The sequence below is a fragment of the Streptomyces albidoflavus genome, assembly GCF_000719955.1.
In the GTDB taxonomy this organism is placed as follows: domain Bacteria; phylum Actinomycetota; class Actinomycetes; order Streptomycetales; family Streptomycetaceae; genus Streptomyces; species Streptomyces albidoflavus.
The window spans coordinates 1-55,594 of record NZ_JOII01000029.1; the positions used below are offsets into that span (position 1 = coordinate 1).

The 55,594-nt window shown below is 74.7% G+C and carries 53 protein-coding genes and 1 riboswitch (1 of these 54 cut by a window edge); of the genes, 35 read left to right on the top strand and 18 right to left on the bottom strand.

All coding sequences use genetic code 11. The annotated features are described in order from the left end of the window. Positions 1-476 (bottom strand): hypothetical protein (locus tag IF45_RS0124420; RefSeq protein ID WP_030309603.1); only part of this gene is annotated, 476 nt, incomplete at its 3' end. Between the two features lie 372 nt (positions 477-848). Here IF45_RS0124420 and fmt point away from each other — a divergent pair. The 6 genes from fmt (at position 849) to IF45_RS0124455 (ending at position 6,886) form a co-directional block, all read left to right on the top strand. After that, positions 849-1,793: a methionyl-tRNA formyltransferase gene (gene fmt, locus IF45_RS0124425; RefSeq protein ID WP_030309604.1), complete on the top strand. Its 945-nt coding sequence runs from the start codon at positions 849-851 to the stop codon at positions 1,791-1,793. Between the two features lie 124 nt (positions 1,794-1,917). Next, positions 1,918-3,354 (top strand): RsmB/NOP family class I SAM-dependent RNA methyltransferase, encoded by a 1,437-nt coding sequence (locus tag IF45_RS0124430; protein ID WP_030309605.1) that lies wholly within the window; start codon positions 1,918-1,920, stop codon positions 3,352-3,354. A 156-nt stretch (positions 3,355-3,510) separates the two neighbouring features. Further along, a complete protein-coding gene (locus IF45_RS0124435; RefSeq protein ID WP_030309606.1) occupies positions 3,511-4,356 on the top strand; it encodes an alpha/beta fold hydrolase in 846 nt (281 codons plus the stop codon). A 59-nt stretch (positions 4,357-4,415) separates the two neighbouring features. After that, the gene (locus IF45_RS0124445) at positions 4,416-4,970 is read left to right on the top strand and encodes a DinB family protein (RefSeq protein ID WP_010636535.1); all 555 of its coding nucleotides are present in this window, start codon (positions 4,416-4,418) and stop codon (positions 4,968-4,970) included. Positions 4,971-5,038: 68 nt separating this feature from the next. Beyond that, positions 5,039-5,725: a ribulose-phosphate 3-epimerase gene (gene rpe, locus IF45_RS0124450; RefSeq protein WP_003947007.1), complete on the top strand. Its 687-nt coding sequence runs from the start codon at positions 5,039-5,041 to the stop codon at positions 5,723-5,725. Between the two features lie 108 nt (positions 5,726-5,833). After that, positions 5,834-6,886: a sugar-binding transcriptional regulator gene (locus IF45_RS0124455; protein WP_003947006.1), complete on the top strand. Its 1,053-nt coding sequence runs from the start codon at positions 5,834-5,836 to the stop codon at positions 6,884-6,886. 321 nt (positions 6,887-7,207) lie between these two features. Here the strand turns inward: IF45_RS0124455 and IF45_RS0124460 are convergent, their stop codons facing one another. Continuing rightward, a complete protein-coding gene (locus IF45_RS0124460) occupies positions 7,208-7,669 on the bottom strand; it encodes a nitroreductase family deazaflavin-dependent oxidoreductase (RefSeq protein ID WP_010636533.1) in 462 nt (153 codons plus the stop codon). A 126-nt stretch (positions 7,670-7,795) separates the two neighbouring features. Between IF45_RS0124460 and IF45_RS0124465 the strand changes: the two genes are divergently transcribed. From IF45_RS0124465 to IF45_RS0124475, 3 genes are read left to right on the top strand one after another with little or no spacing between them, the layout of a single operon-like run. After that, positions 7,796-8,512 (top strand): TetR/AcrR family transcriptional regulator, encoded by a 717-nt coding sequence (locus IF45_RS0124465; RefSeq protein ID WP_026282518.1) that lies wholly within the window; start codon positions 7,796-7,798, stop codon positions 8,510-8,512. A 13-nt stretch (positions 8,513-8,525) separates the two neighbouring features. Then, the gene (locus IF45_RS0124470; RefSeq protein WP_030309609.1) at positions 8,526-8,951 is read left to right on the top strand and encodes a guanyl-specific ribonuclease; all 426 of its coding nucleotides are present in this window, start codon (positions 8,526-8,528) and stop codon (positions 8,949-8,951) included. Positions 8,952-8,995: 44 nt separating this feature from the next. Beyond that, the gene (locus tag IF45_RS0124475; protein ID WP_010636530.1) at positions 8,996-9,394 is read left to right on the top strand and encodes a barstar family protein; all 399 of its coding nucleotides are present in this window, start codon (positions 8,996-8,998) and stop codon (positions 9,392-9,394) included. A 13-nt stretch (positions 9,395-9,407) separates the two neighbouring features. Here the strand turns inward: IF45_RS0124475 and IF45_RS0124480 are convergent, their stop codons facing one another. Further along, positions 9,408-10,604: a winged helix DNA-binding domain-containing protein gene (locus IF45_RS0124480; protein ID WP_078842925.1), complete on the bottom strand. Its 1,197-nt coding sequence runs from the start codon at positions 10,602-10,604 to the stop codon at positions 9,408-9,410. Positions 10,605-10,896: 292 nt separating this feature from the next. Here IF45_RS0124480 and IF45_RS0124485 point away from each other — a divergent pair, with 292 nt between their 5' ends. The 4 genes from IF45_RS0124485 (at position 10,897) to IF45_RS0124500 (ending at position 15,646) form a co-directional block, all read left to right on the top strand. After that, on the top strand, positions 10,897-12,363 hold the full coding sequence (locus tag IF45_RS0124485; protein ID WP_003947000.1) for a GuaB1 family IMP dehydrogenase-related protein: 1,467 nt from the start codon (positions 10,897-10,899) through the stop codon (positions 12,361-12,363). Positions 12,364-12,459: 96 nt separating this feature from the next. Further along, a complete protein-coding gene (locus IF45_RS0124490) occupies positions 12,460-12,918 on the top strand; it encodes an Lrp/AsnC family transcriptional regulator (protein WP_030309614.1) in 459 nt (152 codons plus the stop codon). Between the two features lie 194 nt (positions 12,919-13,112). Beyond that, on the top strand, positions 13,113-13,898 hold the full coding sequence (locus IF45_RS0124495) for a carbon-nitrogen hydrolase family protein (RefSeq protein ID WP_030309616.1): 786 nt from the start codon (positions 13,113-13,115) through the stop codon (positions 13,896-13,898). Positions 13,899-13,951: 53 nt separating this feature from the next. Next, positions 13,952-15,646, top strand: a complete 1,695-nt coding sequence (locus tag IF45_RS0124500) for a flavin monoamine oxidase family protein (protein WP_030309618.1) — start codon at positions 13,952-13,954, stop codon at positions 15,644-15,646. Between the two features lie 16 nt (positions 15,647-15,662). On the opposite strand, the gene IF45_RS0124505 is transcribed toward IF45_RS0124500, so the two are convergent. Together IF45_RS0124505 and IF45_RS0124510 are read right to left on the bottom strand one after the other, a co-directional pair. Further along, positions 15,663-16,358, bottom strand: a complete 696-nt coding sequence (locus tag IF45_RS0124505; protein WP_008406369.1) for a DUF5995 family protein — start codon at positions 16,356-16,358, stop codon at positions 15,663-15,665. Between the two features lie 97 nt (positions 16,359-16,455). Continuing rightward, a complete protein-coding gene (locus IF45_RS0124510; RefSeq protein WP_030309619.1) occupies positions 16,456-17,364 on the bottom strand; it encodes a LysR family transcriptional regulator in 909 nt (302 codons plus the stop codon). Between the two features lie 149 nt (positions 17,365-17,513). On the opposite strand from IF45_RS0124510, the gene IF45_RS0124515 reads away from it, so the two are divergent. Beyond that, the gene (locus IF45_RS0124515) at positions 17,514-18,461 is read left to right on the top strand and encodes a DMT family transporter (RefSeq protein WP_030309623.1); all 948 of its coding nucleotides are present in this window, start codon (positions 17,514-17,516) and stop codon (positions 18,459-18,461) included. A gap of 60 nt (positions 18,462-18,521) precedes the next feature. Here IF45_RS0124515 and IF45_RS0124520 read toward each other — a convergent pair whose 3' ends face one another. Continuing rightward, the gene (locus tag IF45_RS0124520) at positions 18,522-19,934 is read right to left on the bottom strand and encodes a uracil-xanthine permease family protein (RefSeq protein WP_003946993.1); all 1,413 of its coding nucleotides are present in this window, start codon (positions 19,932-19,934) and stop codon (positions 18,522-18,524) included. Between the two features lie 364 nt (positions 19,935-20,298). Here IF45_RS0124520 and IF45_RS0124525 point away from each other — a divergent pair, with 364 nt between their 5' ends. Further along, complete coding sequence (locus IF45_RS0124525) at positions 20,299-20,769, top strand: acyl-CoA thioesterase (protein ID WP_008406363.1); 471 nt, start codon at positions 20,299-20,301, stop codon at positions 20,767-20,769. Here the strand turns inward: IF45_RS0124525 and IF45_RS0124530 are convergent. Then, entirely contained in the window at positions 20,735-21,961 is a 1,227-nt protein-coding gene (locus IF45_RS0124530) for an MFS transporter (protein WP_030309625.1), read from the bottom strand. The two genes, IF45_RS0124525 and IF45_RS0124530, sit on opposite strands and share 35 nt — an antisense overlap. A 116-nt stretch (positions 21,962-22,077) precedes the next feature. On the opposite strand from IF45_RS0124530, the gene IF45_RS0124535 reads away from it, so the two are divergent. After that, on the top strand, positions 22,078-23,274 hold the full coding sequence (locus tag IF45_RS0124535) for an ROK family transcriptional regulator (RefSeq protein ID WP_018471488.1): 1,197 nt from the start codon (positions 22,078-22,080) through the stop codon (positions 23,272-23,274). Between the two features lie 246 nt (positions 23,275-23,520). On the opposite strand, the gene IF45_RS0124540 is transcribed toward IF45_RS0124535, so the two are convergent. Continuing rightward, a complete protein-coding gene (locus tag IF45_RS0124540; protein ID WP_008406356.1) occupies positions 23,521-24,258 on the bottom strand; it encodes an SDR family oxidoreductase in 738 nt (245 codons plus the stop codon). Between the two features lie 117 nt (positions 24,259-24,375). Beyond that, positions 24,376-24,506, top strand: a riboswitch (FMN riboswitch). 143 nt (positions 24,507-24,649) lie between these two features. Between IF45_RS0124540 and ribD the strand changes: the two genes are divergently transcribed. The 8 genes from ribD to IF45_RS0124580 all read left to right on the top strand — a co-directional run bounded on the left by ribD (position 24,650) and on the right by IF45_RS0124580 (position 30,633). Continuing rightward, positions 24,650-25,786, top strand: a complete 1,137-nt coding sequence (ribD, locus tag IF45_RS0124545) for a bifunctional diaminohydroxyphosphoribosylaminopyrimidine deaminase/5-amino-6-(5-phosphoribosylamino)uracil reductase RibD (RefSeq protein WP_018471490.1) — start codon at positions 24,650-24,652, stop codon at positions 25,784-25,786. Further along, the gene (locus IF45_RS0124550; protein ID WP_008406352.1) at positions 25,787-26,410 is read left to right on the top strand and encodes a riboflavin synthase; all 624 of its coding nucleotides are present in this window, start codon (positions 25,787-25,789) and stop codon (positions 26,408-26,410) included. Then, positions 26,407-27,057: a nicotinamide mononucleotide transporter family protein gene (locus tag IF45_RS0124555; protein WP_003946986.1), complete on the top strand. Its 651-nt coding sequence runs from the start codon at positions 26,407-26,409 to the stop codon at positions 27,055-27,057. Before IF45_RS0124550 ends, IF45_RS0124555 begins: the two co-directional genes overlap by 4 nt. Continuing rightward, positions 27,054-28,355, top strand: coding sequence for a bifunctional 3,4-dihydroxy-2-butanone-4-phosphate synthase/GTP cyclohydrolase II (locus IF45_RS0124560; RefSeq protein ID WP_030309626.1), 1,302 nt, complete (start codon positions 27,054-27,056; stop codon positions 28,353-28,355). The genes IF45_RS0124555 and IF45_RS0124560 overlap by 4 nt, the downstream gene beginning before the upstream one ends. Positions 28,356-28,411: 56 nt before the next feature. Beyond that, positions 28,412-28,897: a 6,7-dimethyl-8-ribityllumazine synthase gene (gene ribH / locus IF45_RS0124565; RefSeq protein ID WP_003946984.1), complete on the top strand. Its 486-nt coding sequence runs from the start codon at positions 28,412-28,414 to the stop codon at positions 28,895-28,897. Between the two features lie 34 nt (positions 28,898-28,931). Further along, positions 28,932-29,204, top strand: coding sequence for a phosphoribosyl-ATP diphosphatase (locus tag IF45_RS0124570; protein ID WP_003946983.1), 273 nt, complete (start codon positions 28,932-28,934; stop codon positions 29,202-29,204). Between the two features lie 71 nt (positions 29,205-29,275). Further along, positions 29,276-30,133: an ATP phosphoribosyltransferase gene (gene hisG, locus IF45_RS0124575; RefSeq protein ID WP_003946982.1), complete on the top strand. Its 858-nt coding sequence runs from the start codon at positions 29,276-29,278 to the stop codon at positions 30,131-30,133. Between the two features lie 32 nt (positions 30,134-30,165). After that, a complete protein-coding gene (locus tag IF45_RS0124580; protein ID WP_003946981.1) occupies positions 30,166-30,633 on the top strand; it encodes a PH domain-containing protein in 468 nt (155 codons plus the stop codon). Positions 30,634-30,670: 37 nt separating this feature from the next. On the opposite strand, the gene IF45_RS0124585 is transcribed toward IF45_RS0124580, so the two are convergent. Continuing rightward, on the bottom strand, positions 30,671-32,539 hold the full coding sequence (locus IF45_RS0124585) for an AAA family ATPase (protein ID WP_030309627.1): 1,869 nt from the start codon (positions 32,537-32,539) through the stop codon (positions 30,671-30,673). 450 nt (positions 32,540-32,989) lie between these two features. Further along, positions 32,990-33,613, bottom strand: a complete 624-nt coding sequence (locus tag IF45_RS0124590) for a uridine kinase family protein (RefSeq protein WP_008407401.1) — start codon at positions 33,611-33,613, stop codon at positions 32,990-32,992. A 260-nt stretch (positions 33,614-33,873) separates the two neighbouring features. On the opposite strand from IF45_RS0124590, the gene IF45_RS0124595 reads away from it, so the two are divergent. Next, positions 33,874-35,235: a C39 family peptidase gene (locus IF45_RS0124595; RefSeq protein ID WP_030309628.1), complete on the top strand. Its 1,362-nt coding sequence runs from the start codon at positions 33,874-33,876 to the stop codon at positions 35,233-35,235. Positions 35,236-35,306: 71 nt separating this feature from the next. On the opposite strand, the gene IF45_RS0124600 is transcribed toward IF45_RS0124595, so the two are convergent. Then, complete coding sequence (locus IF45_RS0124600; RefSeq protein ID WP_030309630.1) at positions 35,307-36,566, bottom strand: glycoside hydrolase family 18 protein; 1,260 nt, start codon at positions 36,564-36,566, stop codon at positions 35,307-35,309. A gap of 365 nt (positions 36,567-36,931) precedes the next feature. Between IF45_RS0124600 and IF45_RS0124605 the strand changes: the two genes are divergently transcribed. Beyond that, entirely contained in the window at positions 36,932-38,104 is a 1,173-nt protein-coding gene (locus IF45_RS0124605) for an acyl-CoA dehydrogenase family protein (RefSeq protein ID WP_030309633.1), read from the top strand. A 330-nt stretch (positions 38,105-38,434) separates the two neighbouring features. Here IF45_RS0124605 and IF45_RS0124610 read toward each other — a convergent pair whose 3' ends face one another. Then, positions 38,435-38,863, bottom strand: a complete 429-nt coding sequence (locus IF45_RS0124610; RefSeq protein ID WP_003946974.1) for a hypothetical protein — start codon at positions 38,861-38,863, stop codon at positions 38,435-38,437. A gap of 263 nt (positions 38,864-39,126) precedes the next feature. Between IF45_RS0124610 and IF45_RS0124615 the strand changes: the two genes are divergently transcribed. The 4 genes from IF45_RS0124615 (at position 39,127) to fxsA (ending at position 43,614) form a co-directional block, all read left to right on the top strand. Next, positions 39,127-39,567 (top strand): Lrp/AsnC family transcriptional regulator, encoded by a 441-nt coding sequence (locus IF45_RS0124615; RefSeq protein WP_008407389.1) that lies wholly within the window; start codon positions 39,127-39,129, stop codon positions 39,565-39,567. Positions 39,568-40,005: 438 nt separating this feature from the next. Beyond that, complete coding sequence (locus IF45_RS0124620; RefSeq protein ID WP_030309635.1) at positions 40,006-41,658, top strand: amidohydrolase; 1,653 nt, start codon at positions 40,006-40,008, stop codon at positions 41,656-41,658. A 528-nt stretch (positions 41,659-42,186) separates the two neighbouring features. Further along, positions 42,187-42,975, top strand: a complete 789-nt coding sequence (locus IF45_RS0124625) for a polyprenol monophosphomannose synthase (protein ID WP_003946971.1) — start codon at positions 42,187-42,189, stop codon at positions 42,973-42,975. A gap of 63 nt (positions 42,976-43,038) precedes the next feature. After that, the gene (fxsA, locus tag IF45_RS0124630; RefSeq protein ID WP_008407385.1) at positions 43,039-43,614 is read left to right on the top strand and encodes an FxsA family membrane protein; all 576 of its coding nucleotides are present in this window, start codon (positions 43,039-43,041) and stop codon (positions 43,612-43,614) included. Between the two features lie 103 nt (positions 43,615-43,717). Here the strand turns inward: fxsA and IF45_RS0124635 are convergent, their stop codons facing one another. From IF45_RS0124635 to yczE, 4 genes are all read right to left on the bottom strand, one after another. Next, positions 43,718-44,092, bottom strand: coding sequence for an RNA polymerase-binding protein RbpA (locus IF45_RS0124635; RefSeq protein ID WP_003946969.1), 375 nt, complete (start codon positions 44,090-44,092; stop codon positions 43,718-43,720). Positions 44,093-44,346: 254 nt separating this feature from the next. Next, positions 44,347-45,699 (bottom strand): MFS transporter, encoded by a 1,353-nt coding sequence (locus IF45_RS0124640; protein ID WP_030309638.1) that lies wholly within the window; start codon positions 45,697-45,699, stop codon positions 44,347-44,349. A 35-nt stretch (positions 45,700-45,734) separates the two neighbouring features. Further along, positions 45,735-46,493 carry a glycerophosphodiester phosphodiesterase family protein gene (locus tag IF45_RS0124645; protein ID WP_030309640.1) on the bottom strand — a complete coding sequence of 253 codons (759 nt, stop codon included), beginning with the start codon at positions 46,491-46,493 and terminating at the stop codon, positions 45,735-45,737. A gap of 14 nt (positions 46,494-46,507) precedes the next feature. Next, on the bottom strand, positions 46,508-47,167 hold the full coding sequence (gene yczE, locus IF45_RS0124650; protein ID WP_030309642.1) for a membrane protein YczE: 660 nt from the start codon (positions 47,165-47,167) through the stop codon (positions 46,508-46,510). Positions 47,168-47,266: 99 nt separating this feature from the next. Here yczE and IF45_RS0124655 point away from each other — a divergent pair, with 99 nt between their 5' ends. Beyond that, positions 47,267-48,793 carry an SCO1417 family PLP biosynthesis transcription factor gene (locus IF45_RS0124655; RefSeq protein ID WP_030309644.1) on the top strand — a complete coding sequence of 509 codons (1,527 nt, stop codon included), beginning with the start codon at positions 47,267-47,269 and terminating at the stop codon, positions 48,791-48,793. 53 nt (positions 48,794-48,846) lie between these two features. Here IF45_RS0124655 and IF45_RS0124660 read toward each other — a convergent pair whose 3' ends face one another. Together IF45_RS0124660 and IF45_RS0124665 are read right to left on the bottom strand one after the other, a co-directional pair. Then, positions 48,847-50,421 carry a membrane protein gene (locus tag IF45_RS0124660; protein WP_030309645.1) on the bottom strand — a complete coding sequence of 525 codons (1,575 nt, stop codon included), beginning with the start codon at positions 50,419-50,421 and terminating at the stop codon, positions 48,847-48,849. A 31-nt stretch (positions 50,422-50,452) separates the two neighbouring features. After that, on the bottom strand, positions 50,453-50,647 hold the full coding sequence (locus IF45_RS0124665; RefSeq protein ID WP_003946963.1) for a hypothetical protein: 195 nt from the start codon (positions 50,645-50,647) through the stop codon (positions 50,453-50,455). 293 nt (positions 50,648-50,940) lie between these two features. Here IF45_RS0124665 and IF45_RS0124670 point away from each other — a divergent pair, with 293 nt between their 5' ends. From IF45_RS0124670 to IF45_RS0124690, 4 genes are all read left to right on the top strand, one after another. Next, positions 50,941-51,354, top strand: coding sequence for an ankyrin repeat domain-containing protein (locus IF45_RS0124670; RefSeq protein ID WP_030309646.1), 414 nt, complete (start codon positions 50,941-50,943; stop codon positions 51,352-51,354). Between the two features lie 303 nt (positions 51,355-51,657). Continuing rightward, complete coding sequence (locus tag IF45_RS0124680) at positions 51,658-53,082, top strand: HEAT repeat domain-containing protein (protein ID WP_008410850.1); 1,425 nt, start codon at positions 51,658-51,660, stop codon at positions 53,080-53,082. A gap of 171 nt (positions 53,083-53,253) precedes the next feature. Then, positions 53,254-54,789 carry a hypothetical protein gene (locus tag IF45_RS0124685; RefSeq protein WP_018471503.1) on the top strand — a complete coding sequence of 512 codons (1,536 nt, stop codon included), beginning with the start codon at positions 53,254-53,256 and terminating at the stop codon, positions 54,787-54,789. A gap of 82 nt (positions 54,790-54,871) precedes the next feature. Then, positions 54,872-55,594: the 5' portion of a membrane protein gene (locus tag IF45_RS0124690; protein WP_008410854.1), read on the top strand. Its footprint extends 159 nt past the window's final position; the window shows 723 of its 882 coding nt (coding positions 1-723); the start codon lies at positions 54,872-54,874; the stop codon falls past the right edge of the window.

Here is a 55,594-nt window from a genome sequence, read left to right on the forward strand (position 1 = left end):
GGGGGGGTGGGCTGGGTGGGCATGGAGCGGGCGGCGGGGACTGTGGGGAGGCCGGTGTTGAGGGGGACCGGGCGGGTGCTGGTGGAGGTTTCACCGGCGCGCTCGGCCTCGGCGGCGGCCTGGGTGGTGGCGCGGCGGGCGCCGTAGCGGCGGTGGACCGCCTGCTTGGTCACGCCGAGGGCGGAGCCGACCGCGTCCCAGGAGAAGCCGAGGGAGCGGTCGAAGTCCACGGCGGCGGTGACCAGGGTCTCGACGCTGTCCCGCAGCTCCTGGGCCAGGCGCACGGTGGGGGCGGGGGCCCGGCCGTAGACGACGAAGCCGGTGGCGGGGCCGGTGCGGCGGGGGCGGTAGACGTTGCCCAGCTGGGCGGTGAGGGTGCGGAGCGCGTCCACCTGGCGGCGGACCCGCTCGATGTCCCGCACCAGCAGGTGCAGGCTGGCCCGTGCCTGTGCGTCGTGGGTTGCGTGGTCGGCCATGAACAAGCCTCTCGAACGGGCGGTGGGATGGGGGGAGACGGGCCACTGGAGCGAAGACCCGTGGAAGTCAACTCGCCTTGACCAACGCCCGGCGCCCTGAGTGGTCACGCTCCAGGGCGTATGTGTCGGGGCGCGGGGCGCGCGCCACCGCGTACGCCCCCGAGGGGGCAGGGGAGTTGTGGGCGTGTTCGGGAGAGGACGCGGAGACCGGGGAGGACGGGTACGCCGGGTGGTATGAGCGTCCGCGCCGGTACGCCCCGGGCAGGCGCCCGCGGTGCCGTGCGGCCTAGACTGGCGCGGCTCCCCGCCAGGCGCGTCCGCCGGGAAGGGGGCCGTGGCTCCGCCCGTACGACATAGCGAGGTATCCCCACCGTGAGGCTCGTCTTCGCCGGCACCCCCGAGGTCGCCGTTCCCGCTCTGGACGCCCTGATCGCCTCGGAGCGGCACGAGGTGGTCGCCGTCGTCACCCGGCCCGACGCCCCGGCCGGGCGCGGCCGGCGGCTGGTCGCCAGCCCGGTCGCGGAGCGCGCCGAGGAGGCCGGGATCGAGGTGCTGAAGCCGAACCGGCCGCGCGACGAGGAGTTCCTGGCGCGGCTGCGGGAGATCGGCCCGGACTGCTGCCCGGTCGTCGCCTACGGCGCGCTGCTGCCCAAGGTGGCCCTCGACATTCCCGCCCGCGGCTGGGTCAACCTGCACTTCTCGCTGCTCCCCGCCTGGCGCGGCGCCGCCCCTGTGCAGCACGCGATCCTCGCCGGCGACCAGATCACCGGCGCCTCCACCTTCCTCATCGAGGAGGGCCTGGACTCCGGCCCCGTCTTCGGCACCGTCACCGAGGAGGTGCGGCCCACCGACACCAGCGGCGACCTGCTGACCCGCCTCGCCTTCGCCGGTTCCGGCCTGCTCGCGGCGACCATGGACGGCATCGAGGACGGCACGTTGCAGGCGGTGCCGCAGCCCGCCGACGGGGTCAGCCTCGCCCCCAAGCTCACCGTCGAGGACGCCCAGGTCGACTGGGCCGCGCCCGCGCTCCGCGTCGACCGGGTGGTGCGCGGCTGCACCCCGGCCCCCGGCGCGTGGACCGTCTTCCGGGGCGAGCGGCTCAAGCTCGTCGCCGCCCGCCCGCTGCCCGGCGAGGAGGGCCTCGCCCCCGGCGACCTGGCGGTGGGCAAGAACCACGTGCACGTGGGCACCGGTTCGCACGCCGTCGAACTGCTCTGGGTCCAGCCGCAGGGCAAGAAGCCGATGCGCGCCGCCGACTGGGCGCGCGGAGTCCGGATCGCCCCGGGCGAGCGCCTCGGCGCGGCCGACGTACGCTGAAGGGGACAGGACCGCGCCCGTGGCGCCCCCCGCCGAGCAGGCGGGACGGCGGTACCGGGCGCGGCGGCGTGCCGGTCCGTGCGGCGGAGCGGTGGGCCAGTGACCTTGCGACAGCGGAGCACCTTTGACCGACCAGCCGTCCCGGCGTCCCCGTAAGACCGGCAAGCCCTACCGCCGCCCCAAGAAGGACCCGGTGCGCATCCTCGCCTTCGAGGCGCTGCGCGCCGTCGACGAACGGGACGCCTACGCCAACCTGGTGCTGCCCGCCCTGCTCCGCAAGGCGCGCGAGGACCACCCCGACACCTTCGAGGCCCGGGACGCCGCCCTCGCCACCGAACTCGTCTACGGCACCCTGCGCCGCCAGGGCACCTACGACGCGATCATCGCGGCCTGCGTCGACCGTCCGCTGCGCGAGGTCGACCCGCCGGTCCTCGACGTCCTCTCGCTCGGCGCGCACCAGCTCCTCGGCACGCGCATCCCGAGCCACGCCGCCGTCTCCGCCACCGTGGAGCTGGCCCGCGTCGTCCTCGGCGACGGCCGCGCCAAGTTCGTCAACGCGGTGCTGCGCCGGATCACCGCCGACGACCTCGACGGCTGGCTGGAGCGGGTCGCCCCGCCGTACGACGAGGACCCCGAGGACCACCTCGCCGTCGTCCACTCGCACCCGCGCTGGGTCGTCTCCGCGCTCTGGGACTCCCTCGGCGGACCCCGCGCCGGTATCGAGGACCTGCTGGAGGCCGACAACGAGCGGCCCGAGGTCACCCTCGTCGCCCGTCCCGGCCGCACGACCTCCGACACCCTGCTCGACGGCCTCGGCCCGGACCGCGCCCTGCCGGGCCGCTGGTCGCCGTATGCGGTGCGGCTCACCGAGGGCGGCGAGCCCGGCGCCATCGACGCCGTCCGCGAGGGCGACGCCGGGGTGCAGGACGAGGGCAGCCAGCTGGTGGCGCTGGCCCTCGCCGCCACCCCGCTGGAGGGCTCCGACAGCCGCTGGCTCGACGCCTGCGCCGGTCCGGGCGGCAAGGCGGCGCTGCTCGCCGGGCTCGCCGCGCAGCGGGGCGCGACCCTGCTCGCCTCCGAGAAGCAGCCGCACCGCGCCGGGCTCGTCGCCAAGGCGCTGGACGGCAACCCGGGCCCGTACCAGGTGATCGCCGCCGACGGGACGCGCCCGCCGTGGCGGCCCGGCTCCTTCGACCGGGTCCTGGTCGACGTGCCGTGCACCGGGCTCGGCGCGCTGCGCCGCCGCCCCGAGGCGCGCTGGCGCCGCCGCCCCGAGGACCTCGACGGGTTCGCCCCGCTCCAGCGCGCCCTGCTGCGGACCGCCCTGGAGTCGGTGCGGGTCGGCGGCGTCGTGGCGTACGCGACCTGCTCGCCGCACCTGGCCGAGACCCGGGCCGTCGTCGACGACGTCCTCAAGCGGGAGGGCGGCGCCGAACTCCTCGACGCCCGCCCCCTCATGCCCGGCGTCCCCGCCCTCGGCGAGGGCCCCGACGTGCAGCTCTGGCCGCACCTGCACGGCACCGACGCGATGTACCTGGCGCTGCTGCGGCGCACCGCCTGAGGCCGCCGTCCCCGCACCCGTACGCCATGGGCGCGGGGCCCAACTCGCCCTTGCCGTAAGCCTGTCGTCGCTCCCGGGCCGGTGCCCGCCGGTGTGGCATGCTTCCGCCCGGGAGCGGGGCGCGTGACCGCCGGTGCCACGGGAAAGGGCGTACGCATGAGCGAGTGGGAGCTGTCCAGGACGTACGGCAGCAGGGCGGGCGAGGTGCGCTGGGAGCGGCTCGGGGACCCGGCCGCGCCGCCGGTCGTCCTCTGCCACGGGACGCCGTTCTCCTCGTACGTCTGGCGCCGGATCGCCCGCGAGCTGGCCCGGGACCACCAGGTGTACGTCTGGGACATGCCGGGATACGGGGTCTCCGCCCAGTTCGAGGGCCAGGACGTGTCGCTGGGCGCGCAGGGCCGGGTCTTCGCCGAGCTGCTGGCCCACTGGGACCTGGCCGCCCCGGCCGTCGTCGCCCACGACTTCGGCGGTGCCGTCGCGCTGCGCGCCCACCTCCTGCACGGCGCGGCCTACCGGCGGCTCGCCCTGGTCGACCCGGTCGCCCTCGCCCCATGGGGGTCGGCATTCTTCCGCCTGGTCGGCGAGCACCACGGGGTCTTCGAACAGCTCCCGCCCCACCTGCACCGCGCGCTGGTCCGCGAGTACATCTCCTCGGCCAGCAGCCCCGGGCTCGACCCGGCCGTCCTCGACCGGCTCGTCCAGCCCTGGGAGGGGGTGGAGGGGCAGCCCGCCTTCTACCGGCAGATCGCCCAGGCCGGCCAGCGGTACACCGACGAGATCCAGGGCCGGTACGGCTCGATCGAGCTGCCGGTGGCCGTCTTCTGGGGCGAGGACGACGCGTGGATCCCGGTGGCCAAGGCGCACGAACTGGCCGCGGCCGTGCCCGGCGCCGAGCTGGTGCTGATCCCCGGGGCCGGACACCTGGTGCAGGAGGACGCGCCCGGCCGGCTCGGCACCGGGCTGGCCCGTTTCCTCGGCGCGGCGGAGCAGGGCGCCCGCTGACCGCGTACCGCCGGTAGAGATCTGGTGGGACGAGGCGCGGGGCTGCCAGGATCGGCGGCATGAACGCGACACCGCGCAAGCGCGCCGACCTGTTCCTCCCCGTCGAGGACGACCCCCGCCAGAACGGGCCGACCCTGGGCGACGAGGTCACCACGCTCATGGAGTACCTGCGCTGCCAGCGGCTCACCCTGGAGGTGAAGTGCGCCGGGCTCGACGCCGAGCAGCTGGCCCGGCGCTCCGTCGAGCCGTCCACCATGTCCCTGCTCGGGCTGGTGCGGCACATGGCCGACGTGGAGCGCGTCTGGTTCCGGGCACGGATGGCGGGGCTGGACGCGCCCCCGTACTTCCGGCTGCCCGAGGACCCCGACGGCGACTGGGACGGCGCCCTTCCCGACCCGGCCCTGGTCGAGGAGGCGTGGCGGCTGCTCCGGGCCGAGCAGGAGTTCGGGGACGCCTTCGTGGCGCGGGCGCCCTCGCTCGACCTCACCGGCGAGGCGCACGGCGAGCCCGTCTCGCTCCGCGAGGTCCTGGTCCACCTCGTCGAGGAGTACGCGCGCCACAACGGGCACGCCGACTTCCTGCGCGAGCGCATCGACGGGCGGGTCGGACAGTAGGAGCGGCGGAAGCGGAGGTTCCGGCCTCCGGAGGCCGGAACCGGCCGCGAGCATGGCAGTCTTGGGGCATGGCAGCGCAGATCAATCCCAGCATCCTCTCCGCCGACTTCGCCCGCCTCGCCGACGAGGCCCGCGCCGTCGAGGGCGCCGACTGGCTCCACGTCGACGTCATGGACAACCACTTCGTGCCCAACCTGACGCTCGGCGTGCCCGTGGTCGAGTCGCTGGCCCGGGCCACGGAGACCCCGCTGGACTGCCACCTGATGATCGAGGACCCCGACCGCTGGGCGCCGCAGTACGTCGAGGCGGGCGCCGGATCGGTCACCTTCCACGTGGAGGCCGCCGCCGCGCCGGTCCGTCTGGCCCGCGAGATCCGCGCCAAGGGCGCCCGCGCCGCCATGGCGCTCAAGCCCGCCACGGCGATCGAGCCGTACGAGGAACTGCTGCCCGAGCTGGACATGGTGCTGATCATGACGGTCGAGCCGGGCTTCGGCGGGCAGTCCTTCCTCGATCTCACGCTGCCGAAGATCCGCCGCACCCGGGAACTGATCGGCCGGCACGGCCTGGACCTCTGGCTCCAGGTGGACGGGGGCGTCTCCGCCGCCACCATCGAGCGGTGCGCCGAGGCCGGGGCCGACGTCTTCGTGGCGGGCTCGGCGGTCTACGGCGCCGAGGACCCGGCCGAGGCCGTCCGCTCGCTGCGCGACAGCGCCCGCAAGGCCACCGCCTCGGCCCCCTGGGCGTGCGGCCACTGAACACGCGGCGACACCCCGGGTCAACCCGGGGTCACCGCACGATGAACGACCGCCCCGAGGGCCGATGGGGCGCCGCCGGATCTGCGAGGATGAACGGCGGAGCCACTTGTGAACAGCAGTGAGGAGATTGCCGTGTCCGGCATGTCGGCGGGTCGTCCTGCCCTGCGGATGGGACCCGCGGAGCTGGTGCAGGCGGCGGCCATGGCCCGCCGTTTCTATCTGGAGGGCAAGTCCAAGATCCAGATCGCCGAGGAGTTCGGCGTCAGCCGCTTCAAGGTGGCCCGGGTCCTGGAGACCGCTCTCGAACGTGACCTCGTCCGCATCGAGATCCGCGTCCCGGCGGAACTCGACGCGGAACGCTCCGACGCCCTGCGCGCCCGCTTCGGACTGCGGCACGCCGTGGTCGTGGAGTCGCCCGCCGAGGAAGAGGAGTCGCCCGATCCCGAGAGCCTCGGCGAGGTCGCCGCAGACCTGCTCGGAGAGCTCGTCACCGAGGGCGACGTGCTCGGCCTCGCCTGGGGCCGCTCCACCATCCACATGGCCGCGGCCCTCGACAAGCTGCCGCCGTGCACCGTGGTGCAGCTGACCGGGGTCTACGACGCGGGGACCGCCGAGCGCGGATCGGTCGAGGCGGTCCGGCGGGCGGCCCAGGTCGCCGGGGGTGAGGCGCACCCCATCTACGCGCCGATGCTGCTGCCCGACCCGGCGACCGCCGCTGCGCTGCGGAACCAGACCGGGATCGCCCGGGCCTTCGAGCACTTCGACAAGGTGACGGTCGCGGCCGTCTCCATCGGGTCCTGGGAGCCGGGGATCTCGACCGTGCACGACATGCTCAGCGAGGAGGAGCGGGCGCACTACGCCTCGCTCGGGGTGGCCGCGGAGATGTCCGCGCACCTCTTCGACGCCGAGGGGCGGCGGGTCGGGCGGGATCTTGGGGAGCGGTGCATCACCGTCGAGGCGGATCGGCTGCGGCGGATTCCCGAGGTGGTGGCTATCGCCGGGGGTGGGCGGAAGGCGCCGGCCATCGATGCGGTGTTGCGGTCCGGGCTGGTGACCAGTCTGGTCACCGACACGGCTGCGGCCGATCAGCTTCTGGCGGCTGCGCCGCCGCCCCGGCCCGCTCTCGATCGGGCTGATCCGGATGAGCCCGGGGACGCCTGAGTCCCCTTTTGGCCTCAAACGCCGGCCGGGCTGTTTTCGGCCGGGCCTCGGGTGACCGCGCCGGTCAAAGATGGCCTCAAGCGCCGGCCGGGCTGGGAGTTGGCGGGCGGCCTGAGTTTTGACCGGACGGCCTGGAATAGGGCCGGACGGCCTGGAAGTTGGCCGGACGGGCCGTGAGTTGGCCGGACGGGCTGCGAGCTGGCCGGACGGGCCGGGAGTTGGCCGTCGGGTCGGGAGGGGCCGGACGGCCTGGGGGTTGGCCGTCGGGCCGGGAGTCGGTCGGCCTGAGAGCTGGCCGTACGGGCTCGTCGCAGGCCCCGGCTACTTCTTCTGGGGTGTCGTGGTGATGCGGAAGACCGGGTGGTCCGGGCAGGCGGACAGGAGGTCGGCTTCGGGCGACCGGGCGGTGACGCCCTGGAAGTAGTCGTTCACCTCCCAGCCCCAGCGGGCGAGGTAGGTGCGGAGGATCTCGGCCTTGAGGGCGTTGTCGGGAAGCTCCTCGGCGTGGAAGGCGCGGGTGCGGCGGCCCAGTCGTAGGGTGCCGCCACCCGCCGCGCGCATGTTCCGTACCCACTGGGAGTGGCCGCGGGCCGAGACCAGGTACTCCGCGCCCTCGTGGGTGTGCGGGTTGACCGGGATGCGCTGCGGGGTGCCGCTGCGGCGGCCGACGACCGTCAGTTCGGCGGAGCCGAGGAGGCTGATGCCGAGGCGGGCGAGCCGGCCGACGAGGGAGTTGAGGCGGACGGCGAAGGGCGTGGCCTGGCGGTAGTACGGCGTGGACATGGAGACTCCCTGAGTTGTGAGAGCACCGCTCTCGCTTAAGAGCAGTGTGCACGCATGCGGTGCGCGGAGGCAAGAGCAGTGCTCTCTTTGTTGAGCGGCGCACTCGGCTTCTGGCAGACTCCCGGCATGAGTGCTGTTCGAGGGGCCAGGGAGCGCGCCCGCGCCGAAGTGACCGCCGCCATCAAGGACGAGGCCCGGCGCCAGCTCGCCACCGAGGGGGCCGCCCGGCTCTCGCTGCGGGCGGTCGCCCGTGAGCTGGGCATGGTCTCCTCCGCCCTGTACCGCTACTTCCCGAGCCGCGACGACCTGCTGACGGCGCTCATCGTCGACGCCTACGACGCGGTGGGCGAGGCCGCCGAGCAGGCCGCCGCACGGGCGGGGGAGGGGACGGACTGGGCCGGCCGCTGGGTCGAGGTCGCCGCCGCCGTCCGGGTCTGGGCGCTCGCCCACCCGCACGAGTACGGCCTGATCTACGGTTCCCCGGTGCCCGGCTACACCGCCCCCGGCGACACCGTGCCCCCGGCCGCCCGGGTCGCCTCCGTGCTGATCGGGATCGTCCGCGAGGCGCACCGGGCCGGTGCCGTGACGCCGCCCCCGCTCGGGGACGAGGCGGCGCCGGAGGCGGAGCGGCTCGCGGGCGACCTGGCCGAGCTGACCGGTGACCTGCCGCCCGCCGTGGTCGCCGCCCTCGTCGCTGCCTGGGCCCAGCTCTTCGGGCTGATCTCCTTCGAACTCTTCGGGCACTTCCACCGCGTGGTGGAGGACCGGGAGCGGTTCTTCACCCACAGTCTGCGCGCCCTGGCCCGTTCCGTCGGGCTGCCCGGCGGTCCTGCCCCGGTGTGACAGCATCACCGCCATGTCTCCGCGTTCCCGCCGCTCCCGGGCCCTCCTCCGTGTCTCTCTGACGGCGCTGCTCTGCGCGCTGCTGGCCCTCCTGACGGGTTGTTCGGCCGAGCAGGGCGGTACGTCCTCCGGCGGCGCCCCGGCTCCCGCCTGGGCCGAGGGCATGGCCACGGTCCGCGAGGACCGGCTGCCCGCCGAGGCCCGCGACACCCTGCGGCTCATCGACCGGGGCGGCCCCTTCCCGTACGCCAAGGACGGCTCCGTCTTCGGCAACTACGAGAAGCTGCTGCCGGAGCGGAAGCGGGGGCACTACCGCGAGTACACGGTGAAGACGCCCGGTGCGCGCGACCGGGGAGCCCGCCGCCTGGTGACCGGGCGCGAGGACGAGATCTACTGGACCGAGGACCACTACGCCTCCTTCCGCGCGGTGCTGCGATGAGCGCCGCACGCAAGGGGAGCGGCCCGAGAGGGGACCGTACGCACGTGAGTGACGACGACAGCCGCACCGGCCCGCCCGCCCGCCCCGCCGACCCGGTGGCCCGCGCCGTGGCGGCCGCCCGGGAGGCCGGGCAGTCCTGTGCCGTCCTCGACCTCGCCGGGGTCAGGGACAAGGCGGGTTTCCTGGAGGCCTGCGCCGGACAGCTCGGCCTGCCCGGCTGGTTCGGCCGGAACTGGGACGCCCTGGCCGACCTGCTCGGCGACCCCGACAGCCTGCCGCTGGCCGACGGGGGCGTGCTGGTCGTGCGCGGCTGGCGGGAGCTGGCCGCCGCGAGTCCGGGCGACTGGGAGACGGCCCGTACCCTCCTCGGCGACAGCGCGGCCGGCGCGCGGGAGAGCGGACGAGGGGTCACCGCGCTGCTGGCGCTGGAGGGGGAGGGCTGAACGGGCCTCGCCGTCAGCCGGAGCCCGCCGCCAGCTCCTCCTCCAGCCAGGTGCGGCCCCGGGTCCGTGCCGTCAGCCGGACATCGCCGAGCCGTGGGGCGAGCCGTGCCGCCTCGGCGTCGACCGCCGCCCGGGCGTCCGCGCCGACGTCCTCCAGGTATCGGCAGACCAGCGCGCCGTCCCGGTCCTGGGCCCAGCCGCCGACGATCCGGCCGCACCACCACACGGAGGGGCCGATGTTGCCCGCCCGGTCGTAGAGGCGGTCCTGGTGCGGGCCCAGGTACCAGGCGCGGGAGTGCCATCCCATGGGGGTCGGGTCGAGGGCGGGCAGCAGGGCGGCCCAGGGCCCGGGGTCGGGGACCGGGTCGAGGTCGTCGGCGAGGACCAGCCCGGTCGAGCCGTCGTCCAGCTCCACCTCGGCCGGGGCCACCTCCTTCAGCGCCCGCGTGGTCTGGGTCTTCGTCCACCCCGTCCACCAGCGCAGGTCCTCCGCCGTGCCCGGCCCGTACGCCCGCAGCCAAAGACGGGCCAGCTCCGCGCGGGCCGCCCCGGTCTCCCAGGGGGCGAGCCCGTCCGGCAGCCAGGCGGAGAGCGGGGACCAGCGGTACTGGTGCGAGGTCCACGAGCCGCGCGGACGGCCGCGTACCGCCTTGCCCTCGGCGGCGAGCAGGAGCAGCAGGCGGGCCGCCACGCTCTGGCCGCGTGCGTGCCGGGAGGCGCCGCCGATCCGCACCTGCGCGGCGAGCCGGGGGTCGTCGGCGGCCAGGTCGGCGGCGGTGGCCTCGCCCCGGGCCGCCAGGGAGGCGAGCGCGGCCTCCTCCGCGCCGGCCAGCCACCCGGCGGCGGACCCGCCGGGGGCCGGCGCCGAGGCGGCGACGAAACCCTCCAGCTTGCGGCGTTCGCGGGCCGCCACCTCGCGGGAACAGGCGGCCTGGAGGACGGCGGCCGTCTCCACCGGCGCCACGAAGACCGTTCTGCGCATCGCCAGCAGCCTGACCAGCGCCCGGTCCTCGTAGAGGGCGCGCTCCACCGACGCCGCGTCGGCCTGCTCGTCCCGGGTGCGGGCCCAGGCGGCGACGTGGACCGAGGACGGGTCGGTCGAGTGCAGCGCGACCACCGCTCGCGCCGCCCCGGCCGGGCCACCGGCCCGGGCGGAGGGGGCGAGCGCGTGCCGCACCCCCAGCCGTGCCCGCCGCTGCCCGTCCGTCATCCGATACGCCATCCGTGCCTCCGGGGTGGGAACCGCGCCGAGTGCCAGGAGCCTAGGCTCTCCGCTCCCCGCGCGCCGGGAGTGCGCCGTGCCCGCGGGTACGCCCCAGGTCACCGGGGGCGCGCGGACGGGCCGGGGGGCGCGGTGGCGGGTAAAGTGGCTGAGTAAGGCGGGTCACCCGCCCGCACACAGGACGCCCCGGGGTGCTTGGGAGAAAAACACGAGCGCGGGGGCGTTTCGCTGTGTCTTTGTGGGAGTGACCTGCTCCGGTTTGCGTGGGAATGTGAGACTCATGCGTTTTCTTGAGCCCGGTACCGGTCGCCACACCTCGATACCCCCGGTCGCGTACGACCTGACCTATGACGACGTCTTCATGGTGCCGCGTCGCTCCGCCGTCGGCTCCCGCCAGGCCGTCGACCTCTCCTCGCCCGACGGGACGGGAACCACCATCCCGCTGGTGGTGGCCAACATGACCGCCATCGCCGGCCGTCGCATGGCCGAGACCACCGCCCGGCGCGGCGGCCTCACCGTCATCCCGCAGGACATCCCGATCGAGGTCGTCACCGAGGTCACCCAGTGGGTGAAGCAGCGCCACCTGGTGCTCGACACGCCCATCGTGCTGGCCCCCACCCAGACCGTCGGGGACGCCCTGTCGCTGCTGCCCAAGCGCGCGCACAACGCCGGTGTCGTGGTGGACGAGAACCACCGGCCCGTCGGCGTGGTCACCGACGAGGACCTCACCGACGTCGACCGCTTCACCCAGCTCGCCGACGTGATGTCCCGCGACCTGCTCCTGCTCGACGCCGACATCGCCCCCGGCGACGCCTTCGACACCCTCGACGGCGCCAACCGCCGCTACGCGCCCGCCGTCGGCGCCGACGGCCGCCTGGTCGGCATCCTCACCCGCACCGGCGCCCTGCGCGCCACCCTCTACCAGCCCAACGTCGACGCCCAGGGCCGGCTGCGGATCGCCGCCGCCGTCGGCATCAACGGCGACGTGGCCGGCAAGGCCCGCCAGCTGCTGGACGCCGGCGTCGACACCCTCGTCGTGGACACCGCCCACGGCCACCAGGAGTCGATGGTCCGGGCCGTCCGCGCGGTCCGCGCCCTCGACCCGCAGGTGCCGATCGTGGCCGGCAACATCGTCGCCGCCGAAGGCGTCCGCGACCTCGTCGAGGCCGGGGCCGACATCATCAAGGTCGGTGTCGGACCGGGCGCCATGTGCACCACCCGCATGATGACCGGCGTCGGCCGTCCGCAGTTCTCCGCCGTCCTGGAGTGCGCCGCCGAGGCCCGCTCCCTCGGCAAGCACGTCTGGGCCGACGGCGGCGTCCGCCACCCGCGTGACGTGGCGATGGCGGTCGCCGCCGGCGCCTCCAACGTCATGGTCGGCTCCTGGTTCGCCGGGACCTACGAGTCGCCCGGCGACCTCCAGCAGTCCGCCGACGGCCGCCTCTACAAGGAGTCGTACGGCATGGCCTCGGCCCGCGCCGTGCGCAACCGCACCAGCGAGGAGTCGGCGTACGACCGGGCCCGCAAGGCGCTCTTCGAGGAGGGCATCTCCACGTCGCGGATGTTCCTCGACCCGCAGCGTCCCGGTGTCGAGGACCTGATCGACTCGATCATCGCGGGCGTCCGCTCCTCCTGCACCTACGCCGGGGCCGCCAGCCTCGCCGAGTTCGCCGAGCGGGCCGTCGTCGGCGTCCAGAGCGCCGCCGGCTACGCCGAGGGCAAGCCGCTGCACGCCAGCTGGAGCTGACCTCCGCACCACCGGCCGCGCGGGCCGGGCCCTCTCTCCGGGGGCCCGGCCCGCGGGCGTACACCGCCGCCGCGCTGCCGTGGTCTACTGCACGATGTGCGCCTGAACGACCTCGACGAACGCATCGTCCACGCCCTCGCCGACGACGCCCGCCGCTCCTACGCCGACATCGGCGCCCTCGTCGGCCTCTCCGCCCCCGCCGTCAAACGCCGCGTCGACCGGCTCCGCGCCGAGGGCGCCATCACCGGGTTCACCGTCCGCGTCGACCCGGAGGCCCTGGGCTGGCGGACCGAGGGGTACATCGAGATCTACTGCCGCCCGCACACCTCCCCGCAGGACATCCGGCGCGGCCTGGAGCGCTACCCCGAGGTGGCCGCCGCCTCCACCGTCACCGGGGAGGCCGACGCCCTCGCGCAGATCTTCGCCGCCGACATGCGCCACTTCGAGGACGTTCTCGAACGCATCGCGGGCGAGCCCTACGTCGAGCGCACCAAATCGGTCCTGGTCCTCTCCCCGCTGCTGCGCCGCACCACCGTCACCAGCACCACCCGGTGACCCCGCTCACCTCCTGACCAGCGGAAACGCCCCTCCGGGCAGGAGGCGCGGGGCGCGCGCAACAGATCGCCGCGCGGGACGGAATCCACGCAACGAATCACCGTCCGATGCGCAAGGAACGCGCCTTGTGACCGCCGGGCACGCCCGCGTACGGTCGATCCCGTTCCCCGCCGCACCACCGCCCGAGGTCAGCCATGCCGTCGCCGCTGCGCACCGCCCTGCTCCAGAGCGCCCCGGCCCCCGCCGACGCCCTGGACCGTCTCGACGAGGCCGCCCGGCGCGCCGCCGCCGACGGGGTCCGGCTGCTGGTCACCTCCGAGCTGTACCTCACCGGATACACCCCCGAGGCCGGTTTCGACGCCCTCGCCGAGCCCGCCGACGGCCCCTCGGCCCGTGCCGTCTCCGCCCTCGCGGCCCGCCACGGCCTCGCCGTGGTCCACGGCTACGCCGAACGCGGCGCCGACGGCCGCCTCCACAACTCCGCCGCCCTCACCGGGCCCGACGGCACCCCCCTCGCCCACTACCGCAAGACCCACCTCTACGGCGACCACGAGCACCGCTGGTTCACCCCCGGCGACCGGCCCGTCGTCCAGGCCCGCCTCGACGGCCTCACCCTGGGCCTGCTGGTCTGCTACGACGTGGAGTTCCCCGAGACCGTCCGCGCCCACGCGCTGGCCGGCACCGACCTGCTCTGCGTCCCCACCGCCCTCGCCGAGCCCTTCACCGTCGTCCCCGACACCCTCGTGCCCGCCCGCGCCGTGGAGAGCCAGCTCTACGTGGCGTACGCCAACCGCACGGGCACCGAGGGCCCGTACACCTTCGCCGGGCGCAGCTGCCTCGCCGCCCCCGACGGCACCGTGCCGGTGCGCGGCGGGCGGGACGAGGAGCTGCTGCTCGCCGACGCCGACCCCGCGCTGCTGGCCGCCTCCCGCGCCGACAGCCCGTACCTGCGCGACCGCCGCCCCGAGCTGTACGGCTGAGCCCGCGCCCGCATCGCCCCCTGACGCCCGTCCCCGCAAGGAGCCCGCACCCCATGACGTCCACGGTGCCCCCCGCAGGCCGCCCCGCCGCCGGACTGCCGCCGATCACCATGGTCGGCCCCGACTTCCCCTTCCCGTACGACGACTACCTCGGCCACGCCGCCGGGCTCGGCCAGATCCCGGCCACCGCCCACGGCACCGAGGTCGCGGTGATCGGCGGCGGCCTCTCGGGGATCGTCACCGCGTACGAGCTGATGAAGATGGGGCTCAAGCCGGTCGTCTACGAGGCCGACCAGATCGGCGGGCGGCTGCGGACCGTCGGCTTCGACGGGTGCGACCCGGGGCTGCGCGCCGAGATGGGCGCCATGCGCTTCCCGCCCTCCTCGACCTCGCTCCAGCACTACATCGACCTGGTGGGCCTTCAGACCAGGCCGTTCCCCAACCCGCTCTCCCCGGCGACCCCGTCCACCGTGGTCGACCTGAAGGGGGAGAGCCACTACGCCCGCACCCTGGACGACCTGCCGCAGGTCTACCGCGACGTGGCCGACGCCTGGCAGCGGTGCCTGGACGAGGGCGCCGAGTTCGGCGACATGAACGAGGCGCTGCGCACCCGCGACATCCCGCGCATCCGCGAGATCTGGGCCCGGCTGGTGGAACGCCTCGACGACCAGACCTTCTACGGCTTCCTCGCCGGCTCCGAGGCGTTCCGCTCCTTCAAGCACCGGGAGATCTTCGGCCAGGTCGGCTTCGGCACCGGTGGCTGGGACACCGACTTCCCCAACTCCATCCTGGAGATCCTGCGGGTCGTCTACACCGAGGCCGACGACCACCACCGCGGCATCGTCGGCGGCAGCCAGCAGCTTCCGCTCCGGCTCTGGGAGCGGGCCCCGGGCAAGCTCGTCCACTGGACCCAGGGCACCTCGCTCGCCTCGCTCCACGAGGGCGGCGCCCCGCGCGGCGCGGTGACCCGGCTGCACCGGACGGCGGGCGGCGGCATCACCGTCACCGACGCCTCCGGCGCCATCCGCACCTACCCGGCGGCCGTCTTCACCGGCCAGTCCTGGCTGCTGCTCTCCAAGATCGCCTGCGACGAGACGCTCTTCCCCATGGACCACTGGACGGCCATGGAGCGCACCCACTACATGGAGTCGAGCAAGCTCTTCGTCCCCGTCGACCGGCCGTTCTGGCTCGACAAGGACCCGGCCACCGGCCGCGACCGGATGTCGATGACGCTGACCGACCGGATGACCCGGGGCACCTACCTGCTGGACGACGGCCCCGACAAGCCGGCCGTCATCTGCCTCTCCTACACCTGGTGCGACGACAGCCTGAAGTGGCTGCCGCTCTCCCCGGCGGAGCGCATGGAGGTCATGCTCGCCTCGCTCGGCGAGATCTACCCGGACGTCGACATCCGCCGCCACATCATCGGCAGCCCCGTCACCGTCTCCTGGGAGAACGAGCCCTGGTTCATGGGCGCGTTCAAGGCCAACCTGCCCGGCCACTACCGCTACCAGCGGCGGCTGTTCACCCACTTCATGCAGGACGGGCTGCCCGCCGACCGGCGCGGCATCTTCCTCGCCGGGGACGACATCTCCTGGACGGCCGGCTGGGCGGAGGGCGCCGTGCAGACCGCGCTCAACGCCGTCTGGGGCGTCATGCACCACTTCGGCGGCACCACCGACCCGACCAACCCGGGTCCGGGCGACCGGTTCGACGAACTCGCGCCGGTGGAACTCCCCGAGGACTGAGAGCCGCCCGAGGGGTTCAGCGGCGCAGCGGCGTGAGCAGCATGCGCGCCACCAGCCCCACCGAGGTGTCCAGGCGCCGGACGAACTCCTCGCCCAGCTCCTCCACCCCGCGCACCACCCACAGGGTCCGGGCCGCCGCCCACGCGCCGTCCCGGGCCCTGTCCAGGCTCCACGCCCCGGCCAGGTGGGTCAGCGGATCGGCCAGCTCCAGCAGGTCGGGACCGGGCATCAGCTCCTCCCTGACCCGCTCCTCCAGCGAGCGCAGCACCTCGCCGACGGTGTCGAACTCGTCCTCCAGCGCCGCCGGACGACAGCCCAGCGCGCGGCAGGAGTCCACCACCGCCAGCGGCAGGTCGTGCCCCACGTGCGCCTGGATGCCGGCCAGCGCGAACTGGAGCGGACGCACCCCGGGGTGACGCCGCTGGGCGAAGAGCGGCCGCCAGCACGCCGGCACCCGCTCACCCGCCGCCTCCGCCGACACCGCGTCCAGATAGCGCCCGGCGAAGAGCGTGGTGAGGGTCGACGCGGCCCGTACGTCGGGGAACGCGCCGGCGCCGATCCGCCGGGCCAGCTCCTCGGTGACCGTCAGATAGACCGAGTTGAAGACCCCGACGCCGTCCGGGGGCGGGCAGCCGGCACCGACCTCACGCATCCGCGCCACCGTGGCGTCCAGGGAGCCGGCGTCACGCGCGGTTCCGCTCGTCCGTTTCATGACGGCAGCGTGCCAGCCCGGGCCCGCGCCACGGGCGGCACGCCCGGCGACGTCCCCACAACGAGGGACCGGGCGGCCCGGCGCGCCGCCTCGCGCCTCAACTCCCGTACGGGTGTGCGGAAAAGGAGCCGCCCAGGGGTCCGGCCGCCTCGCGCAGCGCGGTGAGCAGGCCGGTCAGGGCCGGGGTGCGCGGGGCGCCGGAGCGGAGTGCGGCGCGGATGGTGCGGGCCGGTTCCGGGCCGCGTACCGGGCGGACCGTCACCCCGGGGTGCGGTACGGCCAGGCCCAGTCGCGGCAGGAGGGCGACGCCGAGGCCGGCGGCGACGAAGCCCTGGGCCGTCGTGTAGTCCTGGCACTCCACCGCCACCTCGGGGGTGAACCCGGCGGCCGCGCACCCCTGCAGGACCGCGTGGAGACACGGCCCGGGCGGCTCGCTGCCGATCCAGGGCTCCTCCGCGAGGTCGGCCAGGTCGACCACCTCCCGTCCCGCCAGCGGGTGGTCCGGGGGGAGCGCCACCCGGTACGGGTCGTCGAGGAGGCGGACCAGGTCGACGCCGGGCGGCGGGGGCGCGTCGGGCCGCACCACGAGGCCGAGGTCGGCCCGGCCCTCCGCGACCTCCGCGAGCGGGTCGTCGGGCTCGCTGAGCCGCAACTCCACGCCGACCCCCGGGTGCTGGTCCCGGAACCGGGCGAGGGCGGGGGCCAGCAGCCCCGGTCCCGCGGTGGCGAAGTACCGCACGGTGAGCCGCCCGGTCCGCCCCGCCCGCAGGTCGGCGAGGGCCGCCTCCGCGAGCGCCACCTGACCGCCGATCAGCTCCGCGTGCCCGGCGAGCAGCGTGCCGGCCTCGGTCGGCCGGACGCCCCGGCCCACCCGTTCCAGCAGGGGTGTGCCCGCCTGGGCCTCCAGGGCCGCCACCTGCTGGCTCACCGCCGACGGGGTGTAGCCCAGCCGCCCGGCCGCCGCCGTCACCGAGCCGGTCTCCACCACGGCGCGCAGCACCTGCATCCTCCGTACATCCAGCATGTAGTGCAGCTTAACGGTACGTGCAGAACCTTTCGCTTGTCCTGTCGGATCGGGTGCGGAACCGTGAGAAGCGACCGGAGAAGACGGCCGGGCGTGGAGCGGTCCGCGCCCGGGGGAGAGGGGCGGGCGCGATGCGGGACGGCAGCGGTGGCGGGGTGCGGGCAGGGGGCCGGGTGGCGGTGCTGGCGCTGCTCTGGGGCTCGACCTTCCTCTGGATCGATCTCGCGCTGGAGGGGTTCAGCCCGGTGCAGATCACCTTCGTCCGCTGTGCCCTCGGCGCCGCCCTGCTGCTGGTGCTGGCCCGGCGTGCCGGGGTGCGCCTGCCGCGCGGCCGCAGGGCGGTGGGGCGCCTGCTGGTGGCCGCCTTCCTCTGCAACACCCTGCCGTTCGCCCTGTTCAGCCTCGGCCAGCAGTCCGTGGACTCCGGCGTCGCGGGCGTCCTCAACGCCACCACGCCGCTCTGGTCCCTGCTGATCGGCCTCCTGGCGGGGGAGCGCGGGGCCCTGGGCGCCCGCCGCCTGGCCGGGCTCGCCACCGGGTTCGCCGGTACGGTTCTGATCTTCGCCCCGTGGCAGCCGGGCGCCCTCGCCGGCTGGGCCGCCCTCGCCCTGCTGGGCGCCGCCGTGAGCTACGCCCTCGCCTTCACCTGGATGGGCCGGATGCCCGCCGGGCAGGGGGTGCCGGCCATCGGCCTGTCGGCGGCGCAGCTCACGGCGGCCACGGTCCTCGCCGCCCTGCTGCTGCCCTGGGGCGGGCCGCCGCCCCGGGCGCCGGGCGCGGTCCCCGTCCTCGCCCTGCTGGTCCTCGGGATCTTCGCCACCGGCGTCACCTTCCACCTCACCTACCGGACGATCCTCGCCGAGGGCCCGACCCAGGCGGCGGCCGTCGGCTACCTGCTGCCCGTGGTGTCGGTCCTGCTGGGCGCCGTGGTCCTCGGGGAGCGGGTCGGCTGGCGGGTGGTGGCGGGGATGGCCGTGGTGCTGGGCGGGGTGGTCCTCACCCGCTGGGGTGCGGGCTCCCGGCCGAAGGCCCCGGCCGGGGGCGACGGGGAGCGCCCCGAGCCGCTGCCCGCGCGCTGAACGTGCCGGAGCCCGGCACCCACGGGGGAGGTGCCGGGCTCCGGACGCGTGCGGGCGGGGCTACTTCCCGTCCGTCTTCCCGTCCTCGCCGAAGAGCGGGTCCTTCTCGTCGTAGGCCGAGGTGCCCGCGTCCAGGAGCGGCCCGTCGGGCTTGAGGTGGGCCGGGGCGAAGGCCCGCAGCACGTGGTAGCCGGTGATGACGACCAGGGTGCCCAGTGCGATGCCGCCCAGCTCGAAGTTGTCGCTGATCTTCAGGCTGACGCCGCCGACGCCGATGATGATGCCCGCGGCGGCCGGGACCAGGTTGAGCGGGTTGCGCAGGTCGACCTTGGCGTTGGTCCAGATCTGGGCGCCGAGCAGGCCGATCATGCCGTACAGGATGACGGTGATGCCGCCGAGGACGCCGCCGGGGATGGCGGCGACGACCGCGCCGAACTTCGGGCAGAGGCCGAAGAGGAGGGCGAAGCAGGCGGCGGCCCAGTAGGCGGCGGTGGAGTAGACGCGGGTGGCCGCCATGACGCCGATGTTCTCGGAGTACGTGGTGTTGGGCGGGCCGCCGACCGCGGTGGAGAGCACCGAGGCGGCGCCGTCGGCCGCGATGGCGGTGCCCAGCTTGTCGTCCAGGTCGTCGCCGGTCATCTCGCCGACCGCCTTGACGTGCCCGGCGTTCTCCGCGATGAGGGCGATGACCACGGGCAGCGCCACCAGGATCGCCGACCACTCGAAGCTCGGGGCGTGGAAGGAGGGCAGCCCGACCCAGTCGGCCTGCCCGACGGCGGACAGGTCCAGGCGCCAGTGGTCGACCGCCTCGGCACCGCCGGCCGGGCTGTGGATCTTGCCGAAGACGAGGTCGAGGACCCAGGAGAGCAGGTAGCCGAAGACCAGGCCGAGGAAGATCGCGATGCGGGAGAGGAAGCCGCGCAGGCAGACCACGGCCAGGCCGGTGAAGAGCATCACCAGCAGCGCCGTCCACTGGTCCTGCGGCCAGTAGGTGGTGGCCGTGACCGGGGCGAGGTTGAAGCCGATCAGCATGACGACGGCACCGGTGACCACCGGCGGCATCGCCGTGTGGATGACCCGCGCGCCGAACTTGCGCACCACGAGGCCGGCGAGGAAGAGGACCGCCGCCACGACCAGCACGGCGCCGGTGACGGTGGCGCTGTCGCCGCCGCTCGCCCGGATCGCCGCCGCCACGCCGACGAACGACAGGGAGCAGCCCAGATAGCTGGGCACCTTCCCGCGGGTGGCCAGCAGGAAGATCATGGTGGCGACACCCGACATCATGATCGCGAGGTTGGGGTCGAGCCCCATCAGGACGGGTGCCACGAACGAGGCGCCGAACATGGCCACGACGTGCTGGGCGCCGAGGCCCGCCGTCCGGGGCCAGCTCAGCCGCTCGTCGGGGCGTACCACGGCCCCCGGGGCGGGTGTCCGTCCGTCGCCGTGCAAGGTCCAGCGCACGCCGAGGCCCATGGTCGCTCCTTGTTGATCGCGAGAAGTCCGCTGAGATGGCCGAAACCTGACTGAAACACAGGGGGACGTGTCGCAGCGCCGCGGCCCACCGGCGTGGGTGCCGGAGAAAATATCAGCCACATGGTAATGCCGTCCCCGCCTCTCCTTGCGCCAGGACGAGCGGGTACGTCGTGTCACGAGGCAGGGGCGGGTGCCCCGACGTGCTGAGCGGTTGCTTAGGGTGGCGGGCGGAAACCCCGGCCGTGGCCGCCGCCCGGCGTCCGTCGCCCCCGCGAGTGAGTCTCTTTTCGGTCATCCGTCGAAGCGGCTCCCTCCGTGTGCCGGGACGTTCCTCCACCACGCCCCGACCTCCAGGAGACCGCTCGTGACCGCCGCCCCGCTCGCCGACGCGCCGACCGCCCCCGAGGCGGACGGCATCCTCGTCCCCGTCGAGGTCCACTTCGACGACCTGGACGCCCTCGGCCTGCTCCACAACGCCCGCTACCCGCTCCTCGTCGAGCGCGCCTGGGGCGCCCACTGGGCCGGGCTCGGCCACGGCTACGCCGGGGACTGGCACGCCGCGGGCGACGCCTGCAACGCGGTGAAGGAGTTCCGCATCACCTACGAGCGCCCGGTCACCCGGACCGGCGGCTACGCCGTCCACCTCTGGCTGGAGCGCCTGGGCCGCACGGGCCTCACCTACGGCTTCCGGCTCTGCTCCGCCGACGGCACCGTCAACACCGTCACCCACGCGAGCGGCCACCGCGTCCTGGTCCGCCTGGACCCGGACACGATGCGCCCCGCGCCGTGGACCGAGGCGTTCAGGGACGCGGCGCGTCCGCTGCTGCGGGCGTAGCCGGGCTGCCGCCCGCAGCCGCCTTCGGCCTGGTCCGCAGCACGCCCGCGCCCAGCACCAGGCCGAAGGCCAGCACCGTCACCAGCCCGAACGACGCCACCAGCGAGGAGAGGTCGGCCACCCCGCCGATCGCCGAGGGGGCGATCAGGCCCGAGGTGTACGTGATGGTGGCGACGCCGGCGATGGCCTGTGCCGGACGGGGCCCGCTGCGGGCCGCCGCCGCGAAGGTCAGTGGCACCACCACGGCCACGCCCAGGCCGATCAGTCCGAACCCGGCCAGCGCGGTCACCGTCCCGGTAGCGGTCACCACCAGGAGCCCGCCCACGGTGGCCAGGGTGCCGCCCACCCGCACGGTGCCCACCGCGCCGAACCGGTCCACGATGCGGTCGCCGCTGAGCCGGGCCGCCGCCATGGTCAGGGCGAACGCCGTGGTGGAGGCCGCCGCGACGCCGGGCGAGCCGCCGAGCACGTCCCGCAGGTAGACCCCGGACCAGTCCATCGCCGCGCCCTCCGCGAAGACCGCGCAGAAGCCGACGGCGCCGATCAGCAGCGCGGACCGAGGCGGCAGCGCGAAGCGGGGCGGGGGAGTCTCGTCCGGCTCGCTGCGCACGTCCGGGACGCCCTGGCAGACCGTGACCGCGATCGCGGTGAGCACCAGGGCGGCGCCCGCGTGGTGCAGCCGGGCGTCGACGTGCAGATGGGCGGCGACGGTCCCGGCCGCCGAGCCCAGGAGCGCCCCCACGCTCCACATGCCGTGCAGGCTCGACATCACCGACCGGCCGATACGGTTCTCGACCTCCACGCCCAGCGCGTTCATCGTGACGTCCGACATCCCGGCGCTCGCCCCGAAGACGAAGAGCGCCAGGCAGAGCGTCAGCAGATCGGGGGCGAGCGAGGGCAGGGCCAGGGCGAGCGTCCACAGCGCGACCAGGCCGCGCAGCGCCGCCCGGGAGCCGAACCGGTGGCTGACCGACCCGGCCAGCGGCATCGCCAGCGCCGCGCCGACGGCGGGGAAGGCGAGCGCCAGGCCGAGCTGCCCGGCGCTGATCTGGGCGTGTTCCTGAATCCACGGCACCCGGGTCGCGAAGCTCCCCGTCACCGCGCCGTGCGCGCAGAAGACGGCGGCGACGGCGTACCGGGCGCGCCGCACCCCGCCGCCGTCCTTCACCGGAAGTTCCGCGTCGGCTGTCATCGGTTCCCCTCCTGGGTGTCGGCACGGACCCGTCCGGACGGTCCGGTCGACGTGCCGGGCGGTAAACTATCAGGAACCCTGCCTGATAGATAAGTGGTTTCTGGAAGGATCGCGGCATGCCCGCCTCACCGCGTACCGCCCGGGTCATCAACGACCGGCTCGCCCTCGACCACCTCCTGCGCGAGGGGCCGCTCACCGCGGCCCGCCTCAAGGAGCTGACCGGCCTCTCCCGGCCCACCGTCGCGGACCTGGTCGACCGGCTCACCGGTGCCGGGCTGATCCGGATCGTGGGGGAGAGCGGCGCCGACCGGCGCGGGCCCAACGCCCGCCTCTACGGACTGGTCGCCGAGCGGGCCCACCTCGCCGCCCTCGACGTGCGGACCAGCGGCCTCGCCCTCGTCGTCACCGACCTCCTGGGCACCCCGCTCGCCGAGGCGCGGCTGCCCATCGACGGAGCCCTCGGGACCGTGCCCGCCGTGGAACGCGCCGTCAGCCTCCTCGACGCCACCCTGGCCGAGGTGGGCGTGGACGAGCTGCAGAGCGTCTGCGTCGGCGCGCCCGGCCTGGTCGACCCCGCCACCGGCGAACTGCGCGACTCCACCGGGCTGCCCGGCTGGCACCGGCGCCTGGTCCGCGCCCTCCAGGGCCACCGCTCGGCCCGCGTCCTGGTCGAGAACGAGACCAACCTCGCCGCCGTCGCCGAACGCCGCCACGGCGCGGCCCAGGACCACGACACCTTCGTCCTGCTCTGGCTCGGCCACGGCGTCGGCGCCGCCGTCGTCCTCGACGGGACGCTCCGGCGCGGCGCCGGGGGAGGAGCGGGCGAGATCGGTTTCCTGCCCGTCCCGCTGACCTCCTCCCTGCCCTCGGCCACCGACTGTGGCGGCGGCTTCCACTCCCTGGCCGGGGCGGCGGCCGTGCACGAACTGGCCCGCCGCCACGGGATCCCCGTCACCGGCGCCCGCGACGACGCCGACGGCCGCGAGGAGCCCGCCTCCGCGACCGCCGTCCGCGCCGCCTTCGAGGCGGGCACCGCCGGGGAACTCTTCCTGGACGAGCTGGCCGACCGTGTCGCCCTGGGCGCCGCCGCCGTCGCCGCCGTCCTGGACCCCGGCTGCGTCGTCCTCGCCGGCGAGACCGGCGAGGCGGGCGGCGAAGCCCTCGCCGCCCGCGTCGGCAAGCGCCTCGCCGCCCTCTCCCCCCTCCGCACCGACGTCCGCCCCACCCGCCTCGGCGGCACAGCCGTCCTCACCGGCGCCCTCCTCACAGCCCAGGAGGACGCCCGCGACGCGGTATTCCCGGCAGCCTCGTGAGCCCGGCCGCACCCATGAGCCCGGCCGCACCCATGAGCCCTGCCGCACCCATGAGCCCGGCCGGCGTTTGAGGCCATCGGTGAGCCGCCATGAAACGGCGCTCAAGCTGCCGACGACACCACGCGTCCAAGCCACCCCTCAGCCCGGCCGGCGCCTGAGGCCATCAGTGACGGCCACCGTCGCACCACGGGCACGCGGCCCGGCGCAGCCGCACCCCACCCGGGCCGGAGAGCCAGAGCCCAGCTCTCAGGCCCCCCGCTCCGCCAGGAACTCCTCGAAGGTGACGACCCCCTTGTCCCCGCCGGGAGCCAGATGCTTCCCCTCCCGGAACGCCCGATAGGCCCGCCCCGCCAGGGGCACCCCCACCCGCTTACGCCCCCGGCCGGAGGCCGCCTCCCACGCGTCCGCCAGCGACTCCAGATCCCGCACCTCGGGCCCGCCCAGGTCGGCCACCCGCCCCGCGGGCCCCCCGAGCGCCAGCTCGGCGAGCCGTCCCGCCACCTCCTCGACCGCCACCGGCTGATCCTGGAGCCCCTTCGGCAGCAGCATCACCGGCGGCCGCCCCAGCGCCCGCAGCACGGACCGCACCAGATCGTGGAACTGGGTGGCCCGCAGCACCGTCCACCCGATACCCGACTCCTCGACCATCCGCTCGACCTGGTGCTTCACCCGGTAGTACGGGTACGGGATCTGGTCCACCCCGACGATCGAGATGTACACCAGGTGCTCCACCCCGGCCCGGCCCGCGGCGGCCAGCAGATTCCCGGCCGCCTCCGCGTCGCCGCCCATCGGGGAGGAGGCGCAGTGCACCACGGTCCCCACTCCGGCCAGCGCCGCGTCGAGCCCCTGGCCCTTGCGCAGATCGACCGGATGGTGCGGATCGCGGCGGCTCAGCACCCGTACGTCCTGCCCGTCCTCGCGGAGCCGCGCCACCAGCGGCCGCCCCAGTTTTCCCGTCCCGCCCGTGACCAGAATCGTCGTCATGGACGCCAGCCTGGCACCGCCGGGGCCCGCTCGCGCGCCGGTCGGCGAGCCTGTGAGTCGGACCACAGGCGGACGACGGCCCTTGACCGGCGTGGCACACTGGCGGGAGTAGTCAAGCAGCGCACTCCGGGGTCGGTGTAATTCCGAACCGGCGGTAACAGTCCGCGACCCGTCCGCATCCAGTGGGCGGTTGACCAGGTGGAATTCCTGGACCGACGGTGAAAGTCCGGATGGGAGGCAGTGCGCGGCGGGCGAGGACGTGCCGCCGTAGGCCGTGTTCGCGGGAGAACTCCCGGGACCGGTTCTGTCCGGCGTCGTGCGTGCCGTCGTCCGTGTCGCTGTCTTCACGACAGGCCCCGGAGTCCGTGCCCGAAGAGGCAGGAGGACCCGGGTGGCCACCCCCCAGGCGAACGAGCGGGAACGCGTCGCGATGCGCCGCGCCCTGGAACTCGCCGCACGCGGTCTCGGCACCACAAGCCCCAACCCCGTCGTCGGCTGCGTCGTCCTCGACGCCCACGGCGAGCAGGCCGGCGAGGGCTGGCACCGGCGGGCCGGCGGCCCGCACGCCGAGATCCACGCCCTGCGCGAGGCGGGCGACCGGGCCCGTGGCGGCACCGCGCTCGTCACCCTGGAGCCCTGCAACCACACCGGCCGCACCGGCCCCTGTGCCCAGGCCCTCCTCGACGCCGGGATCAGCCGCGTCGTGTACGCGGTCGCCGACCCGGACCCGCTGGCCGAGGGCGGCGCCGCCACCCTGCGCGCCGCGGGCGCCGAGACCGGCCAGGGGCTCCTCGCCGCCGAGGCCGAGCAGGTCAACGCCGCCTGGCTCACCTCGGTCCGCCGCGGCCGCCCCCACGTGACCTGGAAGTACGCGGCCACCCTCGACGGCCGCACCGCCGCCGCCGACTCCACCAGCCGCTGGATCACCTCCGCCGAGGCCCGCGCCGACGTCCACCGCCTGCGCGCCGAGGCCGACGCGGTCCTGGTCGGCGCCGGCACCGCCCGCGCCGACGACCCGCACCTCGCCGCCCGGCTCCCCGCCCCGGCGCCGGACGCCCCCGCGCCCGTACAGCCCCTGCGGATCGTCCTGGACAGCGACGCCACCGCCGTACGCCCCGGCGCCCGCGTCCTCGACGACGCCGCGCCCACCCTGGTCGCGGTGGCCGAGGACGCCGACGCCCGGCACCTCGAAGGCCACCCGCACGCCGAGCTCCTGCGCCTGCCGCGGACCGGCGGCGGCCTCGACCTCACCGCGCTCCTCGCCGCCCTGCACGCCCGCTCCGTCCGCTCGGTCCTGCTGGAGGGCGGGGCGCGGCTGGCCGGTGCCTTCGTCGCCGCCGGGGCCGTCGACCGGGTCGTCGGCTACCTGGCGCCCGCGCTGCTCGGCGCCGGGCCGCAGGTGCTGACCGGCGGCGGAATCTCCACCATCGCCGACGCGTTGCGACTCGACATCACCGACGCCCGCCGCATCGGACCCGACCTGCGGATCACCGCCGTCCCCGCCACCCCCCTCACGAAGGAGCACTGAGTGTTCACCGGAATCGTCGAAGAACTCGGGGAAGTCACCGCCGTCGAGGACCTCGGTGACGCCGCCCGCTTCCGGCTGCGCGGCCCGGTCGTCACCGAAGGCGCCCGGCACGGCGACTCCATCGCCGTCAACGGCGTCTGCCTGACCGTGGTCGACCACGACAGTGACTCCTTCACCGCCGACGTGATGGCCGAGACCCTCACCCGCTCCAGCCTCGGCGCGCTCGCCCCCGGCTCCCGCGTCAACCTCGAACGCCCCACCGCCGTCGGCGGCCGCCTCGGCGGCCACCTCGTCCAGGGCCACGTGGACGGCGTCGGCACCCTCACCGCCCGCGAGCCCTCCGCACACTGGGAACTGGTCACCGTCTCCCTCCCCGCCCACCTGGCGCGGTACGTCGTGGAGAAGGGCTCGATCACCGTGGACGGCGTCAGCCTGACCGTGGTCGAGGCGGGCGAGGAGCACTTCACCATCAGCCTCATCCCGACCACCCTCGCCCTGACCACCCTCGGCCACAAGCAGCCCGGCGACCCGGTCAACCTGGAGGTCGACGTGATCGCCAAGTACGTCGAGCGGATGCTCGGCCACCGCGCCGCCCCCGCCACCGCCGGGGAGGAGTCCCGGTGAGCGCCTTCGACTGGCTCAACACGGAGGCGTTCACCGCTTTCGGCCAGCACGTCATCTGGTCCGACATGGTCGGCAACACCGTCGGCCTGATCGCCCTCGCCCTCGGCTGGCGGCGCTCCATATGGACCTGGCCGGCCCAGTTCCTCTCCGGCCTGATCCTGGTCGGCGCCTACGCCTCGGCCCAGCTCAGCGGCGGCGTCGGCAAGCAGCTCCTGGTCATCGGCGTCGCCCTGTGGGGCTGGCGGCAGTGGAACCGGGGCAAGCAGCAGGCCCAGGACGGCTCCATCGCGGTCCGCTTCGCCACCTGGCGCGAGCGCGGCCTGCTCCTCGCCGGGACGGCCGCCGGAACCCTCGCGGTCGGCCTCCTCTTCACCGCCGTGCCGACCCTCTCCTGGAACCCGTGGCCCGACGCGTACATCTTCGTCGGCACCCTCGCCGCGATGGTCGCGCAGGCCCGCGGACTGGTCGAGTTCTGGTTCGCCTGGCTCCTCGTCGACATCGTCGGCGTCCCCCTCGCCTTCAGCAGCGGCCTGGCCTTCTCCGGCCTGGTCTACGTGATCTACCTCGCCCTCGTCCTGTGGGGCATGCGCGACTGGTGGCAGCGCTCCCGCGCCACCGCCGCCGCACTGGAAGGAGCACCGGCATGAGTGCTGGCCACGACAGCTACCGCCCCGGCCCGGCCGAGGAGCGGCTGGTCCTCGACCCGGTCGAGCAGGCCGTCGCCGACATCGCCGCCGGCCGGCCCGTCGTCGTGGTGGACGACGAGGACCGCGAGAACGAGGGCGACCTCGTCATCGCCGCCGAGAAGGCCACCCCCGAGGTCGTCGCCTTCATGATGAGCGAGTGCCGCGGACTGATCTGCGCGCCCCTGGAGGGCCCGGACCTGGACCGGCTGGACCTGCCGCAGATGGTCGCCACCAACACCGAGTCCATGCAGACGGCCTTCACCGTCTCGGTCGACGGCAGCGCCGCCCACGGCGTCACCACCGGCATCTCCGCCGCCGACCGCGCCACCACCCTGCGGCTGCTCGCCCACGCGACGACCACCGCCGACGACCTGGTCCGCCCCGGCCACGTCTTCCCGCTGCGCGCCAAGCCCGGCGGCGTCCTGGTCCGCCCCGGCCACACCGAGGCCGCCGTCGACCTCGCCCGGCTCGCCGGACTGCGCCCCGCCGGGGCCATCGTGGAGATCGCGGGCGAGGACGGCACCATGCTGCGCCTGCCCGAGCTGGTCCCCTTCGCCCGCAAGCACGGCCTGTCGATCATCTCCATCGAGGACCTGATCGCCTACCGCCGCAGCAGCGAGCCGACCGTCCGCCGCGAGGCCACCGTCCGGCTGCCCACCGCCTCCGGCGACTTCACCGCCTACGGCTACCGCTCCACCGTCGACGGCGTCGAGCACGTCGCCCTCGTCCACGGCGACCTCGGCGACGGCGAGGACGTCCTGGTGCGGCTCCACTCCGAGTGCCTGACCGGCGACATCTTCCACTCCCAGCGCTGCGACTGCGGCCCCCAGCTGCAGAAGTCCATGGACCGCGTCGTCGAGGACGGCCGGGGCGTCGTCGTCTACCTCCGCGGCCACGAGGGGCGCGGCATCGGCCTGCTCTCCAAGCTCCGCGCCTACGAACTCCAGGAGCTGGGCCGGGACACCCTGGACGCCAACACCGAGCTGGGGCTGCCCGCCGACGCCCGCGACTACGCGGCCGGCGCGCAGATCCTCACCGACCTCGGCGTCCGCAGCCTGCGCCTGCTCACCAACAACCCCGACAAGTCCGCCGCCCTGACCCGGCACGGCCTGCGCGTCACCGGCCGCGAACCGCTGCCGGTCCAGGCGGGCGAGCACAACCTGCGGTACCTGCGTACCAAGCGCGACCGCATGGGCCACGACCTGCCCTGGCTGGAGGGCCGCCCCCCGGCCCCCACCGGATCCTGCGGCAACCAGTAGCACGTACGTCACCCCGACACCCACCACGACCACGACACGACCACGAGGAGAAGCGAGTGAGCGGCAAGGGCGCCCCCGAACTGAGTGTGAAGAACTGCCAGGACCTGCGGGTCGCGGTGATCGCCGCGCAGTGGCACGAGCAGGTCATGGACGGCCTGGTCGACGGCGCCCTGCGCGCCCTCGGCGAACTGGGCATCAGCGAGCCCACCCTGCTGCGGGTCCCCGGCAGCTTCGAACTCCCCGTCGTCGCCAAGGTGCTGGCCTCGCGCGGCTACGACGCGATCGTCGCCCTCGGCGTCGTCATCCGCGGCGGCACCCCCCACTTCGAGTACGTGTGCCAGGGGGTCACCCAGGGGCTCACCCAGGTCTCCGTCGACACCGGCGTCCCCGTCGGCTTCGGCGTCCTCACCTGCGACACCGAGGAGCAGGCGCTCGACCGGGCCGGTATCGCCGGCTCCAGCGAGGACAAGGGGCACGAAGCGGTCACCGCCGCCGTCGCCACCGCCGCCGCGCTGCGGACCGTCGCCGAACCCTGGCGCTGACCGCTCCCGGGAAGCGCGTAGGGTGGGGGACACCATGTCCAAGAAGACGTTCGAGGAGCTCTTCACCGAGCTCCAGCAGAAGGCCGCGCACGGCGACCCCACCACCTCCCGCACCGCCGAACTGGTGGACAAGGGCGTCCATGCCATCGGCAAGAAGGTCGTCGAAGAGGCCGCCGAGGTGTGGATGGCCGCCGAGTACGAGGGCAAGGAAGCCGCCGCCGAGGAGATCTCCCAGCTCCTGTACCACGTACAGGTGATGATGGTCGCCCGCGGCATCTCCCTCGACGACGTGTACGCCCATCTCTGAGCGCCCCGCCCCGCGCTCCTCCCGCTCCTTTCTCCGTACCGCACTCTCTCCCGCACGAAGGGTCCGTCCTCATGCTGCGCATCGCCGTCCCGAACAAGGGTTCTCTCTCCGGACCTGCGTCGGCGATCCTCCATGAGGCCGGATACCAGCAGCGCAAGGAGTCCAAGGAACTCGTCCTGGTCGACCCGGTCAACGAGGTCGAGTTCTTCTACCTGCGCCCGCGCGACATTGCGATCTACGTCGCCACCGGCCGCCTCGACATCGGCATCACCGGCCGCGACCTGCTGGTGGACTCCGGCGCCGACGCGGAGGAGATCCTCCCGCTCGGCTTCGCCCGCTCCACCTTCCGGTTCGCCGCCCGGCCCGGCACCGCCGAGTCCGCCGACGACCTCAAGGGCCGCACCGTCGCCACCTCCTACGAGGGCATCGTCGCCCGCCACCTGGCGGAGCACGGGGTCGACGCCTCCGTCGTCCACCTCGACGGCGCCGTGGAGACCGCCATCGAGCTGGGCGTGGCCCAGGTCATCGCCGACGTGGTGGAGACCGGCACCTCCCTGCGCAACGCGGGCCTGGAGGTCTTCGGCGAGCCGATCATGCACTCCGAGGCGGTCGTCATCCGCCGCACCGGCGCCGGCTCCGAGGACGCCGCCGAGCCCAAGGTGCAGCAGTTCCTCCGCCGCATCCAGGGCGTCCTGGTCGCCCGCGCCTACGTGATGATGGACTACGACTGCCGCGCCGAGCACCTGGAGCAGGCCGTCGCCCTCACCCCCGGCCTGGAGTCGCCCACCGTCTCCCCGCTGCACAACGAGGGCTGGGTCGCGGTCCGCGCCATGGTCCCCGCCAAGGACGCCCAGCGCATCATGGACGACCTCTACGCCCTGGGCGCCCGCGCCATCCTCACCACCGCCATCCACGCCTGCCGGCTCTGAGCCCCCGGCACGACGGACTCCCGGAGCCAGCCATGAGCACCGAGCACGGCACCCCCGAACTCCCCCCGCTGCCCGTCGACTTCCGGCCGGCGAAGACCCGGGCGGTGCTCCTTGCCGCGGCGGTCGCGATCTTCGTCGTGGTCAGCGCCGTCGCGCTGCTCCTGGACAGCCTCAGTCCCGCCGAGAAGACCAGCTTCGTCTTCACCGCCGCCCTGCTCGCGGGCATCCTGGTCCTGCTGGCCAGGCCCCGCGTGCGGGCCGACGAGGACGGGGTCACCGTCGTCAACATCACCCGGGTCCGGCGCCTCGCCTGGGCGGAGATCGTCCGGGTCAACCTGCGGACCGGCGACGCCTGGGTCTTCCTCGACCTCAGCGACGGCACCAGCATGCCGGTCCTCGGCATCCAGCCCGGCAACGGCCGCGCCGCCGCCGTCCGCGACGCCCGCCTCCTGCGCGCCCTGGCCGAACGCCACTCCAGCGAGCTGCCCTCCGGCGGCTGACCCGCACCACCGCCGTACCCCGGACCCGCCGTCGCCGCTACAGCGCCGGCGGGTTCTGCGGTCCGCGCCCCGACAGCACCTCGCCGTACGCCTGCATCAGGTCCGGCAGCCGCAGGGTGGCCAGGTCCTCCCGGCCGGGGGTGTGCGGGAAGGCGGTCAGCCGCAGGTCCCGGTAGGCGCAGCTCTTCTCGTACAGGGTGCGCAGGAAGCGGCCGTTGCCGAGTTCGTCGATCCAGCCCTGCTCGACCACGTGCCCGCTGATGGAGCGCAGCTCCTCCAGCGCCTCCTCGTCCCAGCCGTCGCCGTTCTCCGCCGCCAGCACCCCGCCGATCGCGGTCAGCTCGGCGGGCCGGTACGAGGGGAAGTCGACGCGGGTGGTGAAGCGCGAACCGAGTCCCGGGTTGGCGGTCAGTAACTGGTCCATGCCCTCCGGATAGCCGGCCAGGATCACCACCAGCCGGTCCCGGTTGTCCTCGGCCCGCTTCAGCAGCACCTGGAGCGCCTCGTCGCCGTAGGCGTCCCCGCGCCCGTAGGCGCCGTTGGAGAGGCTGTACGCCTCGTCGACGAAGAGGACGCCGCCCAGCGCCGAGTCGATCAGCTCGTTGGCCTTCACCGCGGTCTGGCCCAGGTACTCGCCGACCAGGTCCGAGCGCTGCGCCTCCACCAGGTGGTCGCCGCCCAGCAGCCCCAGCGCGTAGAAGACCCGGCCCAGGATGCGGGCCACCGTGGTCTTGCCGGTGCCGGAGGGGCCGGAGAAGACGAAATGGCGCTTCGGGGGCCGCACCGGCAGTCCCTGCCCGGCCCGCAGCCGGGCCATGTTGAGCTGCGCCGACAAGGCCTTCACCTGGCGTTTGACGGGCTCAAGACCCACCATCCGCTCCAGCTCGGCGAGGGCCTGCTCCAGCGCCACCGGGTCGGCCGAACCGGTCGGCAGCCAGCCGCCGGGCCGCCGGGCGGAGGCCGCCTTCTCGCGGGCGGCGTCCGGCGGTACGGGCACGGCCACCGGGTCGGGGACCGCCTCCGTCCGCAGCTCGCGGCCGCCCGGGTCGGTGCCGTACCCCGGCTCCGCCTGCTCGGGCGCCTCCACGTTCTGCGCCACCGCCACCGTGGAGAGGTCCACCGCGTCGGCCAGGTCCGCGTACCCGTCCCCCTCGGTGATGGCCGCCAGCCGGGCCGCGGTGTCCATGAAGGCGGGGTCCACCCGGTGCACGGCCCGGTAGAGCGGCAGCGCCGCCGCCGACCGGCCGGTGCCCTCGTGGGCGCGGGCCAGCCAGTACCGCAACTCCTTGCGCTGCGGCTGCTCGCTGCGACAGCGCATCAGCGCCGCCGAGAGCAGCGGTTCGGCGTGGCCGAACATCTCCAGCCGCACCCGCGCCATGCCGCCGAAGAGACCGGCCTCGATGCCCAGCAGCGGATCGTCGCGCAACGGGTCGGTGTGGCGGACCAGCTGCTCCCAGTCCTTGACCAGGTAGGCCCGGCAGGCGTGCAGGAAGCGCACCTGGGCGTCGGCCTCGACCGGCGGCAGCCCCGCCAGCGCCCGGTCCAGCTCCGGCACATGGCGCCCGTCGAGCCAGTGCGAGGCGTGGGCGAGCAGCAGGTCCCGGCTGCTCTCCAGCACGGGCTGGACCCACCAGCCGAGCCAGTACCAGGAGTTGAGGGTGCGACGGTGGCGGGCGCGCTGCTCGCCGAAGCGGTCGCGGTGCTCGTACATGTGGAGCAGCGCGGTGGTGGTGTCGATGCGCAGGGCGTGCAGCCCGAGCCAGCCGTCGGCCATCCGGGGGTCCAGCCGGACCGCTTCCCGGAACTCCTCCTCGGCCTGCGGATACGCGCCCATCGTGTAGGCGTCGACCCCTCGCAGCCAGGCGAGGTCGGCCGGGGCCCGAGAGCCCTGCGTGCCGAAGTCCATCACGTCCCCCACAAACTGCCCCCTGGTGTCCCGCCGGGCCCCGGCGGACGACTGACCCTCCAGCCAACCACCCTCCCGCGCACGGTCGTTGCCCGCCGGAACGGCGAGCCGTCCGAGGTCGCACCGAGGGGCATCGTACCTGTGGGAGGGGGGTGGCCGAAGGGGACGTGGCCGCGCCGCGGAGGTGCGTCGGCGGGGGAGTCGCGGGGCTCGTGGTGACGGTGGGTGAGCGGGCGCCTGCGCAAAGCGGTACGAAACGGGGGTGCGGGCAGAACGAAGCCCCCGGTCACGGGGGAACAACCGGGGGCTTCGTGTCTGCGGGAGCGGCCCCGCTCGGACCGCTCCCGCAGAACGTATGACCTGCACCGGGCCCCGGTCAAGCGGCCGTGAGCCCCGGCTGACGGGCTTTCGGTCAAGATCGGCGCAGCGCCGACGGAGCGTCACCCACCGTTACGGAGAAGGGGGTTGGCGGCCGTCGCGACCGGGGCCGGAAAGAAGCGCCGGTTCGGCCGCGCCGGGCCGCACCAGCGTGTCGGCGAAGGGCCGCGAGGGGTCGGAGGCGAAGTGCCGTCGCTCGGCCGGGACCCACCCGCGCCAGAAGGCGGCCTGTTCCGCCCCGTCCCGCGCCTGGCCCCGCCCGTGCGCGGTCCGGGCGTCGACCTCCATCCACAGCAGCCGGGCCAGTACCGGCCGCACCGCGCGGCGGCCCGCGCCCACCCCTTCGAGCAGGACCACCGGGGCCGCCGGCAGCGGCCGGGGCGGGCCGAAGGCGCGGCGGTGCCAGTCGTAGGGCCGGTAGCGGGCCTCCTCGCCCCTGCCGAGCGGGGCCAGTACCTGCTCGCGCAGCCGCGCCGTCCAGGCGAACGGCTCCTCGTGGGTGGCGAGGTCGTCCAGGTGGAGGACGGGCGCCCCGCCGAGCGCCTCGGCCAGCTGCCCCGCGAAGGTGGTCTTGCCCGACCCGGCGTGCCCGTCCACGGCGACGAGCCGGACCGGGCCGAGGGAGGGGCGGGCCGCCCGTACCTCGGCGGCGAGGCGGGGGAGGGGGCCGGGGCTGCCGAGGGGGTCCTGTCGCACCGCGTCAGCGTACGGGGGCGGCTCGCGCCGGGGCGGTGAGGGTGGGCGTGGCCCTGCCCGGGCCCGGCGCCGCCGCCCGGGTGGGGTGCGGAGCGGGACCCGCGCGGCGCGGCCGGGGTGCCAGTGGTTCAGGCCAATATTGGTCCACCCCTGGCAGCCGGGAAGACTGGCAGAAGGGTTGAGGCACCGGCCATAGTGGGCACTTGTCGTGCACCTGCCGTGCTTTTCGTGCTGATCCGACGTCGACTGGGGGACCTCCCATGACCCGATCCGAACTCCCCCGCAGGGCCCTGCTGACGGCCGCCGCAGCCGTCGCCGCCACCGCGGCCGCCGGCCCCGCCGCCGCCTCCGGCGCGCTCCCGCGCCCCTCGGCCGCCGGGCGGCAGGAGCCCGCCACCATCGACAACCACTTCTGGAGCACCGCCTCCGACTGGCTCCAGGGCCGCGCCTCCGGCATCCGCGTCGTCGCCGGGTCCCGCCCCGGCATCCGCATCGCCGCGCCGGCCGGGGTCGCCGAGTACGCCGACCCGCACACCGGCACCGCCGCCGCCTGGGAGTACGCCACCTGGACCTCCCCGCTGCACCGCAGCAAGGTCCCCGCCACCGAGCTGATCGCCTCCTGGAACGCCCGTACCCCGGCCGGGACCTGGCTCCAGATCGAGGCGGAGGGCGTCTACGCGGACGGCGCCCGCACCCCCTGGTACGTGCTCGGTCGGTGGGCCTCGGGCGATCAGGACATCCGGCGCACCTCCGTCGACGACCAGGGCGACGACCGCACCAGCGTCTGGACCGACACGGTCTCGGTGGACGACGCCGCCTCCGGCACCCGGATCGTCGCGTACCGCCTGCGCCTGACGCTCTACCGCACCCCGGGCAGCGGTGCCACGCCCGTCGTCTGGCGGGCCGGGGCGATGACCTCCGACATCCCCGACCGCTTCACCGTCCCCGCGACCAGCCCCGGCCGCGCCCGCGAACTGGCCGTGCCGCGCTACTCGCAGAACACCCACGTCGGCCAGTACCCGGAGTACGACAACGGCGGCGAGGCGTGGTGCAGCCCCACCTCCTCGCAGATGATCATCGAGTACTGGGGCCGCCGCCCCACCGCCGAGGACCTGGCCTGGGTCAACCCGGACTACGACGACCCGCAGGTCTGCCACGCGGCCCGCTTCACCTACGACTACCAGTACGAGGGGTGCGGCAACTGGCCCTTCAACGCCGCCTACGCCGCCACCTACGACGACCTGCGCGCCGTCGTCACCCGGCTCGGCTCCCTCAGCGACCTGCACCGGCTGGTCAGCGCCGGCATCCCGGTCATCACCTCGCAGTCCTTCCTCGCCGAGGAACTGACCGGAGCGGGGTACGGCACCTCCGGCCACCTGATGACCGTCATCGGCTTCACCGAGGCGGGCGACATCATCGCCAACGACCCGGCCTCGCCCAGCAACGAGGCGGTCCGCCGGGTCTACGACCGCACCGAGTGGTCCAACATCTGGCTCCGCACCAAGCGGTACGCCGCCGACGGGCGGGTCCTCTCCGGTACCGGAGGCGTCTGCTACCTGTACTTCCCCGCCGACGCGAGCGCCGCCCAGCGTGCCGCGCTCGCCTCGGTCGGCATCCGCTGACGCGGACCAGCACGCCGAAGGGGGCGCGGGCCGGCCGGCCCGCGCCCCCTTCGGCGCTTCCCGCCCGGTGGTCAGTCGATCGCGCGGATCAGCTCACCGTCGGCGGTGTCCCCGCTCAGCTCCCAGAAGAAGGTGCCGGCCAGGCCCTCACGCTCCTTGAAGGCCATCTTCCCGGCGATGGTCGCGGGCGTGTCGTAGCTCCACCACTCGCCACCGCAGAGCGCGTACGCCGTCCCGCCGGCCTCACCGGTCGCCGGGCAGCGCTCCTTGAGCACCTTGTAGTCCTCGATGCCCTGCTCGTACACGCCGGAGGCGGGACCGCTCGCGCTGCCGCCCGGTGCCTCCTCGGTGACCCCGGACCAGCCGCGCCCGTAGAAGCCGAGGCCGAGGAGGAGCTTGGAGGCCGGGACGCCCGCCTCCTTCAGCTTGGCGATGGTCGCCTCGGTGGTGAACGAGGCGTCGGGGATCGAGTCGTACGCCGTGAGCGGCGAGTGCGGGGCGGTCGGGCCCTGGGCGTCCCAGGCGCCGTAGTAGTCGTAGGTCATCGGGTTGTACCAGTCGACGTACTGCGCGGCCCCGGCGTAGTCGGTGGCGTCCAGCTTGCCGCCCTCGGAGGCGTCGGCCGGGATCGCGGCGGTGACCAGGTACTCCTCGCCGAACTCGGCGCGCAGCGCGGAGACCACCTCGCCGAACGCCTCGGGGCCGCTCTCGTCGCAGGTCAGCCCGCAGGCGTTGGGGTACTCCCAGTCGACGTCGATGCCGTCGAAGACCTCGGCCCAGCGCGGGTCCTCGACCAGGTCGTGGCAGGACCTGGCGAACGCGGCCGGGTCCTTCGCCGCCTCGGTGAACCCGCCCGACCAGGTCCAGCCGCCGAAGGACCAGAGGACCTTCAGGTCGGGGTGGAGCTCCTTGAGCTTCAGGAGCTGGTTGAAGTTGCCGCGCAGCGGCTGGTCCCAGGCGTCGGCCTCCCCGTCCACCGACTCCTCGGCGGTGTACGCCTTCTCGGTCGCGGCGAAGCCGTCGCCCAGCGCGCACTTGCCGCCCTGGACGTTGCCGAAGGAGTAGTTGATGTGGGTGAGCTTGTCGGCCGACCCCGAGGTCTCGATGTTCTTGACGTGGTAGTTCCGGTCGTAGACGCCCCATTCCGTGAAGTAGCCGATCACCTTGGAGCCGGCCTGGGCCCCCGCCTCGGCCTGCGCCCCTGTGGTGGGGGAGGGCGCCGGTTCGGCGGAGGCGGTGGCGGCGCCGGCCAGGAGTCCGGCGCCGAGGACGGCGGAGGTGGCGGCCGCCAGCAGGGCCGTGAGGCGGGAGCGCGAACGGGTTCTGGGCATGGTGTCTCCTCGTGGGGGAGGTGGACGGGCGGCGGGGCGGACGTCACTTGTCATGCTCGCGACGCCTCGCTCACCGTTGCCGGAACCTTAGGAGGACTAGACCAGTCGGTCAATGGTTCGTACCAATGCGCGGGACGGTCCTCCAGGAGGGTCCCGGCCGCTCACCCGTGACGGGAGGGCCTCGATCGGGCATACTCAACGCGCCACAGCCGCTGGTCAGGCCCGGTGCACGCCCCACAGGGGCGGGACAGGGGCCGACGGTCCGCGACCCGGACCGCCGGCCGGCTGCGGCAGCGAGACCGGCGATGGCGCCACACCCCGTGCGCGGACGCCGGCATGCCCTGACACGGAGGAGAGCGCCCGCCATGAACGACCGCGCCCCGCAGGCGGTGGACCGTCAACTGCCCACCGAGGAGGCCCGGGACCTGATCTCGCTCGTCCGCGAGATGGTCCGCCGCGACATCGCACCGGCCACCGCGGAAGAGGAGGAGGCCGGCCGCTTCCCCCGCGAGACCTTCACCCGGCTCTCCGAGTCCGGACTGCTCGGCCTGCCCTACCCCGTCGAGTACGGGGGCGGGGACCAGCCCTACGAGGTCTACCTCCAGGTGCTGGAGGAGCTGGCCGCCGCCCGGCTCACCGTCGGCCTCGGTGTCAGCGTGCACACCCTCGCCTGCCACGCCCTCGCCGCCTTCGGCACCGACGAGCAGCGCGCCGCCCACCTGCCCGCGATGACCGGCGGCGGCCTGCTGGGCGCCTACGGCCTCTCCGAGCCGGCCGCCGGCTCCGACGCGGCCTCGCTGCGTACCCGGGCCCGCCGCGACGGCGACGACTGGGTGATCGACGGCTCCAAGGCATGGATCACCCACGGCGGGATCGCCGACTTCTACACCGTGATGGCCCGCACCGGTGAGGACGGCCCGCGCGGCATCACCGCCTTCTTCGTCCCCGGCGACGCCCCCGGCCTCAGCGCCGCCGCCCCCGAGCGGAAGATGGGCATGAAGGGCTCACCGACCGCCCAGATACACCTGGACGGCGTCCGGGTCGGCGACGACCGCCGCCTCGGCGACGAGGGGCAGGGCTTCGCCGTGGCGCTGGCCGCCCTGGACTCCGGGCGCCTGGGCATCGCCGCCTGCGCGACCGGGGTGGCCCAGGCCGCGCTGGACGCCGCGCTGGAGTACGCCTCGGGCCGGCGGCAGTTCGGCCGGCCGATCGCCGACTTCCAGGGGCTGCGCTTCCTCCTCGCCGACATGGCCACCCAGGTCGAGGCCGGACGGGCGCTCTACCTCGCGGCGGCGCGGCTGCGCGACGCCGGGCTCCCCTTCTCCCGGCAGGCCGCCATGGCCAAGCTCTTCTGCACGGACGCGGCCATGAAGGTCACCACCGACGCCGTCCAGGTGCTCGGCGGGTACGGCTACACGGCCGACTTCCCCGTCGAGCGGCTGATGCGCGAGGCGAAGGTGCTCCAGATCGTCGAGGGCACCAACCAGATTCAGCGCATGGTCATCGCCCGTCACCTGGCCGGGCCGGAGAGCCGCTGAACCGGAAGACCGGGGCCGCCGCCAGCCGGGACCACTCGGGGTCGCGGCGGCCCGGCAGGGTCCGTCCGTGGCGGGCCCACTGCTGGAACAGCGCCCGGTAGATGGGCGGGTCGGCCACAGGGGGAACCGATTCTTCCGACGAGCTGGGCGGCGGCACGGTCAGCCCGTGCCGGCGCCGTCCGTTCGCGGAGGGCGAAGAGGTCATGCCAGGCGAACGCCGTGCCCCGCCGGGGGGTCACGGGTGAGCCGCCGTTCGGGGGCCGCCCGGACCACGGGCGCGACGGGGTCCGGCGGGCGGCGCGTACGCCGCCACGCGCAGGACGTCGGAGCTCAGGCGGCCTGGCCGCGCACCCGCTGGAGGCCGATCGGCCGCGAACCGGGGCCGCCCACGTGAGAGAAGGGCTGCGTCCGCCAGTCCAGCGTCTGCGGCAGCGTCAGCAGCACGGCGGCGTCCTGGGCGTGACGGCCCGTCTCCTCCCCGGCGGGCAGCGCCTCGCCGGCCGGACGGCCGGTGCCGGAGCAGACGGTGAGCCCGAACGGGTCCCACGGGGTGGCGCACAGGGCGTGCTGCGGCAGCGTCTCCTCGTCGGCGAGGAGGGCGATGGGCTGCGCGCAGTCCGGGCACACGACGCGGAACATCCCGAAGGTCTCGTACGCGTCGAGCTCCTCCTCGGACTCCTCGACCGGGTCGGGCACCAGCTCGACGGCGGGCTGCTGCCTGCTGCGGGCAGCGCGATGGGAACGCTTGGCACTCTGCATGGGATTCTCCCCCTCGGGTGGGCCGACAAGGCGACTGCGGCCTCGGCCACAGCAAGCACTTCCCTGAGAGATCGACGGGTAATCACTTCGCGGGCGAGGACACGGCCGCATGGATGTGGCCTTGGTCACATGCCGGGCGCATTGTGCCGCGAACGGCGTAACGTTCGCGCCCCCGTCTGCGCGCGAGCCCCCGTCGTACGCCACCGTCCGCCTGCTGGTCCTCGGCTGCGGAGCGCCGTGAGCGCCCTGTAGGTTCTTGCGCCATGGAGGACCTGGACCGTCAGATCGTGCAGTTGCTCGTCGCTGACGGGCGGATGAGCTACACCGACCTGGGCAAGGCCACCGGCCTGTCCACCTCCGCCGTGCACCAGCGGGTGCGCCGGCTGGAGCAGCGCGGGGTGATCCGCGGCTACGCCGCCGTGGTCGACCCCGAGGCGGTGGGGCTGCCGCTGACCGCCTTCATCTCGGTCAAACCCTTCGACCCCAGCGCCCCCGACGACATCGCCGAACGCCTCGCCGGCGTCCCGGAGATCGAGGCGTGCCACAGCGTCGCGGGGGACGAGAACTACATCCTCAAGGTCCGCGTCACCGCCCCCGTCGCCCTGGAGGACCTGCTCTCCCGGGTCCGCTCCCTGGCCGGCGTCTCCACCCGCACCACCGTCGTCCTCTCCACCCCTTACGAGGCGCGGCCGCCCCAGCTCTGACCGCTCCCGCTCGGGGGGTCGGGCCCCTGGCGGGCTGTTCTGCCGGGCTCCGTCGCGGCGTCCCGGACCGTGACCGTGCCGGTCACCGATCGGCCTCAAGCGCCGGCCGGGCTGTTTTCTGCCGGGCTCCGTCCCTGACCTGCGGGGATCGGCCGGTCGCCCGTGGTGGCCTCAAGCGCCGGCCGGGCTGATCGTCCTCATGCCGGACGGGCCGTGTCCTCAAGCGCCGGACGGGCTGGGAAGTACGTCACCAAGCGCCGGACGGGCTGCGAAGGGTGTCTTCGAGCGCCGGACGAGGTTGGGAAGCGTCCACAAACGCCGGACAGGCTGAAGGGGTGTCCTCGGATGCCGGAGGTCTCGCGCCCCCCAGCGCACCACGGCGCGCGGGAGGTGGACCCGCGCGCCGTGCCCGGGTTCCGAGGGGCGAGACTGTTCCGCATGAGTGACAGCACCGCCCCGCCCCGGACCGAGCCCTCCGCCACCCGCACCGTGCTGCTGCGCGGCGGCGAGGTGCACAGCCCCGCCGACCCGTTCGCCACCGCGATGGTCGTCGAGCGCGGCCAGGTCGCCTGGGTCGGCTCGGAGGGCGCCGCCGACGCCTTCGCCGACGGCGTGGACGAGGTCGTGCACCTGGACGGCGCCCTGGTGACCCCCGCCTTCACCGACGCCCACGTCCACGTCACCAGCACCGGCCTGGCCCGCACCGGCCTCGACCTCTCCGGCACCCGCACCGTCGAGCAGGCCCTCGACCTGGTCCGCGCCCACGCCGAGGCCCGCCCGCACGACCGGGTGCTGCTCGGCCACGGCTGGGACGCCGCCCGCTGGCCCGGCCAGTTCCCGCCCGGCCGCGCCCAGCTGGACGAGGCGTCCGGCGGGCGCCCCCTGTACCTCTCCCGCATCGACGTCCACTCGGCGGTCGTCAGCACCGCCCTGCTGGACCTGGTGCCCGGGGTCACCGAGCGCGCCGGATACCGCCCGGACGCGCCCCTCACGGGCGACGCCCACCACGCCGTACGCGCCGCCGCCCTCGGCGCCGTGACGCCCGCTCAGCGGGCCGAGGCTCAGCGCGCCGCCCTGCGGGAGGCCGCCTCCCTGGGCGTCGGCTCCCTCCACGAGTGCGCGGGCCCCGAGATCAGCAGCGAGGACGACTTCACCGGCCTGCTCCGGCTCGCCGCCGAGGAGGCGGGGCCGCGCGTCACCGGCTACTGGGGCGAACTGGTCACCGGCCCCGAGGGCATCGACCGTATCCGCGACCTCGGGGCCCACGGGGCCGCCGGGGACCTGTTCGTGGACGGCGCCCTCGGCTCCCACACCGCCTGCCTGCACGCCCCCTACGAGGACGCGGGCCACACCGGGACCGCCCACCTCGACGCCGCCGCCGTCGCCGCCCACGTCGTCGCCTGCACCGAGGCCGGACTCCAGGCGGGGTTCCACGCCATCGGGGACGCCGCGCTGACCGCCGTCGTCGAGGGCGTCCGCGCCGCCGCCGAGAAGGCCGGCCTCGCCCGGATCAGGGCCGCCCGGCACCGCGTCGAGCACGCCGAGATGCTGACCGACGAGACCCTCGCCGCCCTCGCCGAACTCGGCATCACCGCCTCCGTGCAGCCCGTCTTCGACGCCCTGTGGGGCGGCGAGGACGGCATGTACGCCCAGCGGCTCGGCACCGAACGCGCCCGCACCCTCAACCCGTTCGCCGCCATGCTCCGCGCCGGCATCCCGCTCGCCTTCGGCTCCGACAGCCCCGTCACCCCCGTCGCGCCCTGGGAGGCCGTCCGCGCCGCCGCCTTCCACCGCACCCCGGAGCACCGCGTCTCCGTCCGCGCCGCCTTCACCGCCCACACCCGGGGCGGCTGGCGGGCGATCGGCCGGGACGACGCGGGCGTCCTCGTCCCCGGCGCCCCCGCCGACTACGCACTCTGGCGCACCGAGGAACTGCTGGTCCAGGCCCCGGACGACCGGGTCGCCCGCTGGTCGACCGACCCGCGCTCCGGCACCCCCGGGCTGCCCGACCTCACCCCCGGCGCCGAACTGCCGGTCTGCCTGGAGACGGTGGTCGGCGGCGAGACCGTGTACGTGCGCCCACCCGAGTGATCTGGCGGCGCGGCGCACCGCGGGCCAGGCCGCCGTCCCTGCCCGGCCCCGCCGCGGGCGCCCCGCCCCTGACCTGGACGTTCCCGAAGACGCCCCAGGTGGCACGGGTGTTGACAGAACCGCGAGGCGGACGGGTAGGTTCGGCCGGGTCCACCACTGGACGCCCGACCGGGGAACCCCCGAACCGTCGCCGTACGCCACTGGGTCAGGGGCGGTACGCCACCAGGCGCACCGCCACTGGGAGCCAGGCCCAGCGCCCGCGCCCGGGGACGAGGGAAGGTTCCGGCCGGCCGGCGGGTGCGACCCGGGTGGGGCCCGGAGGTTCAGTAGACAACGGTTTTCGGTCGACCCGCAGCCAGCGGGTCCCGGGCCGGCCCGAAGGACACCGGGCCCCCATTCCGTGCCGATCCCGGCACCGGGCCCAGCGCCCCGCCCGCACCCGCGGCACTCCCGGCGTCCGATCGGCTCCGCCCCCGGGACCATGAGCATTATGGTGGTGCCCTGTGCACGGACAGGTAAGGGGCAAAGGTGAACGACGGCGGTGACAGGGCTTCAGCGGCCCCGCGCGAGGAGTACGGTCCGCTCGGAACCACGCTGGTGATCATCCCGACGTACAACGAGGCCGACAATCTCGCGCCTGTCGTCGCCCGGGTCCGCGCAGCCGTCCCGGAGGCCCACGTACTGGTCGCCGACGACAACAGCCCCGACGGCACCGGGAAGATCGCCGACGAACTCGCCGCCGACGACGAGCAGGTCCACGTCCTGCACCGGGCCGGCAAGGAAGGGCTCGGCGCCGCCTACCTCGCCGGGTTCCGCTGGGGTCTGGAGCGGGAGTACGGCGTCCTGGTCGAGATGGACGCCGACGGCTCCCACCAGCCCGAGGAGCTGCCCCGCCTGCTCACCGCCCTCAAGGGCGCCGACCTGGTCCTCGGCTCCCGCTGGGTGCCCGGCGGCCGGGTCGTCAACTGGCCGCGCGGCCGCCAGCTCCTCTCCCGCGGCGGCAGCACCTACTCGCGGCTGCTGCTGGACGTGCCGCTGCGCGACATCACCGGCGGTTACCGCGCCTTCCGCCGCGAGACCCTGGAGAAGCTCGGCCTGACCGAGGTCGCCTCGCAGGGGTACTGCTTCCAGGTCGACCTCGCCCGCCGCGCCGTCCAGTCCGGCTGCACGGTGGTGGAGGTCCCCATCACCTTCGTCGAGCGCGAACACGGCGACAGCAAGATGAGCCGCGACATCGTCGTGGAAGCCCTCTGGCGCGTCACCGCCTGGGGCGTCGGCGGCCGCGTCAGCAAGGCCCTCGGGCGTACGCCGGGCTGATCCGCGCGGGGCCTTGATCATCCCGCCTCCGCGTCCCGGGCACCGGACAGGCACACTGGAGGCATGACGACTGGCGCACCGCCTCCCTCCCGCAACGCTCCGCGCTCCCGCCTGAGAACCTTCCTGCCGCTCGCCCTGGTGGCGTGGCTGATCCTGGAGGTCTGGCTGCTCACCCGGGTCGCCGAGGCGACCAGCGGGTTCATCGTGTTCCTGCTGCTCCTGGCCGGTGTCGTGGCCGGCTCCGCGCTGATCAAGCGGGCCGGCCGGCGCGCCCTGCGGAAGTTCCAGGAGACCGTCGCCCAGCAGCAGCAGGGCATCACCCCCGAGACCGACCGCAGCGGCGGCAACGCCTTCCTGCTCATCGCCGGGCTGCTGCTCATCCTGCCGGGACTGATTTCCGACGTGTTCGGCCTGGTCCTGCTGCTGCCCCCGGTCCGTACCGCGCTGGCGCGCCGCGCCGAACGTTCACTGGAACGGCGGATGGCCGCGGCCGGACCCGGCACCTTCGGCGGCGCCTTCCAGCAGGCCCGGATGCGAGCCCCCGACGGCAAGGTCGTCCAGGGCGAGGTCGTCCGCGACGACGAGCCGCCCCGGCCCGAGGGGCGCGACGACGACCCCCGGCCGCCGCTCACCCCCTGAGCCACAGGCCCCGAGCACGAAAAAGCCCGTGGGTCGTGCCGCCCGGTGAAAGGTGGCACGGCCCACGGGCCGAGAACGGTGCGTCAGGCGCACCGGAAGCGCCTCAGGCGGACTTCCGGCTGTCCCGCGGGTGCACCGCGATGTTCATGGCGCCGGAACGAAGGACCGCCAGCCGCTCGGCCAGCACCTCCTCCAGCTCCTCCCGCGTGCGCCGCTCCATCAGCATGTCCCAGTGCGTACGCGCGGGCTTGCCCTTCTTCTCCTCAGGTCCGTCGCCGTCCACCAGAAGTGCCTGGGCGCCGCAGACCTTGCACTCCCACTCCGGCGGAATCTCGGCCTCAACCGAGAACGGCATCTCGAATCGATGTCCGTTCTGGCATGCGTACTCCACGGCCTGGCGCGGGGCCAGGTCGATGCCGCGGTCGGTCTCGTAGCTCGTCACCACGAGGCGCGTGCCGCGAAGAGCTCGCTCACTCATGAATCGTGCCTCCCGGGCTTGTCGCCCACAGGACAGGTGTCGCTGTCGTCGTCATCCGGTCAACGTCCGGTCGGCGGTAAAGATTCCCGTTCAGGGTCATGCGTCGCCGTCGTAGCCGCCCCTTGTTGTACCCACCATCGCCCGGTTTGTCACATCTGACAGGGGATGCGCGCCCACACCGCACGTATTTCACGCGCAGTAACGGTACGCCTGGCGAGCCAAACGCGTACACTACCGCCGTTTTGCCGTCCGCGCTAAATCCGCCCCGGCACGGGATTGCCCGCGTCCAGGACGGCTCTGCGTACGGGTACCCGGGCCAGCAGCACGAAACCGATCACGAAGAAGAGGATCAGGGAGAGGATCGCGTCCCGGTAGCTCCCCGTGAACTGGTAGGTGAGGCCGAAGAGCAGCGGGCCCAGCCAGCTCATGCCCCGGTCGCTCATCTCGAAGGCCGCGAAGTACTCCGCCTCCTTGCCCGCGGGCACCAGGTGGGAGAAGAGCGAGCGGGAGAGCGCCTGGGTGCCGCCCAGCACGGTGCCGATGAAGGCCGCCAGCACGAAGAACCAGACGGGCGAGCCGGCCGGCAGGAAGTACCCGGCGGCCAGGATCAGCGTCCACACCACCAGCGAGCCCAGGATCGTGTTCCGCGCGCCGTGGCTCCGGGCCAGCCGCCCCATGCCGAGCGCCCCCGCCACCGCGAGGACCTGCACCAGCAGCACCGCCACGATCAGTGTCGACTGGTCCAGCCCCAGCTCCTCGGAGCCGAAGACCGACGCCTGGCTGATCACCGTCTGCACGCCGTCGTTGTACATCAGGTACGCCAGCAGGAACCCCAGGGTCAGCGGATGGCGCCGCATGTCCTTGACGGTCGCCACCAGCTGGCCCCAGCCGCCGCGCCGGGCCCCTACCGCCTCGGCGGGCAGCCGGCGGTCGCGCAGCCTGCGCAGCGGGACCAGCGTGAACGCGCCCCACCAGACGCCCGCCGAGGCGAGGCAGATCCGGACCGCCGTCGTCTCGTCCAGCCCGAAGGAGTCGTGCGCGGTGTACAGCACCAGGTTGGCCAGCAGCACCAGGGCGCCCGAGGCGTAGCCGAAGGCCCAGCCCTTGGAGGAGACGGCGTCGCGCTCCTCCGGCTCGGCGATCTGCGGCAGGTAGGAGTTGTAGAGGACCATCGAGACGGCGAGCGAGGCGTTGGCGACCACCAGTAGCAGGCCGCCCAGGAGGTAGCGGTCGCCGTCGAGGAAGAACATGCCGGCCGTCGCGGCGGCGCCCAGGTAGGCGGAGAGGGCCAGCAGCGGCTTCTTGCGCCCGGTGCGGTCCGCGGCGGCGCCCGCGAGCGGCATCACCACGATCGCCAGGATCACCGAGAGGGAGACGGTGTAGGCGAAGAAGGAGCCCGCGGCGACCGGGATGCCGAGCGGGTGGACGTATCCCTCGGAGTCGGCGGCCGTCTTGGCCACCGAGGTGAGGTAGGGGCCGAGGAAGACGGTCAGGACGCTGGTCGAGTAGACCGAGCAGGCCCAGTCGTAGACGTACCAGCCGCGCTGCTCGCGGCGTCTGGCCGCCGCCCGGCCGGACTCCTCGGCAGGTACCGTCCCGCTGCTCATCGTCTTCCCCCTCGCTCCTGGCCGCCGCGTGCGGCTCAGGCCCACTGCCCCCGGTCGCGCAGCACGTCGCGCAGTGTGCCGATGTGATCGGTCATGATGCCATCGACGCCGAGGTCCAGGAGCGCCGCCATCCGCCGGGGGTCGTTGACGGTCCAGACGTGCACCTGGAGGCCGCGTGCGTGCGCCGCCCGCAGGAAGCGGCGGTCCACCACCGGGACGCCGTACTGCGCCTCGGGGACCTGCACGCAGACCGCCGAGCCGCGCACCGGCGCCGGCAGCCCCCAGGACCGTAGCCGCAGGCCGAGGACGCCCCCGATGCCGTACGAGGTGGCCAGGCGCGGGCCGCCCAGGCGCTGGGCGCGGGCCACCCGGCTCTCCGAGAAGGAGCCGACGCAGACCCGGTCCCAGGCACCGGTGCGCCTGATCAGCTCCAGCAGCGGGACCAGCGCGGGCTCCGCCTTCACGTCGACGTTCCAGCGGGCCTCGGGGAAGCGTTCCAGCAGTTCCTCGAAGCGCGGCACCGGTTCGCTGCCCGCCACCCTGGCGCGGGCCACCTCGCTCCACGGCAGGTCGGCGATGCGGCCCGCCCGGTCGGTCACCCGGTCCAGGGTCGGGTCGTGGAAGGCGGCGAGCACGCCGTCGGCGGTGAGGTGGACGTCGGTCTCCAGGTACCGGTAGCCCGCCGCGACGGCCTCCGCGAAGGCGGCGGCCGTGTTCTCGCGGCCGCCCGCGGCCCCGCCGCGGTGGGCGAAGGGCAGCGGGCCGGGATGGTCCAGGTACGGATGGCGGGCCACAGGGGCGGAAGCGGTCACGGACGCAGTATGGCGCCGCCGGGTGCGGGCGCCGGGGCCGGGGCGGATGCGGCCGGGACCGCGAAGAGCCGCAGGAACCACTGGGCGAGCGGGCCTATGGACAGGGCGTACACCACCGTGCCGATGCCGACGGTGCCGCCGAGGAGGAAACCGCTCGCGACCACCAGCACCTCGATGCCGGTGCGGACCAGCCGCACCGAACGGCCGGTGGCCTGGTGGAGGCCGGTCATCAGGCCGTCGCGCGGGCCGGGGCCGAACCGGGCGGCTATGTACAGGCCGGTCGCGGCGCCGTTCAGGACGACGCCCGAGATCATCAGCGCCACGCGGGCGGCCAGGGGCTCGACGGCGGGGAGGACGGCGAGGGTCACGTCCAGGGCGAGGCCGACGACGAAGACGTTGCAGACCGTGCCGAAGCCCGGTCGCTGCCGCAGCGGTATCCACAGCAGCAGCACCGCCGCGCCCACCACGACCGAGACCGTGCCCATCGTCAGCCCGGTCAGCTCCGAGAGGCCCTGCTGGAACACCCCCCACGGCTCCAGCCCCAGCCCGCCCCGCACCAGCAGCGCGACGCTCACCCCGTACAGCGTGAGGCCGGTGAACAGCTGGAAGAGGCGGCGGGGGAGCCTGCGGGTGTGCGGGCGCGGCGCGAGGAACACCACAACCTCCAAGGTGGTGAAAGTGGACTGGTGCGTGTCACTCTGTGGCGGGCGAATGGTGGCCGCACAGGGCCAATTCGGGGAAGGTGGACTGACTTCATGACCGAGTGGACCTCGGTGACCGGCGCGGCTCAACTGGCCCGCCTGCTCGCCTCGCAGTCCTGGCAGACCCGGACCGGTCCCGGCGGACGCCGCCCGCCCGCCTACCGCGCCCTCGCCGACGGCGTCCGCCTGCTCATCCTGGAGGGCCGCCTCCCGGTCGCCGCCCGCCTCCCCGCCGAACGCGAGCTGGCCCTCGCCCTCGCCGTCAGCCGCACCACCGTCGCCGCCGCCTACGAGGCGCTCCGGAACGAAGGGTTCCTCGCCTCCCGGCGCGGCGCCGGCAGCTGGACCGCCGTCCCGGCCGGCAACCCGCTGCCCGCCCGGGGCCTCGAACCGCTGCCCCCCGAGGCGCTCGGCGCCCTGATCGACCTCGGCTGCGCCTCGCTGCCGGCCCCCGAACCGTGGCTGACCCGCGCCGTCACCGGCGCCCTGGAGTCCCTGCCGCCGTACGCCATGACCCACGGGGACTACCCGGCGGGCCTGCCCGACCTGCGGGCCACGCTCGCCGAGCGGTACACGCGGCTGGGCATCCCGACCATGCCCGAGCAGATCATGGTCACCACCGGGGCGATGGGCGCCATCGACGCCATCTGCCACCTCTTCGCCCCGCAGGGCGAGCGCATCGCCGTCGAGTCACCGAGCTACGCCAACATCCTCCAGCTCATGCGGGAGGCGGGCGCCCGGCTGGTCCCGGTCGCCATGGCCGACCAGCTGCGCGGCTGGGACCTGGACCGCTGGCGCCAGGTGCTGCGGGACGCCGCGCCCCGGCTCGCCTACGTCGTCGCCGACTTCCACAACCCGACCGGCGCCCTCGCCGACGAGGAGCAGCGCCGCGCCCTGGTGGAGGCGGCCCGCTCGGCGGGGACCGTGCTGGTCGTCGACGAGACCATGACCGAACTGGCCCTCGACCCGGAGCTGGCCCCCGCCCCCGACGGCACCTCGGCCCTGCCGCGCCGGGTCTGCGCCTTCGACCCGGCGGGCTCGACCGTGATCACCGTCGGCTCGGCCAGCAAGGCGTTCTGGGCCGGGATGCGGATCGGCTGGGTCCGGGCCGCCCCGGACGTCATCCGCCGCCTGGTCTCCGCCCGCGCCTACGCCGACCTCGGCACCCCCGTCCTGGAACAGCTCGCCGTGCACTGGCTGCTCTCCGGGGGCGGCTGGGAGGAGGCGGTCCGGCTCCGCCGCGACCAGGCGCGCGAGAACCGCGACACCCTGGTCGCCGCCGTCCGCCGGGAACTGCCCGACTGGAGCTTCGAGGTGCCGCGCGGCGGGCTCACCCTCTGGGTGCGCACCGGCGGCCTCTCCGGCTCCCGGATCGCCGCCCTCGGCGAACAGGTCGGCATCCGCGTCCCCTCCGGCCCCCGCTTCGGCGTCGACGGGGCCTTCGAGGGGTACGTACGGCTGCCGTTCACCGTCGGGGGAGCGGTGGCCGACGAGGCGGCGGTCCGGCTCGCCGCCGCCGCCCGGCTGGTCCGGGACGGGGTGCGCGGCGGCGCGGAGTCCCCGCGCAGCGTCGTCGCCTGAGGCACGGGCGCGCCCCGCGGCCGGCCGGGCTCGCGGGGCGCGGGGCGTACGGGTCAGAGGTCGGCGCCCGCCGGGACCGCGGGGGGCTCGGTGGGGGCCGGTGGCACCGGGAGCGGCTGGGGGCGCGGCGGCAGCAGCTCCAGCACGGCGCGCCGGTCGGCCTCGGCCGTCCCCTCGTCGTACGGGTCGGGCGCGGCCGGCACCTGGAGGCGCTGGACGGGGCCGTCGCCGAGCCGCACCCAGCCCCGGCCGGGCGGGGCGGCGACGGGGGTCGAGGTGTTCGGCGGGGCGCCGAGCACCAGGGCCACCTGCGCGGCGGAGGCGCGGCCCAGCACGACACGGGCCCGGGTGTGGCGGCGTACCGGCTCGGTGAGGGCCTCGGTGGAGTCGAACTGCTCGGCCACCACCACGGTGACCTGGGCGGCCCGCCCGTGCCGCAGCGGGACCTGGAGCAGGCTCTGCGGGTCGGTCCTGCCCTGGGCCTCGGCCAGGTGGGCGAGGGCGGCCGGGCGGTCGAGCAGGATCCACAGCGGGCGCCGGGTGTCCGGGGGCGGCGGGTGGCCCTCCTGCCGGGCCCGTCCCGCGGCGATGAGGCGGCGCTCGGTCTCGTGGCAGGCCCACTCCAGGCCGGTGAGCGCGCCGTCGAGGTCGCACTCGACGGCGAGGACGCCCTCCCGGCCGGTCAGGCACGCGTACTCGCCGGCCCCGCCGCCGTCGACCACCAGCACGTCGCCGTGGCGCAGCGCCTGGAGGGCGAGGGAACGCAGCAGCGAGGTGGTGCCGCTGCCGGGGTGACCGACGGCGAGCAGGTGCGGCTCGGTGGCGCGGGCGCCGGTGCGCCACAGCACGGGGGGCTCGTCCCGGGGGTCGCCGTCGGGGCCGGTGACCGGCAGGGTGCGGGCGGTGTCGGCGGCGTCGGTGAAGCCGAGCAGGTGCTCGCCGGGGGGGGTGGCGAAGGGCTGCGCGGTCAGGTCGCAGGGGAGCGGGGCGACGGCGGTGACGGTCAGCTCGTTGCCCTGCTCGTTCCAGTCGAAGCGGTACTCGCGGCCGCGTCCGAGCTTGGCGGCCAGGACCTGCTCGACGCGGAGCCGGGACTCGGGTTCGGCGTCGGTGAAGTAGCCGGGGTAGCGCAGCACCAGACGGTCGGGGTGGCCGCTCTCGTCGAAGCTGTGCGCGGCGAACGCCTTCTCCCGGTCGCCGCCGTAGGTGTAGAGGGGCGCCGGGTCGTCCGGGACGGAGAAGTAGGGGACGAGCGACTCGTAGAGCGAGGTGAGCCGCTGGCTCCGGGCGTCGTCGTCGCCCGCCGGCGCGGCGGGTTTGCGGTCGCGGCCCGTCCAGGCGGCCACCGCGAGCAGGGCGGCCCCGGCCAGCGGCAGGCCGTACCGGAGCAGCGAGAGGACCAGCAGGACCGCGGCGATCAGAAAGAGCAGGGGGCCGCGCCGGTCCTTGGGGGTGGCGGCCCACTTGCGCCGTCCGGCGGCTGCCAGGCGGCGCAGGCCGCGGCCGATCGTGATCAGCGGATGGAGGACGTCCGTGGCGTTGTCCGCCGCCGACCGGGCCAGCTCACGGCTCCGGACGATCGGGGCGGTGCCGCCGCGCAGAATGCTGGGGAGTGGGCGCCGGGCCACGTCTTGCTCCTCGGGGTGCGGGTGCGGACGGTCAGAACTTGATCCCGCCGAGCAGCCCGGCGAGGCTCGCGCCGCCCGCCGTGATGCTGGGGGCGATGGCGGTGCCCGCCAGGTAGAAGCCGAAGAGCGCGCAGACCACGGCGTGCGACGCCTTGAGGCCGTCCTTCCGGAAGAACAGGAAGACGATGATGCCGAGGAGGACGACGCCGGACATGGACAGGATCATGAGAGTTCTCCCTGGTGGGTGGGGGCAATCACCATCAGTTGTTCCAGGCTCACAGCATGTATCTGTACGACAAAAGGTGCAAACGGGGTAACTAGGGGTGTTTTCACTCGACTGGTACGTGTCAGGAGGCCCCCGGCGCCGGTCGGCGGCAGCCTCGGCCGGGGTGCGCCCAGGCGGCCCGGCGGGGGCAGTACCCTGGCGATTCACCCGGACGGCCCCACTGCCGTCCCGCCGGCCGGGCGCCCGCCCGGCCGCGCAGCCACCCCCACGAGAACGCGAAGGGCGTACCGCCGATGAGTGAGGCACCCGACCCCGAGGTCGTCGAGCTGGCCACCAAGATCTTCGACCTGGCACGCCAGGGGCAGGCCGCCCAGCTGGCCGCCTACGTCGACGCCGGAGTGCCGGTCAACCTCACCAACGACCAGGGCCACACCCTCGTCATGCTCGCCGCCTACCACGGCCACGCGGACGCCGTCCGCCTCCTGCTGGAGCGCGGCGCCGACCCCGACCGCGCCAACGACCGGGGCCAGACCCCGCTCGCCGGAGCCGTCTTCAAGGGCGAGGACGAGGTGGTCACCGCCCTCCTCGACGGCGGCGCCGATCCGGCCGCCGGAGCCCCCTCCGCCCTGGACACGGCCCGCATGTTCGGCAAGGACGAGCTGCTCGCCCGGTTCACCGCCGCCCAGGACGGTCCTGGCACGGCCTGAACCCTGCCGACCGGGGACGCCCGTTAAATCTGGTCGCGGCGCCGCGAGCCGCTGAGCCATCATGACGTCGTGATTCACGAGCGCGCGAGCTGGGCAGGAGCCGCATCATCGCGCGCACCGTGAACCGGCCCTCCCCGTGCCCCGTGGTGCGGGGACACCCTTGGGGCCACGGACGAGAGGCAGACAACGATGGACATCAGCACCCGCCGGCGGACGAGCGTGAAGAACGTCAAGACCTGTTGCGGCGCGGCCAGGTAGTGCACCGTCCCCGGTTGCGTCGACAGCTTGATGTGAGGCTCATCCATGTGTGATTCCGTCGATCCGGTCATAGCGCCCAGCGGTACTCTCCTCGGCCTGCTCCAGCGGGGCAGGGGAGACGGCACGCTGCACGCCCTGACCGCCCCCCGTTCCGAGGCGCTCGCCGCCCTCGACCAGTGCGTCCTGCGCGACCCCCGCCACGACTGGCAGGTGGAGAACCGCTCCCTCTACTACGCCCGGCTCTACCTCGACCTGGACGGCTCCCTGGACGCCGTCGAGGCGCACCTCTTCGCGCCCGAGGACCACACCGCCACCGGCGAGGAGCGCACCGGCCTGGCCGTCAGCGTCCTCGGCCACCTCGCCTCCTACGGGCGCGACGACGCCCTGGCCCTGCTGCGCCGGTACGCCGCGCACGGCGCCAACTGGCGCTGGGCCCTGGACGAACTGGCCGTACGCGACGACGACGCCGCCCTCGGCGCACTGGCCGCGCCCGTCCTCGCCCGGTTCCCCGCCACCCCCGAGGGGGAGACGGAACTGGCCGCGGCGGCCGCCGACAGCTACGAGCCGAGGCCCTGGCACCTGTGGGCCGAGGACCCCGACCCGGCGATCGGCCCCCGCGTCCGGGCCGCCCTGGAGCGGACCTCCTTCGGCCTGTGGCAACGCCAGCTCGCCACCCCCGACCGCCCCCAGTGGAGCGTCGACGGGGTCCTGACCTGGGCCCAGGAGGGCCACGACCGGGGCAACGACCGCCATGTGCCGGCCGCCCGGTGCCTGGCCACCGTCGCCACCGCCACCGACCGCCCGGCGCTGCTCGCCGCCGCCCGCGGCGGGCTGGACGGCGCCCGCGCCGCCGCCCTCAGCCACCTCGCCCGCAGCGGCGACCCGGCGGCGCTCGACCTCATCGAGGCCGCCGTCGCCGACGGGGCGCCCGTGGTCCGGGAGGCGGCGCTCGAGTCGCTGGGCCGGATGGACGGCACCCCCGTCCTGGTCCGCGCCCGTGGCTGGGCACGCCGCCCCGACGCCCTCGGCGCCGCCGCCGGACAACTCCTCGCCTGCCGGGGCTCGGCCGACGACGGCCCCCTGGTCCTGGCCGCCCTCCGCGAGGCGGTGCGCGGCACCGGCCCCGACGGGCCCGCCCTGTGGAGCCTGGTGGACGGCGCGGGACGCCTCGGCATCGCGCAGGCCGCCCCGGTTTTGCGCCACCTCTACCGCGAGACCGCCTCCTCCCACCTGCGCGGCCGCACCGCCCAGGCACTCGCCGCCACCGACGCCACCTTCGCCCGTGGCTTCGCCGTCGAATGCCTCTGGGACTGCGAGGAGACCACCCGCGAGGTCGGCGCCCGCCACGCCGCCACCGGCGACCAGCGCGTCGTCGGCCGCCTCCGCCGCCTCGCCGCCGACCCGGCCGAGGAGGCCGAGGTACAGACGGCGGTCCGCAGCCGCATCGGCCCGGACACCGCGGCGATCTGACGAACCGCCGGGGGAGGGGGACCCCCGGCGGTCGCACGGCGGAAGAGGGCGCCCGCCTCCGGGGACCGTGGTCCGGACGCGAGAGCGAGGACGGCCGACGGAACGCCCCGGCCCGGCCCCCTCATCGGTGCGTTTCGCCCGATGTCGGAGCAAGGATCTAGGCTGTCCCCCGTGACTTCGCCCGCCTCCACGGAACCCGCTCCGTCCCAGCTCAGCGCGGGGCCGCGCCCCGCGCCGGGCCCGGCCGCCGACGAGGGCCTGGCGCGGCGGCTGCGGGCGCTGGCCTGCACCGCGCCGCTGCACGACCTGGACACGCGTAAGGCCAACCTGGCGGGGGAGTACGCGGGGTACGCGATGGCCGAGGTGGCGCTGGCCGCCATCGACCTGGTCACGCTCCACATGGACTTCGACACCGGCGCGGACCACGAGCAGATAGTGGCCAGGCTGCTGCCCCGCATCGCCGCCCAGGCCCCCGGCCGCCCCGCCGCCGAGCACGAGCGCGTCGCCCGCTGGGTCCTGGAGAACCTCATCAACGTCGGCAGCGTCGACCGCGGTTTCCGCGCCGTCTACGGCACCTTCGGGCCCGACGGGAGCTACGTCCGCCGGGACTACGACTTCAAACTGGTCGAGGAGGTCCCCGGACGCGGCGGCAGCGTCTACCTCCGCACCACCGACGAGGCGGTCAACGTCCTGGTCGGCGCCCTCGACACGGACGTCACCAGCGCCCAGATCGCCGCCGAGGTCAAGCTGGAGGTGCTGATCAACCGGGGCCGTCTCGCCGACGCCCAGCTCGCCGCCGAACAGGCCAGGTACCGCACCGTCCAGTACTCGGAGACACTGCGCCGCGCCCTCGACGCCACCCGGCGCAACGTCCGGGCCGTCGACTGGCTCGGCGCCGTCCCCGACATGATCGCCGAGGCGCTCGACCACGTGGCCGACCGGTACCGCCACGAGAACGCCATCCTCACCAACATCCGCAAGGCGCGCGACGAGTCCGAGGACCCCGAGCAGAAACGGCGCGCCGCCGAACTGGTCGACATCGTCAAGGACTGCATCCGCCGCCACACCCAGCTCCAGGCCAGGCTCCTGGAGGCGGGCCCGCTCTTCCGCGCCGAACAGGACCGCCAGGCGTTCGCCGCCCCCACCGCCCGCACCGGCGTCGACCTCTACGGCCAGCTCCTCGCCCCCCTTCTGCCGCTCCCTGTCGAGCAGGCGCTGCGCGCCACCGACGCCTGGTTCGCCCACGGCACCGGACTGCGCACCCCGGCCTGTGTCCGCGTCGGCGACCTGGTCGACCTGCTGCTCACCCCGCCCGTCGAACGCGCCCACCTGGGCGCCGAGATGCCCGAGCCCGACCTGATCGCCACCCCGGACGACAGCCGCTTCAGCGAGGAGCAGCTCGCCGCCGCCCGCGACCTCCTCGACCTGGAGTGGGACGCGCCCCGCCGCCTCTCCGGCCTGCTCGCCGAGGCCCGCCGCCGCGACGAGGACCCGTACGGCCTGGCGTACCTGGTGGCCCTCATCGCCGTGCACGCCGCCTCCCCGCCGGTCGGCACCGCCTACCGGCAGGGCGAGCGCCGGCTGCTGTTCGCCGTGGACGACGGCACCGCACTCGACGACCCGCACTTCGGCGGCGCCGATCTCATCGTCGGCAGCGCCCTGCTCGACGCCGCCGGCATGGCGGCCGACCGCACGGAGTCCGCGTGACGGGCGGCCGCCGCACCCAGGCTCTCCCCTCCCCGGCCCCGCACGCCCGCCCGGGCACGTCCCACCACCAGGAGCACCACCCGTGACCGAGCAGACCACCGAGCCCGTACGGGAGGGCGCCGCCACCCCGGCGCCGCACACTCCCGCCGTCACCCCGGCCGACGCCGCCGACGCCGCCCGGCTGGTCTCCTTCGGCCTCCAGCCCCGGCTCCAGCCCGCCCGGGACGCCGAGTACGGCGAACTGCTGCGGCGGTACCGCGAGGACCCGCCCTTCGCCCGGCTCGCCGACGCCGTCGCCACCGGCCTCGGGCTGATCGTGCTGGAGGTCTCCGACCGCGCCGGCATGGCCGTCACCGCCGACGAGGACTCCGTCTTCGCCGTCCGCATGGGCGACTACGCCCGGCGCGCCGCCACCGACTCCGCCGACCGCTTCCTGCACGGCCTGGCCCATCTCGCCCTGGCCGCCATGGCGTTCCCCCGCCCCGAGGACCTCGCCGACGACGGCTACATCGGCCGCGTCACCGTCAACGGCGTGGACGCCTTCGTCCGCCAGGCCTGCCGCAAGCTGGAGGAGCGCGCCGAGGAGCAGGGCGACAACACCGACCCCGTCTCGGACGCCCCCGGCCTGGAGGCCGCCTGGCGCGTCTGGGCCCGGCGCAGCTCCACCGGCGCCACCAAGGACGCCCGCAGGCTCGCCGGTTCCACCACCGGCATCGTCGGCAAGGCCGCCGCCTTCCTCACCGAGTCCGGCTTCCTCCAGCGCACCGGCGACGAGTCCGGCGGGACGTACCGCACCACCGCCCGC

What these genes read in the sequence shown, in the direction of transcription:
- IF45_RS0124500 (WP_030309618.1), top strand. Translation starts at nt 13,952, where the DNA reads ATGACGTCCACGGTGCCCCCCGCAGGCCGCCCCGCCGCCGGACTGCCG.
- IF45_RS0124600 (WP_030309630.1), bottom strand. Translation starts at nt 36,566, where the DNA reads ATGCCCAGAACCCGTTCGCGCTCCCGCCTCACGGCCCTGCTGGCGGCC.
- IF45_RS0124665 (WP_003946963.1), bottom strand. Translation starts at nt 50,647, where the DNA reads ATGATCCTGTCCATGTCCGGCGTCGTCCTCCTCGGCATCATCGTCTTC.
- IF45_RS0124620 (WP_030309635.1), top strand. Translation starts at nt 40,006, where the DNA reads ATGAGTGACAGCACCGCCCCGCCCCGGACCGAGCCCTCCGCCACCCGC.
- IF45_RS0124470 (WP_030309609.1), top strand. Translation starts at nt 8,526, where the DNA reads ATGTCTCCGCGTTCCCGCCGCTCCCGGGCCCTCCTCCGTGTCTCTCTG.
- IF45_RS0124515 (WP_030309623.1), top strand. Translation starts at nt 17,514, where the DNA reads ATGCGGGACGGCAGCGGTGGCGGGGTGCGGGCAGGGGGCCGGGTGGCG.
- fxsA (WP_008407385.1), top strand. Translation starts at nt 43,039, where the DNA reads ATGACGACTGGCGCACCGCCTCCCTCCCGCAACGCTCCGCGCTCCCGC.
- IF45_RS0124465 (WP_026282518.1), top strand. Translation starts at nt 7,796, where the DNA reads ATGAGTGCTGTTCGAGGGGCCAGGGAGCGCGCCCGCGCCGAAGTGACC.
- IF45_RS0124535 (WP_018471488.1), top strand. Translation starts at nt 22,078, where the DNA reads ATGCCCGCCTCACCGCGTACCGCCCGGGTCATCAACGACCGGCTCGCC.
- IF45_RS0124435 (WP_030309606.1), top strand. Translation starts at nt 3,511, where the DNA reads ATGAGCGAGTGGGAGCTGTCCAGGACGTACGGCAGCAGGGCGGGCGAG.
- IF45_RS0124605 (WP_030309633.1), top strand. Translation starts at nt 36,932, where the DNA reads ATGAACGACCGCGCCCCGCAGGCGGTGGACCGTCAACTGCCCACCGAG.
- IF45_RS0124480 (WP_078842925.1), bottom strand. Translation starts at nt 10,604, where the DNA reads ATGACGGACGGGCAGCGGCGGGCACGGCTGGGGGTGCGGCACGCGCTC.
- IF45_RS0124445 (WP_010636535.1), top strand. Translation starts at nt 4,416, where the DNA reads ATGAACGCGACACCGCGCAAGCGCGCCGACCTGTTCCTCCCCGTCGAG.
- IF45_RS0124540 (WP_008406356.1), bottom strand. Translation starts at nt 24,258, where the DNA reads ATGACGACGATTCTGGTCACGGGCGGGACGGGAAAACTGGGGCGGCCG.
- IF45_RS0124520 (WP_003946993.1), bottom strand. Translation starts at nt 19,934, where the DNA reads ATGGGCCTCGGCGTGCGCTGGACCTTGCACGGCGACGGACGGACACCC.
- IF45_RS0124570 (WP_003946983.1), top strand. Translation starts at nt 28,932, where the DNA reads ATGTCCAAGAAGACGTTCGAGGAGCTCTTCACCGAGCTCCAGCAGAAG.
- hisG (WP_003946982.1), top strand. Translation starts at nt 29,276, where the DNA reads ATGCTGCGCATCGCCGTCCCGAACAAGGGTTCTCTCTCCGGACCTGCG.
- IF45_RS0124635 (WP_003946969.1), bottom strand. Translation starts at nt 44,092, where the DNA reads ATGAGTGAGCGAGCTCTTCGCGGCACGCGCCTCGTGGTGACGAGCTAC.
- IF45_RS0124505 (WP_008406369.1), bottom strand. Translation starts at nt 16,358, where the DNA reads ATGAAACGGACGAGCGGAACCGCGCGTGACGCCGGCTCCCTGGACGCC.
- IF45_RS0124585 (WP_030309627.1), bottom strand. Translation starts at nt 32,539, where the DNA reads ATGGACTTCGGCACGCAGGGCTCTCGGGCCCCGGCCGACCTCGCCTGG.
- IF45_RS0124655 (WP_030309644.1), top strand. Translation starts at nt 47,267, where the DNA reads ATGACCGAGTGGACCTCGGTGACCGGCGCGGCTCAACTGGCCCGCCTG.
- IF45_RS0124610 (WP_003946974.1), bottom strand. Translation starts at nt 38,863, where the DNA reads ATGCAGAGTGCCAAGCGTTCCCATCGCGCTGCCCGCAGCAGGCAGCAG.
- rpe (WP_003947007.1), top strand. Translation starts at nt 5,039, where the DNA reads ATGGCAGCGCAGATCAATCCCAGCATCCTCTCCGCCGACTTCGCCCGC.
- IF45_RS0124485 (WP_003947000.1), top strand. Translation starts at nt 10,897, where the DNA reads ATGCGTTTTCTTGAGCCCGGTACCGGTCGCCACACCTCGATACCCCCG.
- IF45_RS0124640 (WP_030309638.1), bottom strand. Translation starts at nt 45,699, where the DNA reads ATGAGCAGCGGGACGGTACCTGCCGAGGAGTCCGGCCGGGCGGCGGCC.
- IF45_RS0124560 (WP_030309626.1), top strand. Translation starts at nt 27,054, where the DNA reads ATGAGTGCTGGCCACGACAGCTACCGCCCCGGCCCGGCCGAGGAGCGG.
- IF45_RS0124680 (WP_008410850.1), top strand. Translation starts at nt 51,658, where the DNA reads ATGTGTGATTCCGTCGATCCGGTCATAGCGCCCAGCGGTACTCTCCTC.
- IF45_RS0124510 (WP_030309619.1), bottom strand. Translation starts at nt 17,364, where the DNA reads ATGCAGGTGCTGCGCGCCGTGGTGGAGACCGGCTCGGTGACGGCGGCG.
- IF45_RS0124580 (WP_003946981.1), top strand. Translation starts at nt 30,166, where the DNA reads ATGAGCACCGAGCACGGCACCCCCGAACTCCCCCCGCTGCCCGTCGAC.
- IF45_RS0124530 (WP_030309625.1), bottom strand. Translation starts at nt 21,961, where the DNA reads ATGACAGCCGACGCGGAACTTCCGGTGAAGGACGGCGGCGGGGTGCGG.
- IF45_RS0124460 (WP_010636533.1), bottom strand. Translation starts at nt 7,669, where the DNA reads ATGTCCACGCCGTACTACCGCCAGGCCACGCCCTTCGCCGTCCGCCTC.
- IF45_RS0124495 (WP_030309616.1), top strand. Translation starts at nt 13,113, where the DNA reads ATGCCGTCGCCGCTGCGCACCGCCCTGCTCCAGAGCGCCCCGGCCCCC.
- IF45_RS0124595 (WP_030309628.1), top strand. Translation starts at nt 33,874, where the DNA reads ATGACCCGATCCGAACTCCCCCGCAGGGCCCTGCTGACGGCCGCCGCA.
- IF45_RS0124615 (WP_008407389.1), top strand. Translation starts at nt 39,127, where the DNA reads ATGGAGGACCTGGACCGTCAGATCGTGCAGTTGCTCGTCGCTGACGGG.
- IF45_RS0124670 (WP_030309646.1), top strand. Translation starts at nt 50,941, where the DNA reads ATGAGTGAGGCACCCGACCCCGAGGTCGTCGAGCTGGCCACCAAGATC.